The 51,198-nt window shown below is 69.3% G+C and carries 60 protein-coding genes and 2 tRNA genes (1 of these 62 cut by a window edge); 27 read left to right on the top strand and 35 right to left on the bottom strand.

Features of this window, described 5'->3' with window-relative positions:
- The 3 genes in view from hisH to OUA97_RS06220 are tightly spaced (at most 13 nt apart) and all read right to left on the bottom strand, a layout consistent with a single transcriptional unit that may run on beyond the window.
- Positions 1–63, bottom strand: partial view of an imidazole glycerol phosphate synthase subunit HisH gene (gene hisH / locus OUA97_RS06230; protein WP_267230955.1) — the start only. 570 nt of this gene lie to the left of the window's left edge; 63 of the gene's 633 nt are visible here — the first part of the coding sequence; it begins with the start codon at positions 61–63; the stop codon falls past the left edge of the window.
- A 13-nt stretch (positions 64–76) separates the two neighbouring features.
- Positions 77–667: an imidazoleglycerol-phosphate dehydratase HisB gene (hisB, locus tag OUA97_RS06225; RefSeq protein ID WP_267230954.1), complete on the bottom strand. Its 591-nt coding sequence runs from the start codon at positions 665–667 to the stop codon at positions 77–79.
- 3 nt (positions 668–670) lie between these two features.
- Entirely contained in the window at positions 671–1,660 is a 990-nt protein-coding gene (locus OUA97_RS06220; protein ID WP_267230953.1) for an adenosine kinase, read from the bottom strand.
- A gap of 136 nt (positions 1,661–1,796) precedes the next feature.
- On the opposite strand from OUA97_RS06220, the gene OUA97_RS06215 reads away from it, so the two are divergent.
- Entirely contained in the window at positions 1,797–2,075 is a 279-nt protein-coding gene (locus OUA97_RS06215) for a hypothetical protein (protein ID WP_267230952.1), read from the top strand.
- 82 nt (positions 2,076–2,157) lie between these two features.
- Here OUA97_RS06215 and OUA97_RS06210 read toward each other — a convergent pair whose 3' ends face one another.
- The 3 genes from OUA97_RS06210 to nth form a co-directional block, all read right to left on the bottom strand.
- Positions 2,158–2,283: a hypothetical protein gene (locus OUA97_RS06210; protein WP_267230951.1), complete on the bottom strand. Its 126-nt coding sequence runs from the start codon at positions 2,281–2,283 to the stop codon at positions 2,158–2,160.
- An 86-nt stretch (positions 2,284–2,369) separates the two neighbouring features.
- The gene (gene gcvA, locus OUA97_RS06205; RefSeq protein WP_267230950.1) at positions 2,370–3,284 is read right to left on the bottom strand and encodes a transcriptional regulator GcvA; all 915 of its coding nucleotides are present in this window, start codon (positions 3,282–3,284) and stop codon (positions 2,370–2,372) included.
- A 53-nt stretch (positions 3,285–3,337) separates the two neighbouring features.
- A complete protein-coding gene (nth, locus tag OUA97_RS06200; protein ID WP_267230949.1) occupies positions 3,338–4,015 on the bottom strand; it encodes an endonuclease III in 678 nt (225 codons plus the stop codon).
- Between the two features lie 139 nt (positions 4,016–4,154).
- Here nth and OUA97_RS06195 point away from each other — a divergent pair, with 139 nt between their 5' ends.
- Positions 4,155–4,625, top strand: a complete 471-nt coding sequence (locus OUA97_RS06195; RefSeq protein WP_267230948.1) for a DUF2244 domain-containing protein — start codon at positions 4,155–4,157, stop codon at positions 4,623–4,625.
- A 40-nt stretch (positions 4,626–4,665) separates the two neighbouring features.
- Here OUA97_RS06195 and OUA97_RS06190 read toward each other — a convergent pair whose 3' ends face one another.
- The 4 genes from OUA97_RS06190 to hslV form a co-directional block, all read right to left on the bottom strand.
- The gene (locus tag OUA97_RS06190) at positions 4,666–5,508 is read right to left on the bottom strand and encodes a hypothetical protein (RefSeq protein WP_267230947.1); all 843 of its coding nucleotides are present in this window, start codon (positions 5,506–5,508) and stop codon (positions 4,666–4,668) included.
- A gap of 94 nt (positions 5,509–5,602) precedes the next feature.
- The gene (hslU, locus tag OUA97_RS06185) at positions 5,603–6,907 is read right to left on the bottom strand and encodes an ATP-dependent protease ATPase subunit HslU (protein ID WP_267230946.1); all 1,305 of its coding nucleotides are present in this window, start codon (positions 6,905–6,907) and stop codon (positions 5,603–5,605) included.
- Positions 6,908–6,921: 14 nt separating this feature from the next.
- Positions 6,922–7,764, bottom strand: a complete 843-nt coding sequence (locus tag OUA97_RS06180) for a DUF4440 domain-containing protein (RefSeq protein ID WP_267230945.1) — start codon at positions 7,762–7,764, stop codon at positions 6,922–6,924.
- Positions 7,751–8,299, bottom strand: a complete 549-nt coding sequence (gene hslV / locus OUA97_RS06175; protein WP_267230944.1) for an ATP-dependent protease subunit HslV — start codon at positions 8,297–8,299, stop codon at positions 7,751–7,753. The genes OUA97_RS06180 and hslV overlap by 14 nt, the downstream gene beginning before the upstream one ends.
- 88 nt (positions 8,300–8,387) lie before the next feature.
- Here hslV and OUA97_RS06170 point away from each other — a divergent pair, with 88 nt between their 5' ends.
- A complete protein-coding gene (locus OUA97_RS06170) occupies positions 8,388–9,131 on the top strand; it encodes a HesA/MoeB/ThiF family protein (protein WP_267231007.1) in 744 nt (247 codons plus the stop codon).
- Between the two features lie 153 nt (positions 9,132–9,284).
- Here the strand turns inward: OUA97_RS06170 and OUA97_RS06165 are convergent, their stop codons facing one another.
- Positions 9,285–10,271, bottom strand: coding sequence for a 2-hydroxyacid dehydrogenase (locus tag OUA97_RS06165; RefSeq protein WP_267230943.1), 987 nt, complete (start codon positions 10,269–10,271; stop codon positions 9,285–9,287).
- A gap of 152 nt (positions 10,272–10,423) precedes the next feature.
- Here OUA97_RS06165 and OUA97_RS06160 point away from each other — a divergent pair, with 152 nt between their 5' ends.
- The 4 genes from OUA97_RS06160 to OUA97_RS06145 all read left to right on the top strand — a co-directional run bounded on the left by OUA97_RS06160 (position 10,424) and on the right by OUA97_RS06145 (position 13,657).
- Positions 10,424–10,921, top strand: a complete 498-nt coding sequence (locus tag OUA97_RS06160; protein WP_267230942.1) for an SH3 domain-containing protein — start codon at positions 10,424–10,426, stop codon at positions 10,919–10,921.
- An 82-nt stretch (positions 10,922–11,003) separates the two neighbouring features.
- Positions 11,004–11,531, top strand: coding sequence for a 3-hydroxyacyl-[acyl-carrier-protein] dehydratase FabA (gene fabA, locus OUA97_RS06155; protein ID WP_183775527.1), 528 nt, complete (start codon positions 11,004–11,006; stop codon positions 11,529–11,531).
- A gap of 16 nt (positions 11,532–11,547) precedes the next feature.
- Positions 11,548–12,759 (top strand): beta-ketoacyl-ACP synthase I, encoded by a 1,212-nt coding sequence (gene fabB, locus OUA97_RS06150; RefSeq protein WP_267230941.1) that lies wholly within the window; start codon positions 11,548–11,550, stop codon positions 12,757–12,759.
- Positions 12,760–12,847: 88 nt separating this feature from the next.
- Positions 12,848–13,657: an enoyl-ACP reductase FabI gene (locus tag OUA97_RS06145; protein WP_267230940.1), complete on the top strand. Its 810-nt coding sequence runs from the start codon at positions 12,848–12,850 to the stop codon at positions 13,655–13,657.
- Between the two features lie 139 nt (positions 13,658–13,796).
- On the opposite strand, the gene OUA97_RS06140 is transcribed toward OUA97_RS06145, so the two are convergent.
- On the bottom strand, positions 13,797–14,540 hold the full coding sequence (locus OUA97_RS06140) for a 3-oxoacyl-ACP reductase family protein (protein WP_267230939.1): 744 nt from the start codon (positions 14,538–14,540) through the stop codon (positions 13,797–13,799).
- A 103-nt stretch (positions 14,541–14,643) separates the two neighbouring features.
- Between OUA97_RS06140 and OUA97_RS06135 the strand changes: the two genes are divergently transcribed.
- Entirely contained in the window at positions 14,644–15,249 is a 606-nt protein-coding gene (locus OUA97_RS06135; RefSeq protein ID WP_267230938.1) for a TetR/AcrR family transcriptional regulator, read from the top strand.
- A 4-nt stretch (positions 15,250–15,253) separates the two neighbouring features.
- Here the strand turns inward: OUA97_RS06135 and OUA97_RS06130 are convergent, their stop codons facing one another.
- From OUA97_RS06130 to OUA97_RS06115, 4 genes are all read right to left on the bottom strand, one after another.
- Positions 15,254–15,913, bottom strand: a complete 660-nt coding sequence (locus tag OUA97_RS06130) for a PEPxxWA-CTERM sorting domain-containing protein (RefSeq protein ID WP_267230937.1) — start codon at positions 15,911–15,913, stop codon at positions 15,254–15,256.
- A gap of 91 nt (positions 15,914–16,004) precedes the next feature.
- Complete coding sequence (locus OUA97_RS06125) at positions 16,005–16,613, bottom strand: TetR/AcrR family transcriptional regulator (RefSeq protein WP_267230936.1); 609 nt, start codon at positions 16,611–16,613, stop codon at positions 16,005–16,007.
- The gene (locus tag OUA97_RS06120; RefSeq protein WP_267230935.1) at positions 16,613–18,244 is read right to left on the bottom strand and encodes a DHA2 family efflux MFS transporter permease subunit; all 1,632 of its coding nucleotides are present in this window, start codon (positions 18,242–18,244) and stop codon (positions 16,613–16,615) included. The genes OUA97_RS06125 and OUA97_RS06120 overlap by 1 nt, the downstream gene beginning before the upstream one ends.
- Positions 18,245–18,256: 12 nt before the next feature.
- On the bottom strand, positions 18,257–19,357 hold the full coding sequence (locus OUA97_RS06115) for an HlyD family secretion protein (RefSeq protein ID WP_267230934.1): 1,101 nt from the start codon (positions 19,355–19,357) through the stop codon (positions 18,257–18,259).
- A 169-nt stretch (positions 19,358–19,526) separates the two neighbouring features.
- Here OUA97_RS06115 and OUA97_RS06110 point away from each other — a divergent pair, with 169 nt between their 5' ends.
- Positions 19,527–19,937, top strand: a complete 411-nt coding sequence (locus OUA97_RS06110) for a hypothetical protein (protein WP_267230933.1) — start codon at positions 19,527–19,529, stop codon at positions 19,935–19,937.
- Between the two features lie 3 nt (positions 19,938–19,940).
- Here OUA97_RS06110 and OUA97_RS06105 read toward each other — a convergent pair whose 3' ends face one another.
- The 3 genes from OUA97_RS06105 to OUA97_RS06095 all read right to left on the bottom strand — a co-directional run bounded on the left by OUA97_RS06105 (position 19,941) and on the right by OUA97_RS06095 (position 21,252).
- The gene (locus OUA97_RS06105) at positions 19,941–20,684 is read right to left on the bottom strand and encodes an EcsC family protein (protein WP_267230932.1); all 744 of its coding nucleotides are present in this window, start codon (positions 20,682–20,684) and stop codon (positions 19,941–19,943) included.
- Positions 20,685–20,688: 4 nt separating this feature from the next.
- On the bottom strand, positions 20,689–20,934 hold the full coding sequence (locus OUA97_RS06100; RefSeq protein WP_267230931.1) for a helix-hairpin-helix domain-containing protein: 246 nt from the start codon (positions 20,932–20,934) through the stop codon (positions 20,689–20,691).
- 126 nt (positions 20,935–21,060) lie between these two features.
- Positions 21,061–21,252, bottom strand: coding sequence for a hypothetical protein (locus OUA97_RS06095; protein ID WP_267230930.1), 192 nt, complete (start codon positions 21,250–21,252; stop codon positions 21,061–21,063).
- A 75-nt stretch (positions 21,253–21,327) separates the two neighbouring features.
- On the opposite strand from OUA97_RS06095, the gene OUA97_RS06090 reads away from it, so the two are divergent.
- Complete coding sequence (locus tag OUA97_RS06090) at positions 21,328–22,581, top strand: UbiH/UbiF/VisC/COQ6 family ubiquinone biosynthesis hydroxylase (protein WP_267230929.1); 1,254 nt, start codon at positions 21,328–21,330, stop codon at positions 22,579–22,581.
- A gap of 38 nt (positions 22,582–22,619) precedes the next feature.
- Here OUA97_RS06090 and OUA97_RS06085 read toward each other — a convergent pair whose 3' ends face one another.
- The 4 genes from OUA97_RS06085 to OUA97_RS06070 form a co-directional block, all read right to left on the bottom strand.
- Positions 22,620–22,823, bottom strand: coding sequence for a Trm112 family protein (locus OUA97_RS06085; RefSeq protein ID WP_267230928.1), 204 nt, complete (start codon positions 22,821–22,823; stop codon positions 22,620–22,622).
- Positions 22,824–22,832: 9 nt separating this feature from the next.
- Positions 22,833–23,498 carry an LON peptidase substrate-binding domain-containing protein gene (locus OUA97_RS06080; RefSeq protein ID WP_267230927.1) on the bottom strand — a complete coding sequence of 222 codons (666 nt, stop codon included), beginning with the start codon at positions 23,496–23,498 and terminating at the stop codon, positions 22,833–22,835.
- Between the two features lie 14 nt (positions 23,499–23,512).
- Positions 23,513–24,412, bottom strand: a complete 900-nt coding sequence (locus tag OUA97_RS06075; protein WP_267230926.1) for a thioredoxin family protein — start codon at positions 24,410–24,412, stop codon at positions 23,513–23,515.
- An 84-nt stretch (positions 24,413–24,496) separates the two neighbouring features.
- Positions 24,497–25,009 carry a prolyl-tRNA synthetase associated domain-containing protein gene (locus OUA97_RS06070; RefSeq protein WP_267230925.1) on the bottom strand — a complete coding sequence of 171 codons (513 nt, stop codon included), beginning with the start codon at positions 25,007–25,009 and terminating at the stop codon, positions 24,497–24,499.
- Positions 25,010–25,102: 93 nt separating this feature from the next.
- On the opposite strand from OUA97_RS06070, the gene OUA97_RS06065 reads away from it, so the two are divergent.
- The 6 genes from OUA97_RS06065 to OUA97_RS06040 all read left to right on the top strand — a co-directional run bounded on the left by OUA97_RS06065 (position 25,103) and on the right by OUA97_RS06040 (position 29,390).
- Complete coding sequence (locus tag OUA97_RS06065; RefSeq protein ID WP_267230924.1) at positions 25,103–25,843, top strand: DUF6065 family protein; 741 nt, start codon at positions 25,103–25,105, stop codon at positions 25,841–25,843.
- Between the two features lie 97 nt (positions 25,844–25,940).
- A tRNA-Gly gene (locus OUA97_RS06060) sits at positions 25,941–26,015 on the top strand.
- 116 nt (positions 26,016–26,131) lie between these two features.
- The gene (locus OUA97_RS06055; protein WP_267230923.1) at positions 26,132–26,266 is read left to right on the top strand and encodes a hypothetical protein; all 135 of its coding nucleotides are present in this window, start codon (positions 26,132–26,134) and stop codon (positions 26,264–26,266) included.
- 104 nt (positions 26,267–26,370) lie between these two features.
- Positions 26,371–26,682, top strand: a complete 312-nt coding sequence (locus OUA97_RS06050; protein WP_267230922.1) for a hypothetical protein — start codon at positions 26,371–26,373, stop codon at positions 26,680–26,682.
- On the top strand, positions 26,675–26,923 hold the full coding sequence (locus tag OUA97_RS06045) for a hypothetical protein (protein WP_267230921.1): 249 nt from the start codon (positions 26,675–26,677) through the stop codon (positions 26,921–26,923). Before OUA97_RS06050 ends, OUA97_RS06045 begins: the two co-directional genes overlap by 8 nt.
- A gap of 82 nt (positions 26,924–27,005) precedes the next feature.
- Positions 27,006–29,390: an EAL domain-containing protein gene (locus OUA97_RS06040; RefSeq protein ID WP_323690529.1), complete on the top strand. Its 2,385-nt coding sequence runs from the start codon at positions 27,006–27,008 to the stop codon at positions 29,388–29,390.
- 3 nt (positions 29,391–29,393) lie between these two features.
- Here OUA97_RS06040 and OUA97_RS06035 read toward each other — a convergent pair whose 3' ends face one another.
- A complete protein-coding gene (locus tag OUA97_RS06035; RefSeq protein ID WP_267230920.1) occupies positions 29,394–29,975 on the bottom strand; it encodes a CC0125/CC1285 family lipoprotein in 582 nt (193 codons plus the stop codon).
- Between the two features lie 85 nt (positions 29,976–30,060).
- Entirely contained in the window at positions 30,061–30,699 is a 639-nt protein-coding gene (locus OUA97_RS06030) for a LysE family translocator (RefSeq protein WP_267230919.1), read from the bottom strand.
- Positions 30,700–30,808: 109 nt separating this feature from the next.
- On the opposite strand from OUA97_RS06030, the gene OUA97_RS06025 reads away from it, so the two are divergent.
- Positions 30,809–31,579: a sulfite exporter TauE/SafE family protein gene (locus OUA97_RS06025; protein WP_267230918.1), complete on the top strand. Its 771-nt coding sequence runs from the start codon at positions 30,809–30,811 to the stop codon at positions 31,577–31,579.
- Here OUA97_RS06025 and OUA97_RS06020 read toward each other — a convergent pair.
- The gene (locus OUA97_RS06020; protein ID WP_267230917.1) at positions 31,576–31,980 is read right to left on the bottom strand and encodes an MAPEG family protein; all 405 of its coding nucleotides are present in this window, start codon (positions 31,978–31,980) and stop codon (positions 31,576–31,578) included. The genes OUA97_RS06025 and OUA97_RS06020 overlap by 4 nt on opposite strands.
- A 129-nt stretch (positions 31,981–32,109) precedes the next feature.
- On the opposite strand from OUA97_RS06020, the gene OUA97_RS06015 reads away from it, so the two are divergent.
- On the top strand, positions 32,110–32,316 hold the full coding sequence (locus OUA97_RS06015) for a KTSC domain-containing protein (protein ID WP_267230916.1): 207 nt from the start codon (positions 32,110–32,112) through the stop codon (positions 32,314–32,316).
- A 55-nt stretch (positions 32,317–32,371) separates the two neighbouring features.
- Here OUA97_RS06015 and OUA97_RS06010 read toward each other — a convergent pair whose 3' ends face one another.
- Complete coding sequence (locus OUA97_RS06010; RefSeq protein WP_267230915.1) at positions 32,372–33,601, bottom strand: argininosuccinate synthase; 1,230 nt, start codon at positions 33,599–33,601, stop codon at positions 32,372–32,374.
- A 110-nt stretch (positions 33,602–33,711) separates the two neighbouring features.
- Between OUA97_RS06010 and OUA97_RS06005 the strand changes: the two genes are divergently transcribed.
- Complete coding sequence (locus OUA97_RS06005) at positions 33,712–34,173, top strand: Lrp/AsnC family transcriptional regulator (RefSeq protein ID WP_267230914.1); 462 nt, start codon at positions 33,712–33,714, stop codon at positions 34,171–34,173.
- 4 nt (positions 34,174–34,177) lie between these two features.
- Here the strand turns inward: OUA97_RS06005 and OUA97_RS06000 are convergent, their stop codons facing one another.
- The gene (locus OUA97_RS06000; protein WP_267230913.1) at positions 34,178–34,522 is read right to left on the bottom strand and encodes a hypothetical protein; all 345 of its coding nucleotides are present in this window, start codon (positions 34,520–34,522) and stop codon (positions 34,178–34,180) included.
- Entirely contained in the window at positions 34,522–36,438 is a 1,917-nt protein-coding gene (locus tag OUA97_RS05995) for a potassium transporter Kup (protein WP_267230912.1), read from the bottom strand. Before OUA97_RS05995 ends, OUA97_RS06000 begins: the two co-directional genes overlap by 1 nt.
- Positions 36,439–36,633: 195 nt before the next feature.
- On the opposite strand from OUA97_RS05995, the gene OUA97_RS05990 reads away from it, so the two are divergent.
- Positions 36,634–37,437 (top strand): SDR family NAD(P)-dependent oxidoreductase, encoded by an 804-nt coding sequence (locus OUA97_RS05990; RefSeq protein WP_267231006.1) that lies wholly within the window; start codon positions 36,634–36,636, stop codon positions 37,435–37,437.
- 189 nt (positions 37,438–37,626) lie between these two features.
- On the opposite strand, the gene OUA97_RS05985 is transcribed toward OUA97_RS05990, so the two are convergent.
- Positions 37,627–38,319, bottom strand: coding sequence for a MarC family protein (locus tag OUA97_RS05985; RefSeq protein WP_267230911.1), 693 nt, complete (start codon positions 38,317–38,319; stop codon positions 37,627–37,629).
- Positions 38,320–38,397: 78 nt separating this feature from the next.
- On the opposite strand from OUA97_RS05985, the gene pyrF reads away from it, so the two are divergent.
- The gene (gene pyrF, locus OUA97_RS05980) at positions 38,398–39,111 is read left to right on the top strand and encodes an orotidine-5'-phosphate decarboxylase (protein WP_267230910.1); all 714 of its coding nucleotides are present in this window, start codon (positions 38,398–38,400) and stop codon (positions 39,109–39,111) included.
- Positions 39,112–39,141: 30 nt separating this feature from the next.
- Here pyrF and OUA97_RS05975 read toward each other — a convergent pair whose 3' ends face one another.
- The gene (locus OUA97_RS05975; protein ID WP_267230909.1) at positions 39,142–39,336 is read right to left on the bottom strand and encodes a DUF1674 domain-containing protein; all 195 of its coding nucleotides are present in this window, start codon (positions 39,334–39,336) and stop codon (positions 39,142–39,144) included.
- Between the two features lie 108 nt (positions 39,337–39,444).
- Here OUA97_RS05975 and OUA97_RS05970 point away from each other — a divergent pair, with 108 nt between their 5' ends.
- Positions 39,445–39,771 (top strand): hypothetical protein, encoded by a 327-nt coding sequence (locus OUA97_RS05970; RefSeq protein ID WP_267230908.1) that lies wholly within the window; start codon positions 39,445–39,447, stop codon positions 39,769–39,771.
- Here the strand turns inward: OUA97_RS05970 and OUA97_RS05965 are convergent.
- On the bottom strand, positions 39,768–40,616 hold the full coding sequence (locus tag OUA97_RS05965; protein WP_267230907.1) for a LysR family transcriptional regulator: 849 nt from the start codon (positions 40,614–40,616) through the stop codon (positions 39,768–39,770). The two genes, OUA97_RS05970 and OUA97_RS05965, sit on opposite strands and share 4 nt — an antisense overlap.
- 86 nt (positions 40,617–40,702) lie before the next feature.
- Here OUA97_RS05965 and OUA97_RS05960 point away from each other — a divergent pair, with 86 nt between their 5' ends.
- From OUA97_RS05960 to OUA97_RS05950, 3 genes are all read left to right on the top strand, one after another.
- Complete coding sequence (locus tag OUA97_RS05960; protein WP_323690528.1) at positions 40,703–41,215, top strand: citrate/2-methylcitrate synthase; 513 nt, start codon at positions 40,703–40,705, stop codon at positions 41,213–41,215.
- Positions 41,216–41,229: 14 nt separating this feature from the next.
- A complete protein-coding gene (locus OUA97_RS05955; RefSeq protein ID WP_267230906.1) occupies positions 41,230–41,661 on the top strand; it encodes a nuclear transport factor 2 family protein in 432 nt (143 codons plus the stop codon).
- A gap of 325 nt (positions 41,662–41,986) precedes the next feature.
- Positions 41,987–42,550, top strand: a complete 564-nt coding sequence (locus OUA97_RS05950; protein ID WP_267230905.1) for a hypothetical protein — start codon at positions 41,987–41,989, stop codon at positions 42,548–42,550.
- 69 nt (positions 42,551–42,619) lie between these two features.
- Here the strand turns inward: OUA97_RS05950 and gltB are convergent, their stop codons facing one another.
- Positions 42,620–47,185, bottom strand: a complete 4,566-nt coding sequence (gene gltB / locus OUA97_RS05945; RefSeq protein ID WP_267230904.1) for a glutamate synthase large subunit — start codon at positions 47,183–47,185, stop codon at positions 42,620–42,622.
- Positions 47,186–47,190: 5 nt separating this feature from the next.
- Positions 47,191–48,627 (bottom strand): NAD(P)-dependent oxidoreductase, encoded by a 1,437-nt coding sequence (locus tag OUA97_RS05940; protein WP_267230903.1) that lies wholly within the window; start codon positions 48,625–48,627, stop codon positions 47,191–47,193.
- A 224-nt stretch (positions 48,628–48,851) separates the two neighbouring features.
- Between OUA97_RS05940 and OUA97_RS05935 the strand changes: the two genes are divergently transcribed.
- The gene (locus OUA97_RS05935; protein WP_267230902.1) at positions 48,852–49,658 is read left to right on the top strand and encodes an undecaprenyl-diphosphate phosphatase; all 807 of its coding nucleotides are present in this window, start codon (positions 48,852–48,854) and stop codon (positions 49,656–49,658) included.
- Positions 49,659–49,824: 166 nt separating this feature from the next.
- Here OUA97_RS05935 and OUA97_RS05930 read toward each other — a convergent pair whose 3' ends face one another.
- On the bottom strand, positions 49,825–50,793 hold the full coding sequence (locus tag OUA97_RS05930; RefSeq protein ID WP_267230901.1) for a complex I NDUFA9 subunit family protein: 969 nt from the start codon (positions 50,791–50,793) through the stop codon (positions 49,825–49,827).
- A 157-nt stretch (positions 50,794–50,950) separates the two neighbouring features.
- Between OUA97_RS05930 and OUA97_RS05925 the strand changes: the two genes are divergently transcribed.
- A tRNA-Leu gene (locus OUA97_RS05925) sits at positions 50,951–51,037 on the top strand.
- The last annotated feature ends 161 nt before the right edge of the window (positions 51,038–51,198 follow it).

Here is a 51,198-nt window from a genome sequence, read left to right as displayed (position 1 = left end):
GAGGGCCTTTTCGGCCGAGCGCAGGTTGCCCGACCCGTAGTCGATCAGGGCGACGCTCTGCATAGGGGATACTTTCCTAGAGGACGCCCTTGGTCGACGGCGCGCGACCATGGGTCTTGGGGTCGAGTTCGACGGCTGCGCGCAGGGCGCGGCCCAGGGCCTTGAAGCCGCTCTCGGCGATGTGGTGGCTGTTGTCGCCGTAGAGGGTTTCCAGGTGCACGCAGGCGCCCAGGTTCATGGCGAAGGCCTGGTGGAATTCCTTGAACAGCTCGGTGTCGAACTCGCCGATCTTCGGGGTCTTGAACGCGACCTTCCAGATCAGGTACGGCCGATTGCAGAGGTCGAGGGCGCAGCGGGTCAGCGTCTCGTCCATCGGGACGTAGGCGTGGCCGAAGCGGTAGATGCCCTTGAAGCCGTCCAGCGCCTGGCGGATCGCCAGGCCGATGACGATGCCGGTGTCTTCCACGGTGTGGTGGAAGTCGATGTGCAGGTCGCCCTTGGTGCGGACATAGAGGTCGATCCCGCTGAAACGCGCGAGACCGTCCAGCATGTGGTCGAAGAAACCGATGCCGGTCTCGACGTCGGCGACGCCCGAGCCGTCCAGATCCACGCGAACGGTGATCTGGGTCTCCTTGGTGTTGCGGACCACTTCCGCGGTGCGGGCCATCCCTTAGAGTCCTTTCGAAGCCGCGAGATCCTTGAGGCTGACCTGCGGCCGCGGGCCATAGTGCGAGATCACCTCGGCCGCCGCCAGCGAACCCAGCTGGCCGCACACGTTGAGCGGCCGGCCGTTGGCGAGGCCGTACATGAACCCGGCTGCGTATTGGTCGCCCGCGCCCGTCGTGTCTACGACTTTCTCCACAGGGAACGCCGAAACCTCAAAGGTCTCGCCGCCGGCGACGATCACCGAGCCCTGGGCGCTGCGGGTCACCGCGGCGATCTTCACCTTGGAGCGCAGCGCGTGAACGGCGGCGTCGAAGTCGTCGGTCTGGAACAGCGAGGCGACTTCCGTGGCGTTGGCGAACACCAGGTCGACCTGGGTTTCCAGGAAGCCGAGCAGGGCCTCGCGGTGACGTTCGACCACGAAGCCGTCCGACAGGGTGATGGCGATCATTCGGCCGGCGCCGTGGGCCAGGGCCGCAGCCTTGGCGAAGGCCCGGCGGGCGGCCTCGGCGTCGAACAGGTAGCCTTCCAGGTAGACGATCTTGGCGGCCTCGACGATGGCGGCGTCGATGTCCTCGGAGGCGAACTCCGTCGAGGCGCCCAGGAAGGTCGACATGGTGCGCTCGCCGTCGGGCGTGACGTTGATCATCGACACCGCGGTGGCCTTGCCGTTCAGCAGCGGCGGGGTGTCGAAGTGGGCGCCGATGGCGCGCATGTCGTGGGTGAAGACCTTGCCGAGCTGGTCGTCGGCGACCTTGCCTAGGAAGGCGCCGCGGCCGCCGAACGAGGCGAGGCCGGCGACGGTGTTGGCGGCCGAACCGCCTGAGGCCTCGAGTCCGGCCTGCATGGCGGCGTAGAGCGCGGCGCTGCGCTGCTCGTCGACCAGCATCATGGCGCCCTTGTCCATGCCTTGCTGGGTCAGGAAGTCGTCGGTCGCCGGGGCGATCACGTCGACGATGGCGTTGCCGATGGCGGCGACGTCGTAGAGCTCGGTCATGCGGGAAAGGTCGGCTTTCGCGGAAATCAGGCCTCGCGTCCTACAGGCAAAGCCCTTTCGGGGCAACGCGGGCGGCGCCTCGGCCGCAACCGGCGCCGGTCCCATGTGTTGATCCTGGGCATAACGGAGGATCGAAATGGCGATACTGAAGCGCGACAAGACCAAGACCGGCTTGGCCATCGGTTCGGGCGCGGCGGCGGCCGACGCCGCCGTCGAGGGCCGTCCGACCATGGCCGACCACAAGAGCGAGGCGCCGCATGCGCGTCCGGCCACGCCGCTCAGCGACAACGAAAAGCCCGACCAGCTGGCCGACAAGCAGAAGCGCGCCGAGGACCGTCAGGAGGCGCTGCTGGACGAGGGTCTGGAAGAGAGCTTTCCGAGCAGCGATCCGGTGAGCGTCAAGCGCATCACCTGAAGCGCGCCGCCCATGGACGCTGAGCCGCGCCGAACGGGGGAGGGGGCGGGCCGGCTGGAGGAAAGGGGCCGGCCCGCGCTCGTCAGGCCGCGCCGATAAGCGCGATCACCGCGGGGGAGGCGATCACAGCGACGGCGAAGACGAGGATGATGTCGCGCAGCACGTCGGTGCGCGAAAATTCAATCGATTGAGGATAGGTGCAGGTCACGGGGAGGCTCCTACAACAGCGGACGCCCGTAATTTCCCAGATTTGTTGCACTGCGACAAACGAGCTTAGCGCCTGTCAGTTGATCTTTAGTCAACTCGATCGACAAGACCGTCAGCCAGGGCCTGGTCCAGCAGCCAGCTACGGAAGCGCCGGATGTTGGGCTGGTCGGCTTTTTCCGGCAGCGACAGCACCCAGTGGCTGAAGGGACTGGGCAGCGACAGGTCGAAGGGCTGCACCAGCCGCCCGTTGGCCAGGTCGTCGATCACCATCGCCTTGTGCGCGAAGGCCAGCCCGCGGTCGGCGAGGGCCGCCTCGACCGCGAGGTAGGTGTTGGAGAAGCGCGGTCCCGGATTGGGATCGACCCGGTCGGCCCCGGCCGCCGCCAGCCAGTCGGTCCAGTCAGGCTCCTCGGGCAGCATCAGCACGTCGTGCAGCAGGGTCACCCCGCGCAAGTCGTTGGGATGGTTGAACGGGCCGTACTTCTCGACCAGGCCGGGGCTGCACACCGGGGTCATCAGGGTGTCGAACAGATGGGTGACGTGCAGGCCGGGGTAGGGGCCGCGGCCCAGCCGGATGGCGACGTCGATGTTCTCGCGCGCCAGGTCGGCGGCGTGATCTGAGGCGGCGACCAGGATCTGCACCTCGGGATAGCGGCGCTGGAAGTCGTGCAGCCGCGGCACCAGCCAGCGGGCGGCCAGCGAGTGCAGCACCGTGACCACCAGCGGCGCGTCGCGCTTGGAGCGCACCGCGTCCACCGCCGACTGGATGGTCGACAGGCCCTGGCGCACGCCGACCGACAGCTGCTCGCCGGCCGCGGTCAGCCGCACCGCGCGGTTGAAGCGGTCGAACAGCCGGGTCTCCAGCTCGGCCTCCAGGCCCTTGATGTGCCGCGAGACCGCGCCGGGCGTGATCGCCAGCTCCTCGGCGGCGCTGAGGAAGCTGCCGCAGCGGGCGCAGGCCTCGAAGACCCGCAGGGCGTTGAGCGGCAGATGGTTGGCCATGGGCAGGAGATAAGGCCGCGCCGCACGTGGGTGCAATGGCGGCGGATAATGCTCTAGGCCGCGCGGCTGAACAGGATCTTCGACGGGCAGAGGTCGGCGACCTGGCACTCCTCGCACTTGGGCCGACGGGCGACGCAGGTGTAGCGGCCGTGCAGGATCAACCAGTGGTGGGCGCGGGTCAGGTAGGGGGCCGGGACCAGGGCCATCAGGTCGGCCTCGACCTGATCGGGGGTCTTGCCGGTCGACAGCTTCAGGCGATGGGCGACGCGGAAGACGTGGGTGTCGACGGCGATGGCCGGTTCGACGCCCAGTTCGTTGAGCACCACGCTGGCGGTTTTTCGCCCGACGCCGGGCAGGGCCATCAGATCGTCGCGGTTCAGCGGCACCTCGCCGCCGTGCTGCTCGACGATGATCTTCGCCGCGGCGATGACGTTCTTGGCCTTGGTGCGGAACAGGCCGATCGAATTGATGTAGCCGATCAGCGCTTCCTCGCCGAGGTCCAGCATGTCCTGCGGCGTGTGGGCCACGGGGAACAGCTTGGCGGTCGCCTTGTTGACTCCGACGTCGGTGGCCTGGGCCGACAGCGCCACCGCTACGACCAGGGTGTAGGGGCTGTCGTAGTTGAGCTCGGTGCGCGGGTCGTCGCTGAGCGACTCGAACCGGTGGAACAGTTCCTCGATGCGGGCTTTCTCCGCAGGCGAGACGCGCTTCTTGGTGACGGGCTTGGCCATGGCGCGGCGAACATCGCCCGGCTTGCCCGCTCCGCCAAGGGGTGCGGACTTTTCGCAGCCGTTTTCGGCTTCTGAGGCGCGCGATGGGCGGCGGAACCGGTTTCCACTTCCGCCTGCCGCGCACTAGACTGCGTGCCCGATGGATGGCCTCGTCTACATGGACGCCGTGATCACGCCCAACCGCTCGCTGTCGCAGCGGGGGTTCGTGGTGCTGATCGGCATCGTCACGTTCTTCAATTGCGTGGCCGCGGCGGTGTTCCTGTCGATGGGCGCCACCTTCGTGCCGGTGTTCCTGGGGCTGGATGTGCTGGCGGTGATCGCCGCCTTCGCCGCCAGCTATGCCGCCGCCAAGAAGATCGAGCGGGTGCTGGTCACCGCGCGCGAGGTGCGGGTGGTCCGCGAGACGCCGAAGTCCAGCGAAGTGGTCTGGGAAAGCCCGACCGCCTTCACCCGGGTGGCCCTGGAGATCGACGAGGACGATGTCGTCCATGGCGTGCGGGTGGCGATGTCCGGGCGACACGCCTCGGTGGCCGCGGCGCTCAGTCCGGTCGAGCGCGCGGACTTCGCCCGGGCCCTGGAGCGGGCGATCTACGACGCGCGGCGCGGCTAGGCGGCGCCGGGCCCGCCGGCGGTGGCGCGAATGGGGCCCCCTACCGCAGGCCCTTCATCTCCATGCCCTTGACGATGATCAGCTTGGCGAGGTTCGCGCCCGGCACCACGAAGTTCAGGGTCTCGGCCCCGACGTCGAGCAGGAAGCGCGGCTCCAGCGCCTTGCCCAGATACTGCTCGAAGGTGTCGCCGCCGACCCGCGCCTCGCCGGTGACGGCGTCGAACTCGACCACGGCCTCCTTGTCGGCGCGGCGATAGCGGAAGGCGTGGATCGGCCGGTAGTAGAGGTCGACCGCCTCGACCCGCACCAGCTCCTCGGTCACGGTGTCGGCGTCGATCTTGCCGATCGCCGCGGCGACGACGTCGCGCACCACCATCGAGGCCTTGGCCTGGGGCGGGACCACGACCATGCCGTCGGCGGTGGCCTTTGCCAGGGCCTCAGCGTCGGTCTCGACCGCGTCGTGCTGCAGATAGGCCGCCAGGGTCGGCGTCGGCTGTTTGCTCAGCCCGTCGACGAACACCTCGCGGCGGGCCTCCTCGCGGCAGGACTCCAGGCCCTCGAACGAAATCCGGCCGTCGACCGCCGGCAGGCTGCGGCCATCGATCGTGACCTGCCGCACCTCGGGCGCGACCGGCACGGCGTAGCTGCGCCGCCGCTCGTAGGCCGTGGCCGTCGAGACCGCGACGCGCCAGAACGGCTGCAGCCGGCGTTCGCGGTAGACGACCGCGAAGTCGTCTTCCTTGGGGTGGTTGAACAGGCCCGCGACCCGCGCCAGGGCGCCGAACGCCTCCAGCCGCTTGGCCCAGGCGCGGCCCTCGGCGTGCTCCAGGCTGAACCGATCGGCCAACCGGAAGATGCGCTCCTCGGCGAGTTCGACCTGCATGCGGGGCCTCCCTGCGGCGTCGCAGGGATTGAGAGCCTCGCGCAGCAGGTCGGCAAGGGGGTCAAGTCCCTGGCCCGCCTAGGGAAAACCCTAGTTAGAGGATGAAGCGACTGAGGTCGGCGTTCTGGGCCAGGCCGCCGACCCGCTCCTTCACATAAGCCGCATCGATGCTGATCGTCTCGCCGTCGCGGTCGGAGGCCGAATAGCTGATCTCCTCCAGCACCTTTTCCAGCACCGTCTGCAGCCGGCGGGCGCCGATGTTCTCGACGCTGCCGTTGACGGTCACCGCCGCGTCGGCGAGCGAGTCGATGGCGTCCTCGGTGAAGTTGAGCGTCACGCCTTCGGTGGCCAGCAGCGCCTGGTGCTGGCGGATCAGGTTGGCTTCCGGCTCGGTCAGAATGCGGCGGAAGTCGTCGCGGGTCAGGGCCTTGAGCTCGACGCGGATCGGCAAGCGGCCCTGCAGCTCGGGCAGCAGATCGGAGGGCTTGGCGACGTGGAACGCGCCCGAGGCGATGAACAGGATGTGGTCGGTCTTCACCGGGCCGTACTTGGTCGAGACGGTGGTGCCCTCGATCAGCGGCAGCAGGTCGCGTTGCACCCCTTCGCGGCTGACGTCGGCGCCGGCCCGGTCGCGATTGGAGGCGACCTTGTCGATCTCGTCCAGGAACACGATGCCGTTGTTTTCGGCCAGCTCCAGGGCTTCCTGGGTCAGGGCTTCCTGATCGAGCAGCTTGTCGCTTTCCTCGGCGATCAGCGGCGCGTGGGCGCCGGCGACGGTGGTCTTGTGGGTCTTGGTGCGGCCGCCGAAGGCCTTGCCCATCATCTCGCCGAGATTGAGCATGCCCATCTGGGCGCCGGGCTGGCCGGGAATGTCGAACATCGGCAGGCCGCCGCCGCTGTCGGCAAGGGTCAGCTCGACCTCCTTGTCGTTCAGCTCGCCAGCCCGCAGCTTCTTGCGGAAGCTCTCGCGCGCGGCGGTGGAGCCGGGTCCGGTCAGGGCGTCGAGGATGCGTTCCTCGGCGGCGGCTTCGGCCCTGGCGCGCACGCCGGCCCGGCGCTTGTCGCGGACCATGGCCATGGCGCTTTCCACCAGGTCGCGGACGATCTGGTCGACGTCGCGGCCGACATAGCCGACCTCGGTGAACTTGGTGGCCTCGACCTTCAGGAACGGGGCCTGGGCCAGCCGCGCCAGGCGGCGGGCGATCTCGGTCTTGCCGACCCCGGTCGGGCCGATCATCAGGATGTTCTTCGGCGTCACCTCGTCGCGCAGGTCGGCGGGTACGCGGCGGCGGCGCCAGCGGTTGCGCAGGGCGACGGCGACGGCCTTCTTGGCGTCGGGATGGCCGACGATGTAGCGGTCGAGCTCGGAGACGATCTCGCGGGGGGAAAACTCGGTCATGGCCCGCTAGATAGTCACGACGCCGGCTCTGCGACAGGAAGAATCTGATCGAAGACCAGACGCCAGCCCTCGGCGCGGCTCTGCCAGATGCGGACATAGTGGCCGCGGCGGTCCTGGGCGGCGTCTTTCCAGCGCGCTTCTCCATACGTCCAGACGAGATCGCCGCCGCTGGAGGCGCGGCCGCCGAGCGGGGCGAAGGCGACGGCGGCCGGGCGCGTGGCCAGCTCGGCCTTCACGGCCGCAGGCGTCGTCGCCGGCGGCTGCGGGGAGCCTGCGAGGCGGGCGTCGGGGCTCAGCACGGCGAGATAGGCGGCGGCCGAATCCGTGGCCGCGTCGCGGGCGAGAACCGCCTCGGCGGCCTGCACCGAGCGCATCGCGGTCGCGGCGTCGGCGGCCGGGCCGGTGGCCGGGGCCAGATAGGCCGGCGGCGAGCCCTGGGGCGGCGCCGGCCCATGGGCGCTGGGCGAGCCGCCGTCGTAGATCCACTTCCAGCCGCCGTCGTCTTGCCGGGCCCAGACGGTGAAGTACCAGCCGTTCGGCCTGCCGTCGAAGGTGCTCGGGCCGGTGGTGAAGCCGAGGTCGTCGGACCTGGCGATGCCGGCCCACAGCGGCCACCAGACCAGCGGCGGGTGCGGCGTGTCCGGCCGCGGGCCGTAGAGCTCGTGGGCCTTGACCGGGTCCGGCGCGAACAGGATCGCGTCCGGGGCCGAATGGGTCAGGAACGAGCGCTTGATCCCGTGCGCCAGGCCGTCGGCCGCGAACGCCCGCTCCGCGGCGACGACCGCAGAGGGATCAGGTTGCGCCAAGGCGGGGGACGAAAGGAGAAGCGCAGCCAGGATCAGGCTACAGGCTTTCAACCGTCAGCTCTCCGTTGGTGTAGACGCAGATCTTGGCGGCGATGCCCATCGCCTTGCGGGCGACCTCTTCGGCCGAGAGCTCGCTGTCGGCCAGGGCCAGCGCCGCGGCCAGGGCGTAGTTGCCGCCCGAGCCGATGGCGGCGACGCCGGTCTCCGGCTCCAGCACGTCGCCGACCCCGGTGACGGTGAAGATCGAGTCCTTGTCGGCGACCAGCAGCATGGCCTCCAGCCGGCGCAGGTAGCGGTCGGTGCGCCAGTCCTTGGCCAGGTCGACGCAGGCCCGGGCCAGCTGGTCCGGATACTGTTCGAGCTTGGCCTCAAGCCGCTCGATCAGGGTGAAGGCGTCGGCGGTGGCGCCGGCGAACCCGGCCAGCACCTTGCCGCCGGCCAGGGTGCGCACCTTGCGGGCGTTGCCCTTGACCACGGTCTGGCCCATCGAAACCTGGCCGTCGCCGGCGATCACGGTCTTGCCGCCCTTGCGCACCGCGAGGATGGTGGTGCCGTGCCAATCGGGAAAGTTCGAGCTTGTCGTCATGGCTCTCGATGTGGCCAGGGGGACGGGCGAGGTCAAGCGCGCTGCGACCTGGCTGGACGGCGAGGCGCTGAAACGTAACGAGGCGACGATGAGCTTCACGGACGACGAAGTCGAGCGGTACGCCCGCCACCTGGTGCTGCGCGAGGTCGGCGGCCAGGGCCAGCAACGCCTGAAGGCCGCCAGCGTGCTGATCGTCGGGGCCGGGGGCCTGGGCGCGCCGGCGGCGCTCTACCTGGCCGCGGCCGGGATCGGACGCATCGTGCTGGCCGACGCCGACGTGGTCGACACTTCGAACCTGCAGCGCCAGGTGATCTTCCGCGACGCCGACGTCGGCCGCCGCAAGGTCGAGGCGGCCGCCGACCAGCTGCGGGCGCTGAACCCGCACGTGCATGTCGACTGCGCCCCTGTGCATGTGGAGCCGTGCAACCTCGGGCCGCTGGTGACGGGGGTCGACCTGGTGCTGGACGGCACCGACGACTTCGCCACCCGTTTCGCGGTCAACGCCGCCTGCGTGCAGCACGAACGGACGCTGGTCTCGGGCGCGATCGGCCGCTGGACCGGCCAGGTCGGGGTGTTCCGCGGCAAGCCCTGCTATCGCTGCCTGGTGCCCGAGGTCCCGCCCGAGGCCGAGACCTGCTCGGCGGTCGGGGTGGTCGGGGCGCTGGCCGGGGTGATCGGCTCGATGATGGCGCTGGAGACGATCAAGCTGGTCGCCGGCGCCGGCGAGCCGCTGGCCGGGCGGCTGCTGATCTATGACGGGCTGTCGGGCGAGAGCCGGACGGTGCGGATCGGCGCGGACCCCGAGTGCGAGGTGTGCGGGGGAGGGCGCTAGCCCCGGTGTGATCCCGGTTTGCGCAGCCAGACCGGGATCCGTTCGCGCCGCGTTCGTCCCGCGACGCGACGCCGCGCCACGATCTGACGGATCACGTGTCCATGGGTCCCGGACAGCCGCCGCGCGGCTTCCGGGATGACAGTTCGTGCGCTGTCAGAGCATCGACGGGATGACCCGGTCGGGCGGACGATGGCCGTCCATCCAGGTCTTGAGGTTGATGATCACCTTCTCACCCATGTCGATGCGCGCCTCGACCGTGGCCGAGCCCAGGTGCGGCAGCAGCACGGCGTTCGGCTGGGTCAGCAGCTTGGGATTGATCGCCGGTTCGAACTCGAACACGTCCAGGCCCGCCCCGGCGACGGCGCCGGCGGCCAGCAGGTCGGCCAGGGCGCCCTCGTCGATGATGCCGCCGCGGGCGGTGTTGACCACCACGGCGTGCGGCTGCAGCAGCTTCAGCCGCCGCGCCGACAGCAGATGGTAGGTGGCCGGGGTGTGCGGGCAATTGACCGAGATGATGTCCATGCGGGCCAGCATCTGGTCGAGGCTCTCCCAGTAGGTGGCCTCCAGCTCCTCGGCGATCACGTGGCTGACCGGCTTGCGGTTGTGATAGTGGATCTGCATGCCGAAGGCCTTGGCGCGGCGCGCCACCGCCTGGCCGATCCGGCCCATGCCGATGATCCCCAGCCGCTTGCCGTTGACCCGCCGGCCCATCATCCAGGTCGGGGTCCAGCCGGTGAACTCGCCGGCCTGCACGACGTTGGCGCCTTCGACGATCCGGCGCGAGACGGCCATGATCAGCGCCATGGTCAGGTCGGCGGTGTCCTCGGTCAGCACGCCGGGGGTGTTGGTCACGGCGATGCCGCGCTCGTTGGCGGCGGCGACGTCGATGTGGTCGACCCCGGCCCCGAAGTTGGCGATCAGCTTCAGCTTGTCGCCGGCCGCCGCGATCAGGTCGGCGTCGATATGGTCGGTGATGGTCGGGACGATGGCGTCGGCCCGCTGCACCGCCCTGATCAGCGCCTCGCGGTCGAGCGGTACGTCGTCGAGGTTCAGCTCGGTGTCGAACAGCTCGCGCATCCGGGTCTCTACCGGGTCGGGGAGGCGGCGGGTGACGATGACTTTGGGTTTTCGAGCGGCCATGAGCGTCTGAAAGGAATCTTTAACTGCGCGTGGCGCGCCTTGCGTTGTGACGAAGAACCTCTAGCAAAGCGCCCATGGACGGCCAAGGCGAGCCTCGAACGATTGAACCGCGCAAGCGCATAACGCCCGTTTTTTTGACGACGGCGTTGATTTTGGCCGCCCTGACGCCCGCCGTCCAGGCGGCGCCGCGCCAGACGCCGTCCGGCCAGCCGGTGCCGCGCTACGTCTCCTTGAAGTTCGACAAGGTCTATGCGCGGGCCGGGCCGGGGGAAGATCACAAGCTTTTGTGGGTCTATCAGGTCAAGGGCCTGCCGGTGCAGGTGATCGCCGAGAACTCCGAGTGGCGGCGGATCTGCGACCCGGACGGCGGGATGGCCTGGGTGCACCGGCGGCTGACCAGCGGCGAATCCACGGTCATGCGGGTCAAACCGACGCGTCTGGCCCTGCACAAGAAGCCGCGGGCCGAGGCCGAGATCACCGCCTATATGAACCCGCGCTCGATCGCCGAGCTGCCCAAGACCTGCGAGGACGGCTGGTGCCGGGTGCGCAGCGAGGGGGTCTCGGGCTGGGCTCCGGCGAGCGAACTCTGGGGAACTTCCGACGCGATCCAGTGTAAAGTGGGCCGTCCCGGCGTCGCGCGCAGCCGTTGAGCCTGCCGCGCGGCTCTGCTAGGGCCTGAAATTCACGATTCCCGAGGCTCGGAAAAACGGGCCGCCGCCAAGAAAGCCAAGCATGATCCAGGGCGCCAAGGCCAAGGACCACTACAATCTCGAAGAGCTGCTGGCCTGCGGCCGAGGCGAGATGTTCGGCCCGGGCAACGCCCAGCTGCCGGTGCCTCCGATGCTGATGTTCGATCGCATCGTGAAGATCACCGAAGACGGCGGCGCGCACGGCAAGGGCTATCTGGAAGCCGAGCTGGATATCAATCCGGACCTCTGGTTCTTCCAGTGCCACTTCATCAACGACCCGGTGATGCCGGGCTGCCTGGGCCTGGACGCCATGTGGCAGCTGGTCGGCTTCTTCCTCGGCTGGTCGGGCGCGCCCGGCAAGGGCCGCGCCCTGGGCGTCGGCGAGGTGAAGTTCACCGGCCAGGTGACCCCGAAGGTCAAGAAGCTGGTCTACAAGATCGACCTCAAGCGCGTGATCATCCGCAAGCTGGTCATGGGCATCGGCGACGGCGTGCTCGAGGCCGACGGCAAGGTGATCTACGAGGCCAAGGATCTGCGCGTCGGCCTGTTCGACGCCAAGGACCTGGTCTGAGAGCACGGGCAGGCACATGCGTCGCGTCGTCATCACCGGCATCGGTATCGTCTCGTCCATTGGCGCTGACGCCAATGCAGTCCTGGCTTCGCTGCGCGAGGCCAAGTCCGGGATCAGCTTCTCGCCCGAGTACGCCGAGCTGGGTTTCCGCTCGCAGGTCCATGCCGATCCCGGCCTCGACTGGGAAAAGCTGGTCGATCGCCGCGCGGCGCGGTTCCTGGCCCAGGGCACGGCCTACGGCCACATCGCCATGGAGCAGGCGATCGCCGACGCCGGGCTGGAGGAGGCCGAGGTCTCCCACGAGCGGACCGGCCTGATCGTCGGCTCCGGCGGGCCGTCGACCAAGGCGATCATCGAGGCGGCGCACACCGCCAAGGAACGCGGCCCCAAGCGGGTCGGCCCGTTCGCGGTGCCCAAGGCGATGAGTTCGGGCGCCTCGGCGACCCTGGCCACCTGGTTCAAGATCAAGGGCCTGAACTTCTCGATCTCGTCGGCTTGCGCCACCTCCACCCACTGCATCGGCTCGGGCTACGAGCAGATCCTGATGGGCAAGCAGGACGTGGTGTTCGCCGGCGGCGCCGAGGAGCTGGACTGGTCGCTGAGCGTCCTGTTCGACGCCATGGGCGCGATGAGCTCGAACTTCAACGATCGCCCGTCCACGGCCAGCCGCGCCTATGACAAGGACCGCGACGGCTTCGTGATCGCCGGCGGGGCCGGCATCGTGGTGCTGGAGGAATACGAGCGCGCCAAGGCCCGCGGGGCCAAGATCTACGGCGAGATCGTCGGCTACGCGGCCAATTCCGACGGCTTCGACATGGTCGCCCCGTCGGGCGAGGGCGCGGTGCGCTGCATGCGCATGGCCATGGAAGGCCTGGGCGGCCGCAAGATCGACTACCTGAACCCGCACGGCACCTCGACCCCGGTCGGCGACTCCAAGGAAATGGGCGCGGTGCGCGAGGTGTTCGGTTCGAACGTGCCGCTGATCTCGTCGACCAAGTCGCTGACCGGCCACAGCCTGGGCGCGGCCGGGGCGCAGGAGGCGATCTACAGCCTGCTGATGCTGAATAACGGCTTCGCCGCGCAGAGCGCCCACATCGAGACCCTCGATCCCGAGTTCGCCGACCTGCCGATCCTGCTGCAGCGCAAGGACGTGCAGCTGGAGACCGTGATGTCGAACTCGTTCGGCTTCGGCGGCACCAACGGCTGCCTGGTGATGGCGCGGGTCTAGCCCGCGCCTCACGCGAACGCGGCTTGCGCCGCCCAGCGCGCCCGTTCACAAACCCTCGACGAAATTCAGAACGCCAGGGAGACCACGCGTGGCCGAAGACTATCAGATGCCCAAGGGCGACCTGATGAAGGGCAAGAAGGGCGTCATCACCGGCGTCGCCAACCACCAGTCGATCGCCTGGGGGATCGCCTCGCAGCTGGCGGCTCAGGGCGCGGAGCTTTCCTTCCTGCACCTGCCGGGCATGGAGCGCCGGGTGACCCCGCTGGCCGAAAGCGTCGGCGCCAAGGCCATCGTGCCGGCGGACGTGCAGGACGACGCCTCGATGGACGCCGCCTTCGACGCCATCGAGAAGGCCCACGGCACGATCGACTTCTTCCTGCATTCGATCGCTTTCGCCAACAAGGACGAGCTGAAGGGCTCGTTCGTCGAAAACACCTCCCGCGAGAGCTTCCTGCGCGCCATGGACATCTCGGTGTTCTCGTTCGTCGACTGCGCCAAGCGCGCGGCGAAGCTGATGCCGAACGGCGGCTCGATCGTGACCATGACCTATCTGGGGTCCGAGCGCGCCATCCCGAACTACAACACCATGGGCGTGGCCAAGGCCGGGCTGGAAGCGGCGACCCGCTATGTCGCCCGCGACCTGGGTCCGGCGCGCATCCGCGTCAACGCCATCTCGGCCGGGGCGATGAAGACCCTATCGCTGGCGGGGATCAGCGGCGGCCGCGGCATGCTGGCCCAAGGCCGGTCTATGTCGGCGCTCGGCGAGGACACCTCGATGGAGGGCGTCGCCGGTTGCGCGCTGTGGCTGCTGTCGGACCTTGGCTTCTCGACCACGGGCGAAATCGTCCACGTCGACGCCGGCTTCCACATGATGGGTCTGGGCTCGGACAGCGAGTAGGCGGCTGCAGTTCCTCCCCCGCTGGGGGAGGTGGATCGATGCGAAGCATCGAGACGGAGGGAGCCTGCTGACTCAGCAAGCCCCCTCAGCCCGCCATTCGGCGGGCAGCTCCCCCAGAGGGGGCGCAATTTTCCTTTGCTTACGCGTTCGCCCCGCCGTCGACGACGAAGCCGGCGCCGTTGGCGAAGCGGCCTTCGGGTCCGGCCAGCCAGGCGACCGCGCCGGCGATGTCTTCCGGCTTGCCGTATTCCTGGATGGGCATCCGGGCCCGCTGCGGGTCGGCGCCCGGGCCGGAAGCGGGGTTCATGTCGGTGTCGGTCGAGCCGGGGTGCACCAGGTTTACGGTGATCCCCTGGGGACCCAGGTCGTGGGCCAGGCCTTTGGTGAAGCTCAGCAGGGCCGACTTGGTCATCGCATAGAGGGTGATGCCGGCCATCGGCACCCGCTCGGCCAGGTTCGAGCCGATATTGATGATCCGCCCGCCCGCCGGCAGGTGCGCGGCGGCGGCCTGTGCCGCGACGATCACCCCGCGCACGTTCACCGCCAGCAGCTGGTCGATGTCCTCGATCGTCCAGCCCTCGACCGGCCCGACGCCGCGGGCGATGCCGGCGTTGTTCACCAGGATGTCCAGCCCGCCCAGCTCGGCGGCGGCGCGGTCGACGGCGGCCTTGACCGCGGCCGGATCGGCGCTGTCGGCCTGGATCGCCAGACCCTTGCGGCCCAGGGCCTCGATCTGCGCCACGAGCGCCTGGGCCCTATCGGCCGAGCGCTCATAGGTGATGGCGACGTCGGCGCCGTCTCGGGCCAGGCGCAGGGCGATGGCGGCGCCGATGCCGCGGCTGGCGCCGGTGACCAGGGCGCGCTTTCCGGAGAGGTTCGACACGGGGTTGCTCCATTTCTGTATCGTTCGGTACAGAAAGCAGATGGTCGGCTTGCCGGGACCCGTCAAGGCTTTTATATATCGGTCGCTACAGAAAGGTGTCCTCATGGCCGAACGCGGCCGACCTCGCAGCTTCGACCGGGATGCGGCGCTTCGCCGGGCGATGGAGGTGTTCTGGGTCAAGGGTTACGAGGGCGCCTCGATCAGCGACCTGACCGGGGCCATGGGCATCGGCTCGCCCAGCCTCTACGCGGCCTTCGGCTCGAAGGAGGCGCTGTTCCGCGAGGCGATCGAGCTCTACGGCCGCATCGAGGGGCCGGAAATCTGGGACGTGGTCGAAAACGCGCCGGACGCGTGCGCGGCCGTGGAAGGTTTCCTGACCGCCACCGCACATTCCTTCTCAAGGCCCGGCAAGCCGCGTGGCTGCATGGTCGTGCTCTCGCAGCTCAACACGACGGAGGCCAGCGCCAGCGTCTGCGCCGCCCTGCGCGAGAACCGGGCCCAGGGCCAGTCCGCGCTGGAGGCGCGCCTGCGCCGGGCGGTCGATGACGGCGACCTGCCGCCGAGCGTCGATGTCGCCGCCCTGGCGGCGTTCTACCTGACCGTCCAGCAGGGCATGTCGATCCAGGCCCGCGACGGGGCCAGCCAGGAGAGGCTGCTGGCGGTGGCCAAGGGCGCGATGGCGGCCTGGGAGCCGCTTACCGCGCCCTGACGCATCAGGCGAACTGCTGGCCGCGGCGGCGGGCCGAGCGCAGGGCCGCGCCGGCCAGGCCGAAGCCGGCGATCATCATCGCCCAGGTGGCGGGCTCGGGCACGGCCGAGCCGGTGAAACGCACCTCCGACAGCCCGATCGGGGCGTAGCCGTAGGTCTCCGGATACTTCTGGTGATTGCCGTCCAGCGCGATCTGGACGTAGCGCGCCGTGCCGCCGAGGCCGAAGCTCTCGGCCGCCAGCGCCTGGCCCGTGCCGCGCGACAGCTCGCCGGCCAGCACCTGGGTGTAGGTCAGGCCGTCGGTGGAGATCGAGATCCTGAAGGCCTTGGAGGCGCGGTCGAGGGTCGAGGCGAATTCCTCGACGCCGAAGTTGTAGTTCCAGATGTCGGCGCCCGAGAGCTTGAAGGTCTGGCCGAGATCGAAGGTGAGGGTGGCGGCCGAAACCCCGAGGTCGGTCATCCACATGGCGCCGAAGTCGGCGTCGTGCAGGCCGCCCGACAGGCCGCTGCCGTCGATCAGGTTCTCGGGATTGTAGATCCCCCAGAACGGGAAGGTGTTGGTGGCGGTGACGCCGACCGGCGTGATGGTGGTCGCGGCCGCCGCGGGCAGCGCGAGCGAGGCGGCGGCGACGAGGGCGGCGAGGCCCAGGGACTTGGCGAACATGGTTACCCTCGAGTTAAGACTTGAGGGCTGATGGCCCAGGCGCATGGCGCCCGTATCTCGGTTCGATGAAGGTTGTGCGGCCGACGGCGTTCTACGCCGAATAGGCCTTCATGAAGCGTTGGGCGGCCTCGCGCGCGACCCGCTCGATCTCGGCCTCGTCGAGCTCCCGGAAGACGCCGAGCAGCTGGGAGATTTGGTGAGCGCCGACGACCATGCCGGCGAAGAACTCGGCCGCCAGGGCCGGGTCGCCCACGGCCAGGCGGCCATTGGCGGTCTCGATCTGCAGGAACTCGGCCAGCCGGCGACGTGAGGTGGCGGGGCCGGCCTCGAAGAACGCGCGGGCGAGATCGGGATGCTCGGCCGCCGCCTCGACGGTCATGCGCAGCATGGAGACCCCGCGCGAGAGCATCACCGTCGACAGCATCGATCGCCCGAAGGCGACCAGCGCGTCCTCAGGATGGTCCAGGGCCTCGGGCAGCAGCAGCGGGGCGGTGATCTCCGACACCCGCCGGTCGACGATGGCGCGGATCAGCTCAGGCTTGGAGCCGTAGTGGTTGTAGATCGTCTGCTTCGACACGCGTGCGCGGCGGGCGATCTCCTCCATGGAGGCGGCCAGGCCGCGCTCGCCGAACACCTGGGCGGCGGCGTCGAGGATGGCCTCGGTCTTGGCGAGGTCGATCTGGCCGGGCGCGCGGGGCATCAGTGGCCTCCGCCGCCGCCGCTGGGCGGATCGCTCTTGCCCGGCGTCGCCAGGAAGCCGAGCAGGGCGGCGACGGCGCAGCCGAGCGCCAGGAAGTAGAACCCGTCGCCAAAGCCGAGCACCGCGGCGTCGCGGTAGAGGGCCATGCCGAGGAACTTGCGGGCCGCGCCTTCCGGATTGGCCAGGCCCTGGGCCTCCATCATCGAGGTCATGCCGGCCAGCATTTCCTGGCCCTGCAGGCTGGCGATGCTCATGCCCGCCGACAGCTCCGACAGGTGGACGGCGGTCTGGTCGGTGAGAATGGTGGTCAGGATCGCCAGGCCAATGGCGCCGCCGACGTTGCGGACCAGGTTCACCAGGCCCGAGGCGTCCTTCATCATTGAGACCGGCAGGGTGGAGACCGACAGCGCCTGGGCCGCGATCATCGCGACCATCACCCCGAAGCCGCGGATCGCCTGCAAGGCCGCGAACTCCCAGAAGCCCCACTCGGCGGTGACCCGCACCCCCAACCCGACGCCGTAGGCGGCCAGCGCGAAGCCGGCCACCAGCGAGATGCGCGGGTCCATCAACCGCACGACGCGGCCGACCACCGGGGCGCTGAGGAACATGGCCAGGCCCGAGACCAGCATGGTGGTGCCGACCTCGGCCGCCGAATACTGGCGGATCTGCCCGAGGAACAGCGGCAGGATGAAGGTGCCGCCGAACAGGCTCATCCCCGACACCGCGTTCATCAGGAAGCCGAGCGTGAAGTTGCGGTCCTGGAACGGTTTGAGCGAGACGATGGGCTGGCGATAGGTGAGCTGCCGCCAGATGAACACCACCCCGGTGATCACCGCGGTGACGGTCAGCCACAGGATCAGGTCGTCGTCGAACCAGCCCTCGCCGGAGCCTTCCTCGATGACGTACTGCATCGACAGCAGGAACACCGTCATGGTGAACAGGCCGAACCAGTCGATGCCCTTGGCCAGGCTCGGGTCGCCCTTGTCGAAGTCGCCGTAGCGGCCGACCAGGAACATCACCAGCAGGCCGGCCGGGATGTTGATGAAGAACAGCCAGCGCCAGTTGAGCGCCTCGGTCAGGTGACCGCCCAGGGTCGGGCCGATGGTCGGCGCCAGAGTGACGATCAGCCCGACCGTGACGTTGGCCATCACCCGCTTTTCGGGCGGGAACACGGTCATGGCGGTGGCGAACACGGCCGGGATCATCGCGCCGGCGGTCAGGCCCTGCAGCGCCCGGGTGACGATCATCATCTCGATGCTGGTCGACAGGCCGGTGAGGATCGAGGTGACGATGAAGCCGGCGGCGGCGAACACGTAGACCGGCCGCGTGCCCCACATCTTGGTCAGGTACGCGGTGAGCGGAATGATCACCACCTCGGCCAGCAGGTAGATGGTCTGCACCCAGCTGATCTCGTCGGCGCTGGCGCCGATGCCGGCCTGGATCTGGCTGAGCGAGGAGGCGACGATCTGGATGTCGAGCGTGGCCATGAACTGGCCGACCACCATCCCGCCGAAGCCGAGGAAGATCTTGACCCAGTCGACCTCGCCCGAGGCGGTGACGTGTGCGCCGGCCGGCGCGGGCGGGGCCGACGCCGGGGATTTCTGCGGATCGTCGAGGGCGGCGTCGGTCACGGCGCCAAGTCCCTAGCGGGCTTCCCCGCGCCGGGCGTACTCGGCCGTGGGCGTGGCTTCGGCGAAGCTCGGGCCGGTGTCGGCGGTGACGTCGACCTTGACGTCGACCGATAGGCCCGGCCGCAGAGCGCCGGCCAACGGCGACTTCGGATCGACGACGATCTTCACCGGCAGGCGCTGGGCGATCTTGGTGAAGTTGCCGACCGCATTCTCGACCGGGATCAGGGCGAACTCCGAGCCGGTGGCCGGAGCGAAGCTGTCGATGCGGCCGGGGATCGCCTGCTTGCCGAAGGCGTCGGCATGGATGGTGACCGGCTGGCCGATCTTCAGGCGGGCGACCTGGGTCTCCTTGAAGTTGGCGACCACATAGGCTTGGCCCAGCGGCACGACGGTCATCAGCGAGGAGCCGGGGCGGACGTACTGGCCGGTGCGCACGGCGCGGGCGCCGACCACGCCCGACGCCGGCGCCTTGATCTCGGCGCGTTCCAGGTTGATGCGGGCCTGCTCGACCACGGCGCGGGCGGCCTGGGCCTGGGCGATGGTCTGGTCCCGGGCCGAGCCGAGGCTTTCGGCGCTGCGGCGTTCGGCCTCCAGCGCGGCTTTGGCCTGGGCGACGCTGGCGCTGGCCTGGCCGGCGGCGGCGCGCGCCGACTGTTCACGCTGGGGCGCCACCCAGCCCTGGCCGGCGAGCGTCCCGTAGCGGGCCAGTTCGGCCTGGGCCAGCTGGGACTCGGCGTGGGCGGCGGCGACCCCGGCCGCCCTCTGGGCGATCATCGCCTGTTCGAGCCGGGCCTTGTCGTCGACCGCACGGACGGCGGCGTCCAGCGCCGCGGCGTTGGCCTCGGCCTGGGCGAGCGCCGCCTTCAGCGGCGCGGTGTCGAGCCGCACCAGCACCTGGCCGGCCTGGACGTGCTGATTGTCGGCGACCAGGACCTCGGCGACATAGCCGTCGACCTGCGGCGCGACGCTGACCTTGTCGGCCTGGATGAAGGCGTTGTCGGTGGTTTCGAACTTCTGCTTGTTCATCCACCAGACGCCGCCGCCGACCACCAGGCCGACCGCGACGACCCCGCCGACGGCGAGGGGCACGAGCTTCTTGGGCAAAACCGCCATGTGGAGCGCCTGAAAAACCGAAAAGTGGACGCAAAAGTCCAATCAAGACTGAAGTAGGGCGAGTTCGGACGGCCGGCAATGGGTAAAATGGACGAAAGCGTCCAAGAAACATTAACGGAGCGGAAAGTCGCCGAGCCCGCAAATCCGGCCATGGGAGCGGAGAGGGCGGATGCTCAACCCAAATGGCGCCATCCGAATGGGGTGGCTTGAGGCGTTCGGCCTCTTGGGTGTTTCAGCCATCGTTGGCGCGGTGCTGGCGATCGGCGTCCTCGGCCGCCACGCGGCGCCTGAGCTGTTGAGAGGCCTCAGCGACGAACCGCAGGCGGCAAGCCGGCAATTCGCCGACCGCCTGCGCAGTACCCTGCCGGCCGGCATTTCGGACGACAAGGTCATCGAGGCGCTCAGCGCTCAGGGGTTCACAATCCGCCGGCGTCAACCGCTGACCGAACAAGTGCAGTATGCGACATTCGTTGTCTCGAACGTGGCTTGCGCACAGAACGTTCACGTTGCCTGGCGGGTGAACGCCTCGGGCCATGCGATCGAGGTCGAAGGCGGCATAGGCGAGCCGATGTGCTGGTAGCCTTCAGCCCAGCCGCCGCATGCGGTAGGCGTTGATCGCCATGTCGCCGACCCGTTGGGTCAGCCGCCAGTTCACCACCGCCCCGACGGGGGCGCCGATGATCGGGATCAGCTGCGCCATCTTCGCCAGATCGATGTAGTCCCGGTACTCCTGCTGGAAGCGGCGCCAGTCGAAGTCGTCCAGGTGCTGGGGGTGGGGACGGGCGTCCCAGTCCTCCATGGCGCGGAACACCTCGGCGCGGTGCGCGGCCGAGGAAAAGGCCAGCTGGAAGATGTGCAGCAGGTAGAGCCGCTCGGAGAAGTCCTTACCCGACTGGCCGTAGATCGCCATCAGGTCGAACAGGAGCTTGAGTTTGATGGCGATGAGCGCCGGGAAGTCGGCGACCGCCAGCCAGAAGCCGCCGGCCCCGGCGACGCCGCCCTCGACCGCCGCGGTGGTGCGATAGCCGCCGATGGTCGCGATGGCCCGGGCGTCGCGCACCGCCAACGGGGCGTCGAGCAGGGGCGCGGCGGTGACGACGTTGGAGCCCGTCAGGATCGCGCGGGTCATCTGCTCGATGACGGCGGTGGCGGTCTTGTGCACCTGCTCGGGGATGACCTGGTTGATCTTCTGCTGGACGCCGCGGGTGGTCTTGTCGAGCAGGTTCGGGGCCTTCAGCATCTGGCCGCGCCAGCGGGCGACCTCCTGTCTGGCCCAGGCCTCGTACTCGGCTTCCGACGCGCCGAACGGCGGCTGGTCCTTGGCCATGGCGTCAGGCATCCGCCGTATGGGCGCGAGCGGCCTCGATGGCGGCCGCGATCGCTCCGCGCGCCTGGGGGCTGTTGCGCCAGCAGGTCGAGCCGACCAGGGCCGAGGCCGCGGCGCAGACCGCGCCGGCGTCCTGGCGGGCGAGGGCGGCGAGATCCTCGATCCCGACCTGTTCCAGACGCTGCACCACGGTCGGGCCGACGCCCTTCACGGCCAGCAGGATCGCGCGTTCGTCGGCGGAGAAAGCCATCGCATACCCTCGGTTAGCGTCGCCAATCCCAGAGATAGGGGCTATCGGCGGGGCGGGATAGTCGGCCGCGCCGATCACGGCCTCTTGGACGTCCTCGGGCCCGCGGGTCCTCGGCGGCGGCTGATCCTAGCTTCGCTGGCGCGAGCGGACTCGGCGATAGAGCTCTGGGCCAAAGATGACGATCGCCAGCGCCGAGAGGCCGGCGTTGGTGATCGACGGCGATCCACCGAGCAAAAGGCCCGACACCGCCGCGCCGGCGAGGAGGGCGAGGTTCGTGAGGACCAGGGTCCAGAGCGCCCAATCAGGAATTCGTCTCATCAAGGTAGCTTGGCCATGTGGCGGAGCCGGCGCAAGGCGCTGGACCTTTGCCGCCGTTCGTCGGCATATCCGCCCATGGCTGAGACCTTCGATGCGGACGTGATCATCGCCGGCGCCGGAATGGCGGGGGCGACCTTGGCGCTGGCCCTGAAGAGCGCGGGGCTGGAGCCGCTGCTGATCGATCCGGTGGTGTTCGACGATCAGGTGGCGCCGACCTTCGACGGTCGCGCCTCGGCCATCGCCTTCGCCTCGTTCCGCCAGTGGCGGACCCTGGGCCTGGCCGCCGAGATCGAGCCCTACGCCCAGCGCATCGAACAGATCCTGGTCACCGACGGCTTCTCGCCGGGGGCGGCGGCGCGGGCGCCGACGCCGTTCTACCTGCGCTTCGATTCCGCCGAGATCGCCGACCGCTCGGACGGCGAGCCGCTCGGCTACATGCTGGAGAACCGGCGCACCCGCGCGGCCCTGGCGGTCGGGGTCGGGCGGGCCGCGATCCGGGTCGAGGCGCCGGCCAGGGTCGCGGGCGTCGAGCTCGGCGCCAGCGGGGCCAGCGTCACCCTGGAGGACGGCCGGACCCTGCGTGCGCCGCTGGTGGTCGGGGCCGAGGGCCGCGGCTCGGTGGTGCGCAAGGCGGCTGGCGTCGGCGTCACCGGCTGGGACTATCCGCAGACCGGCGTCGTCGCCACGGTGCGGCTGGCCCGCGGCCACGAGGGCGTGGCCCATGAATACTTCCTGCCCGGCGGGCCGTTCGCGATCCTGCCGCTGACCGAGGACCGCGCCAGCCTGGTCTGGACCGAGAGCCGGGCGAGGGCCGCGGCGCTGAAGGCGGCTTCGCCGCAGGCGTTCCACGCCCATCTGCAGCGCCGGTTCGGGGAGTTCCTGGGGGCCGCGACCCTCGACGGGCCTGTCTTCACCTATCCGCTGTCGCTGCAGCTGGCCGAGCGGATGACCGCGCCGCGGGCGGTGCTGCTGGGCGACGCCGCCCACGGCGTCCACCCGATCGCCGGCCAGGGGCTGAACCTTGGCCTGAAGGGCGCGGCGGCGCTGGCCCAGGTGCTGGTCGAGGCCGCGCGGCTGGGCGAGGACATCGGCTCGGAGCTGGTGCTGGAGCGCTACGCCCGCTGGCGCAGCTTCGACACCGTGATGCTGGCGGCGGCCACCGACGTGTTCACGCGGCTGTTCTCGAACGACAACCCGGTGCTGCGGCTGGCGCGCGGGGTCGGCATGGCGGCGGTCAACCGCATCGGCCCGGCGCGGCGGTTCTTCATGGAAGACGCCGGCGGCGCGACCGGCGACCTGCCGCGGCTCCTGCGGGGCGAGGCGCTGTAGTCGGGTCCCCGCCTTCGCGGGGATGGGCGGCGGTTGCTTCAGTCGATCGTCCGCGCCTCTTCCGGCAGCATGATCGGCACGCCGTCGCGGATCGGATAGGCGAGCTTGGCGCCCTGGCTGACCAGCTCGCCGGCCTCGCGGTCATAGACCAGCGGCCCGTGGGTGACCGGGCAGACGAGAATTTCCAGCAGCCGCGGATCGACGTCGGCGGTCAGGGCGAGCGGGGCGAGGGCGTCGGACATGGCGCGCTTCTACTGGATCGACTGCGGGCCGTCATCGTCCGCTTCGAGACTGTCGATCTCGAGCAGGGCGGTCAGGGCTTCGCAGCGGTCGGCGACGGTCGGGGCTTCGAGCAGCGCCTGCTTCTCGGCCGGCTCGAACGGCAGTCCCATCGCCAGCGAGGTCACCAGGCTTTCCAGCGGCGCGGTCTCGGCGGTCTCCCAGTCGATGTCGAGTTCGCGGCGGTTCAGGTAGCGCTTGAGCGCGCCGGCGAAGCGGCGGCGGTCGAAGGCGGGAATGTCCGCGGCTTCGACGCTGAGGTCCTCAGCGTAGGACTCGAACTCGGCCCGCACCTGGCGATAGGGGGTGGCCACCGACAGCTCCTCGCGCACCAGGAAGCGGCAGACGCCGGTCAGGGTGATCAGGTAGCGGCCGTCGGAGGTCTCCGAAAAGCTCGTGATCCGTCCGCAGCAGCCGACGCTGGCCAGGTTCGGCCGGGTCCGGTCGCCGCCGGAGCGCGTCTGGACCATGCCGATCATCCGGTCGCCGGCCATAACGTCGTCGATCATGTTCAGGTAGCGCGGCTCGAAGATCTGCAGCGGCAGGTCGCCGCCAGGCAGCAGCAGAGCCCCGTCCAGCGGGAACACCGGGATCACCTGGGGGAGGTCTGAAGCTCTGCGAAATGCGGCGGCCGGCATGAGGCGGCCCTTCCTCATGAGAACAGGATGGATGAAAGCCGGCGGCGGCCGGCGCGGGTGATGTCGGAGCCGGAACCGGCGGCCTCGAAGATGGTCAGCAGCTGCTTGCGCGCGGCCTCGTCGTTCCAGGCGCGGTCGGCGGCGATGATGGTCAGCAGGTGATCGGAGGCCTCGGCCCAGGCCCCGCGGGCGGCCAGGGCCTTGGCGATCTCGTAGCGGGCCTCGTGGTCGTTTGCGTCCTTGGCCAGGCGTTGTTCGAACTCGCCGGTTTCGCTCGGGCCCTCTTCGGCGAGCGCCAGGGCGGCGCGCACGCTGTCGAGGTCGGCGTCCTTGGCGTCGTCCGGGGCCATGGCGGCGACCTCGGCCGCCCGCTCCGCGTCGCCGCCGGTAAGGTAGCAGCGGGCCAGGCCGCCGATGGCCTTCACATTGTCGGGCTCGGCCTGCAGCACCTGGGCGTAGGCCTGGGCCGCGCCGCCGATGTCGCCGACCTCCAGGCTCTCCTTGGCCATGGCCAGCAGCTCGTCGACGGCGTTGGCCGGGGCCTGGCCGGCGATGCGGTCGACGAACTGCTTCACCTGGCTGTCGGGCAGGGCGCCCATGAAGCCGTCGACCGGGCGGCCGCCGACGAAGGCGAACACCGCCGGAATCGACTGCACGCGCAGCTGGCCGGCGAACTGCGGGTTAGCGTCGATGTCGATCTTGACCAGCTTGACCTTGCCCTTGGCGGCCAGGACGTTCTTCTCGATCGACGGGCCGAGCTGGCGGCACGGGCCGCACCAGGTCGCCCAGAAGTCGACGATGACCGGGGTCTCCTTCGACGCCTCGATGACGTCGGCCACGAAGCTGGCGTCGGTGCCGTCCTTGATCAGGTCGCCGGCGGCGGCTTGGGGCTGGGTCTCGCCGATCAGGCTCATGAGGGTCTTCCAAACGGGGGTTATCGGGACGTAACGCGTCCGGGCGCTAAAATGGTCCCTTAGAGCCTTCGCTTCAACGGGGCTTTAGGCGTCCTCGACCACGGCCATGGCTGCGAAGTCGACCACCATGGGCGCGATCCCCAGCGCCTGCAGGAAGCGGGCGAACCCGGCCTGGGACACGCCGGTGGTGGCGGTGTTGGTCAGCGGGTGGAAATTCACCCGTTCGGCCCGCGCCAGGCGGGCGTCGAGCACGAAGGTCGCCTGGCGCTCGAGGTCGTTGATCAGGGCGAAGGCGGTGACCGAGCCGGGGGTGACGCCCAGCACCTGCTCCATCAGTTCGGCCGAGCCGAACGACAGCCGCGCCGAGCCGATCACCGTGTGCAGCCGCTTGAGGTCGATCTGGGTGTCGTCCTGGGCCGAGATCAGCCACAGGCGGCCCTTGGCGTCCTTCAGGAACAGGTTCTTGGTGTGGGCGCCGGGGATGTCGTCCTTGATCCCCTCGCCCTCGCCGACCCGGAACACGGCCGCATGGTCGGTGGTGTCGTGATCGACGCCGTGCGCGTCGAAGAAGGCGATGAGGTCTGACCGGGTCTTCATGGCGCCTGCTTAGCGCATGGCTGCTGTTGGCCGCTAGCGGCGGGCCCGTCCGGGGGCTAGAGCAGTCGCAAGGACAGAAAGCTGGAGGAGCCCATGGAGCTCGAGTGCTATCCCACCGCCGAGCGGCCGCCGGAAATCGTGCCGGGCCGGCCGCAGCGCGCCTGGATGGACCGCTTCGCCGAGCGCCACCCCTATCGCTGCCTGCCGCTGACCATGGCCAACACCACCGGCTGGGAGATCCTTTGCCCGATGGCGTTCACCGCCGAGTGGAACGGCGGGGTGATGCAGGATGACATCAAGCTCTTCCCGGACCGGCCGCACCCGGATTTCCACAACTTCGTGAAGAGCCACTTCAGCCATGGGGTGATGACCTTCCACCCCGGCTACCTGTTCAAGACCCCGCCCGGCTGGTCGATGATCGCCCAGGGGCCGCCCAACCACATCAAGGACGGGATCCAGCCGCTGGCAGGCCTGGTCGAGACCGAATGGCTGCCGTTCCCGTTCACGATGAACTGGATGTTCACCCGCCCCGGCCAGGTGCGGTTCGAAAAGGGCGAGCCGTTCTGCTTCATCACCCTGACCAAGGACCGCGAACTCGCCGAGTTTCAGCCGGTGATCCGGGGCATGGATCGCAATCCCGAGCTGCGCGAGCAGTACGACACCTGGGAGAAGCACCGCAGCGAGTTCAACAAGCGGATTTTCCGCGCCGACCCCGACGCCACCAAGGAAGCCTGGCAGCGCTACTACTTCCGCGGCGAGTTCCCCGAGGAGACCGGCGAGGCCCCCAAGGACCACGTCAACAAGCGCCGTTTGAAGGGTCCGAAATTCGGTTGAGAAAAAAACGGCTGATGGTGTTGCCAACGTGCGGGCGCTCTGCCATAAGCCCGCTCTCGATTTTCGGGCGGCACGGAACACCAAGTCGCTTCGGAGTGCGGGCGTAGCTCAGTGGTAGAGCACAACCTTGCCAAGGTTGGGGTCGAGAGTTCGAATCTCTTCGCCCGCTCCAATCGGAAATCGGACCAAGCAGGGGTCGCCTTCGGGCGGCCCTTTTGCGTTTTGGCCAGGTCTTTGGCCGCGACCCGAGTTGCGCGGCCGGCGGGCCCTGAGCTATAGGTCGCGGCGATGACCCTGGCTCTCGACCTTGCCGGCCTGACGAACGCGCGCACCGCTGCGCGCGCGGCCGCCTGCGCGTCGAAAACCACCATGATGATTATTATTACCCCCACCATTGGGACGGGGCGGACGCGCGCGCTTTAGACAAGCCGACGGATCGCAAGATCAGGAACCCCGCTCCCGAACAGGCAGCGGGGTTTTTTGTTGCGCGCTCCGTCGGTCCTTCATTCTCGAAAGGACTGACTGCAATGGACCACTCCACCCTCTCATCCGATCCCGCCAGCGCGGGGCTGGCGGCCCGCCGGTTCGCCGCCGCGCTGGCCCACGAAGCCCTGCTGGAGCAGACCGCCCGCCTGGAGGCGACGCTGACCGGCGGCCTCGAAGCGCTGCTCGCCGTCGAGCAGGCGCTGGACCTGGCCTGGCCGAGCGCCGCGCCGGCCTGCGAGCTGATCTGGGCGACCGAGGCCGCGCCCGAGGCGCTGCGCCTGCGCGCCTTCGACGGGGCCGGGCGGCTGCTGCTGGCCAAGGTCTATCCCGACCAGGCGCTCAAACATGGCTGAGCGGCGGACCTTCCTGATCGAAGCGCGCCCGGAGGCGGACATCGTCCTGCGGGTGTTGGCCCCGTTCGCGGTCCAGGGCGCGCAGATTCTCAGCCTGGCCGCCGAACAGGGCGCAGGGGCGACCTCGATCCGGCTGGAGGCGGGCGGCATCGGCGCCGAGGCCGCCGGGCTGCTCGTCGAACGGTTGCGGGCCATGCCGGCGGTCACCACCGTCGGGCTGGGCTGGCGCGCGGGAGCCTGACTTTATTTGGTCTGGTGAGCCGTTTATTTACCCTGCCCGCCTAGAACGCGCGCCTCTTTCAGCCGCCGGGGCGTGGTTTATAGTGTTCAAAGTGTTAAGTTGCCTGGCGACAGAACATGATCTGCGCCTGGTTGTTGTCGCGGGGCTTGTGTGCTTCGGCGGTTGCTTCACGGCCTTCCGTCTATACTCAAGGATGCGAACCGCGTCGGGACACGGTGTGCGTGCGGCCTGGGTCCTGCTTACCGGCCTGGTCGCCGGCTGCTCGGTCTGGGCGACGCACTTCATCGCCATGCTGTCCTACGAGACCGGGCTGCGCTCGGGCTTCCTGCCGCTGGGCACGCTGGCCTCGCTGCTGATCGCTGGGGTGTTCATGGCCGCGGCGTTCGCGGCGTCGGCCTTCGCGCCCGGGCGGGCCGGCAAGATCGCCGGCGGCGTGCTCGCCGGCCTCGGGGTCGGGGCGATGCACTACACCGGCATGAACGCCTATGTGACCGAGGGCGTGCTGGCCTGGGACCTGGCGATTGTCGCCGGGTCGGTGGTGGCCGGGATCGCCGGCGCGCTGGCGGCGATGTTCGCGGCCCGTGACGCCGCGCGGCTATCGCAACAGCTGCTGGCCGGCCTGCTGCTGACGCTCGCCATCTGCAGCCTGCACTTCGCCGGCATGGGCGCGATCACCGTCGTGCCCGATCCCACGGTCCACGTCCCGGCCCAGCTGCTGTCGTCGGTGATGATGACCCTGGCCGTGGCGCTGATCGTCAGCGTGATCATTCTCGGCGGCCTGGGCGCGGTGCTGATCGAGGGCGGGGCCAACGCCCAGGCCCTGGCCCGCATCCGCCGTCTGGCCGACGCCGCCTATGAGGGCATCGTCGTTGTGCAGGGCGACCGCATCCAGGACGCCAACGCCGCGTTCTGCGCGTTGGCCGGCGCGCCGCTGGCCGACCTGGCCGGCCGCCAGTTGACCGGCGAGCTGCTGATGTTCGACGACAACTCGTGCGTGGCCCACAACGCCCGCTGCGAAGGCGTGCTGCGCCCACGCGGCGGCGGCAAGGACATTCCCGTCGAGACCTTCGGCCGGATGCTCGAACGGCGCCGCGAAGCCGGCGAGGCGGGCGACGTCATGGTGCTGGCGGTGCGCGACCTGCGCGAGCGCCGCTCGGCCGAGGAGAAGATCCGCTACCTGGCCGAACACGACGGACTCACGGGCCTGGCCAACCGTAACATGATGCAGACCCGCCTGGCCCAGGCGCTGGAGCGGATCGAGCTCACGGGCGAGAGCCTGTCGGTAATCTGCATCGACCTCGACCACTTCAAGGAGGCCAATGACCTGCACGGCCACCTGGCCGGCGACGCCATCCTGACGCAGGTCGCCCGCCGCCTGCAGCAGGCCGTGGTCGCCCCGTCCTTCGCCGCGCGGCTGGGCGGGGACGAGTTTGTCGTGGTGCAGATCGGGGCGGACGACCAGCCGGCCGCCGCGGCCGAGCTCTGCGCCGAACTGCTCGAGGTGCTGAGCGCGTCCGTCCCCTATGCCGACCAGCAGCTGCAGGTCGGGGCCAGCCTCGGCGTCAGCCTCTATCCCGACGACGGGGAGAGCGGCGAGGCCCTGCTGGCCAACGCCGACATGGCGCTTTATCGCGCCAAGGAGGACGGCCGCGGGAGCTATCGGTTCTTCAAGCGCGAAATGGACGAGACCATCCGCGAGCGGCGGACGGTGGCGCGCGAGCTGCGCCAGGCGATCACCGCCGGTGAGCTGGTGCTGCACTATCAGCCGCTGGCCCGCGCTGAGGACGGCGAGATCTGCGGCTACGAGGCGCTGGTCCGCTGGCGTCACCCCCAGCGCGGCCTGGTCGCGCCGATCGACTTTATTCCCGTGGCCGAGGAGAGCGGCCTGATCCTGCCGCTCGGCGAGTGGGTGCTGCGCCGCGCCTGCGCCGACGCGGCCGCCTGGGACAAGCCGCTGCGCATCGCCGTCAACCTGTCGCCCGTGCAGCTGCACCAGGCGAACCTGCCGGCGCTGGTGCACGAGGTGCTGATGGAGACCGGCCTGGCGCCGCGCCGGCTGGAGCTGGAGATCACCGAGACGGCGCTGTTCAAGGACTATCAGCGGGCGCTCGACAACCTGCGCCGGTTGAAGGCGCTGGGCGTGCGCATCGCCATGGACGACTTCGGCACCGGCTTCTCGTCGCTCTCGACCCTGCAGTCGTTCCCATTCGACAAGATCAAGATCGACAAGAGCTTCGTAGAGAACATTCACCGCCACGACCGGGCGACGGCCATCGTCAAGGCCGTGCTGGGCCTGGGCCGCAGCCTGGACATCCCGGTCACCGCCGAGGGCGTCGAGACGCTCGAGCAGCTGGAGTTCCTGCGCGGCGAGGCCTGCGCCGAGGTCCAGGGTTATGCGATCGGCCGTCCGGCGCCGCTGACGGCGCTGGACGACTGGTCCGAGGCGCCGGCCCAGAAGGCCGGCTGAGGCCTACGGCGCGGGGCGCAGCACCCGCGGGCCGAGATTGCTCATCACCGCGCGGGCGTCGAAGGCCCCGGGGTTGTCGGCCGGCTTGGCGCCGCGGCGCATGACGATCTCGGCGCTGGCCTCGAACTTGGTCACGGTGCGGACGTCGACGCTGCTCGACCAGAAGGGGTCGCCCCAATAGGGGTCCCAGGTCCGCCAGCCGTACGGGCCGCCGTAGTAGCGCCAGGCCGGGCGCCAGTAGCCGTAGCTCGGCCCGTACCAGGGGCTGTAGAACGGATCGCGGTCGATATAGGTGCGGCGGTCGGCGTCGGTGTTGCGGTCGACGATCTCGAACCAGTCGTAGCCCTGCTGCACGGTCAGCTCGGCGGCCCGGTAAAGCAGGTAGCCCTCGACCGTCTCGCGCGAGGTCAGGCTGTTGCCGGAGAAGGTGACCCGGAAGCGGTCGGTCTCGACCTGCTGCTCCGAATAGCCGCCCTGGACCTTCTGGCCGGTGACGTTCGGCTGGTAGGGGGTGGCGGTCGTGCAGGCGCCGAGCAGGGCCGTGAGGGCCAGGCTGGCGACGATGGCGGCGGATTTACGTGACATGACTTCTCGGACCCGAATTTCCGCGTCCTTCGCGGACTGTGGCGCACTAGGGAAAAACACCTGGGCCTAATTATGGTTGCGCTTGTTAAGCTCCGCCAGTCTTGCGCGCCATCAATGCCGCCGCGGTCAGCAGCAGCAGACCGACGACCACGGCGAAGCCGCGGGCGAAGCGCGGCTCGGTCATCCTGGCGGCCAGAGCCGCGCCGCCCAGACCGTAGGCGCTCATCGCCAGGATATCGAGGGTCAGGGTCGCGCAGGCGAACGCCGCCAGTTGGGCCGGCAGCGGCCGCGCAGGGTCCAGGAACGGCGGCAGCACGGCGGTGAAGAACAGCACCGCCTTGGGATTGGCGATCTGCACCGTGAAACCGTCAAGATAGGCGGACTTGCCCTGCCTGAAGGCGTGACGAACCGGTTCGGCGTCGTGACGGAAGGCGCCCAGCAGCGATTTGACGCCCAGCCAGGCGATGTAGGCCGCTCCGGCGAAGGCCAGCAGGTGGAAGATCTGCGGGAAGGCGAGGATCAGCGCGCCGAGTCCGAGGGCCGCGGCGCAGAACCAGACCAGGGTGGCGGTGTTCATGCCGGCCACCCCGACCAGGGCCGCGGCCTTGCCCTTCTGGGCCCCGGTGGCGATGGCGAACAGGTTGGCCGGGCCGGGGGTCACGGCCATGACGGCCATCACCCCCAGGAAGGCGCCGTAGCGGGCGGGATCGACGGGCAGCTGCATGGGTCTATCGGCCGTGTTGAAACGCAGAAATGCTGAGTCCGCCCCGAGGTAATCCCCATTGCGCCTGTCGGAAAGCTCTGCGAGTTGCGACGCCTGAAACGGAGGGGCGATGGGTCCTGAATTCTGGCTTTACGCCGCGGTCGGCTTCGCCGCCCAGCTGGTCGACGGCGCGCTGGGCATGGCCTACGGCGTGGTCTCGACGACCGTGCTGCTGGCCAATGGCGTGCCTCCGGCCAGCGCCTCGGCCAGCGTCCACGCGGCCAAGGTGTTCACCGGCGCAGCCTCGGCCGCCTCGCACATCGCCCACCGCAACGTCGACTGGCGGCTGCTGGCGCTGCTTTCGCTGGGCGGGGTCGTGGGCGGGGTGGCCGGCACCTACCTGCTGACCTCGGTCGACGGCGAGCAGATCAAGCCGTTCGTGGTCGCCTGGCTCGGCCTGATGGGGCTGGTGATCCTCTACCGCGCCTGGAAGGGCGCGCGGCCCAAGCCGTTCTCCTGGAAGTCGCCGGCGCCGCTGGGGCTGGTGGGCGGATTCTTCGACGCCGTCGGCGGCGGGGGCTGGGGCCCGGTGGTCACCTCGACCCTGCTGGGCACGGGCGCCGACCCGCGCAAGGCGATCGGCACCACCAACGCCGCAGAGGCCTTCGTGGCCGCCGCGGTGTCGGCTGCGTTCCTCGCCGCCCTGGTGACGGGTCACTGGGAGACCGAGGGCCTGCGCGACCACCTCTGGTCGGTGCTGGGCCTGATCGGGGGCGGCGTGGCGGCCGCCCCGATCGCCGGCTGGATGACCAAGGTCATGCCGATCCGGGCGCTGACCTGGGTCGTGGGATATGTGGTCACCGGCCTGGCGATCTGGCAGGCGGTGGTGCTGTTCGGCTAGGCTCCGACGGTCGCCAGGGTCCAGATGATCCGCCCGGCGGCGCCGAACAGCAGGATGGCGGTGGCGGCCAGCTGAATGAGGAAGCCGGCCTCGCGCTTCTTCGGGTCGGCGACATAGCCCAGCGCGTAGACGATGCGGCCGACGATCCAGACCACGCCCAGCCCTGCGGCGATCAGGTCGTTCCAGTAGATCGCGAACAGCCACATGGCGGCCAGGAAGATCGGCAGCCACTCCAGGGTGTTGTAGTGGACGCGGATATGCCGCTCAAGGATCGGGTCGCCGGTCATGGCCGGCGCGGCGACGCCGCACTTGGCGCGGGCCTGGCCGACCCGCAGGCCCATCCAGAAATAGGTCAGAAGCGCGGCGACGGTGACCAGCGCCACATAGCTGTGCGGTTGCATGTTTCCCCCTGAATCGGCCGGTGAATGCGGCCGTTAGGGGGCGGAGCTTTGCACGGCTCAGCTGGGCGGGGAACACTTTCAGGCGTTCCGCGCGTTTACGGGTATCCACGGAAAATTGGAGGCCCCGCCATGCTGGTCGACTCCGAAGCGATCCGCGAGATTTCCTATGACGAGCATCGCGCCAAGTTGTTCGTGACGTTCCACGACGGCGACCGCTACGTCTATGTCGGCGTCCCCGGAGAGGTGCACCGAAGTTTCCTGGACGCGGACTCCAAAGGCCGGTTCTTCGCCTATGAGATCCGCGACCAGTACCCCTACAACAAAGTGGAAGCCTGACGGCTTACCCGTTGAGCGGCTGCTCCTCCCCTGAGAGGCAGGGAGGAAAGCAGCGTCAGCCCCGACGATCGCGCTTGGCGGCCACGCGCAGGCGCAGGGCGTTGAGCTTGATGAAGCCGGCGGCGTCGCGATGGTCGTACGCCACCTTGCCTTCCTCGAAGGTGACCAGGTCCTGGTCGTACAGCGAGTACGGGCTGGTGCGGCCGATGACCGTGACGTTGCCCTTGTAGAGCTTCACGCGGACCTGGCCGGTGACGTTCTTCTGGCTGTAGTCGATCGCGGTCTGCAGCATCTCGCGCTCGGGCGCGAACCAGAAGCCGTTGTAGATGAGCGATGCATACTTCGGCATCAGCTCGTCCTTCAGGTGCATCGAGCCGCGGTCGAGGGTGATGCTCTCGATGCCGCGGTGGGCGGCCAGCAGGATGGTCCCGCCCGGAGTCTCGTAGACGCCGCGCGACTTCATGCCGACGAAGCGGTTTTCGACCAGGTCGAGGCGGCCGACGCCGTTGTCGTGACCCAGCTGGTTCAGCTTGGTCAGCAGGGTGGCCGGGCTCATCTTCACGCCGTCGATGGCGACGGGGTCGCCGTTCTCGAAGTCCATCGTGAAGACGGTCGGCTCGTTCGGCGCGTCCTCGGGGGCGATGGTGCGCATGTGCACGAACTCGGGGGCCTCGACCGCCGGGTCTTCGAGCACCTTACCCTCGGACGAGGAGTGCAGCAGGTTGGCGTCGACGCTGAACGGGGCCTCGCCGCGCTTGTCCTTGGTGATCTGGATCTGGTGCTTCTCGGCGAAGTCCAGCAGCGCCTCGCGGGACTTGAAGTCCCATTCGCGCCAGGGGGCGATCACGTGGATGTCGGGCTCCAGCGCGTAGTAGCCGAGCTCGAAGCGGACCTGGTCGTTGCCCTTGCCGGTGGCGCCATGGCTGACCGCGTCGGCGCCGGTCTGGCGGGCGATCTCGATCTGGCGCTTGGCGATCAGCGGCCGGGCGATCGAGGTGCCGAGCAGGTACTGGCCCTCATAAACGGTGTTGGCGCGGAACATCGGGAACACGAAGTCGCGCACGAATTCCTCGCGCAGGTCCTCGATGAAGACGTTCTCGGGCTTCACGCCGGCGGCGATGGCCTTGGCGCGGGCGGGTTCGATCTCCTCGCCCTGGCCGAGGTCGGCGGTGAAGGTCACGACCTCCGCCCCGTACTCGGTCTGCAGCCACTTCAGGATGATCGAGGTGTCGAGCCCGCCCGAGTAGGCGAGGACGACTTTCTTGATGGAGGACTTCGTGCTCATGGACGGCACCCTAGGCCAAGATCAAAACAATTGGATTGCAAATACGCCAACAATCGTCGCGATATTGGCGCCAGATTTCACGACAGCCACTTGGAAGGGCGCCTGGCGCCATGAAACTCGACGCCATCGATCGCCGCATCCTGCGCGCCCTGCAGCGCGACGGCCGGATGCAGAATATCGAACTCGCCAAGGAGGTGGGACTCTCTCCGTCGCCCTGTCTACGTCGGGTTCGGCTGCTGGAGGAGGCCGGCGTCATCGAGCGCTATGTGGCGGTGGTCGACGGGGCGAAGGTCGGGGTGGGGCTGACAGTGTTCGCGCGGGTCTGGTTCAAGACCCAGGACGCGGCGATGACCCACCAGTTCGCCGAGGCGGTGCGGCGCTTCCCCGAGGTGGTCGAGTGCTATCTGACGACCGGAGAGTGCGACGCCCTGCTGCGCATCGTCACCGCCGATCTGAACAGCTACTGGCGCTTCCAGGCCGACCACCTGACGCGGATCCCCAGCGTGCAGAGCGTGAAGACCGACGTGCCGATGGAGACCGTCAAGCGCAGCTACGAGATCCCGCTGTCCTGAACGCTCAGGACTTCAGCGCGCCTTCGCCGTCCAGCGTGGTCAGCGCGCCCTTCAGCCATTGCAGGTGCAGCATGGCGACGATCGCGGCGAGGGTCGCGCGCAGGCCGAAGAAGATGACGTTGTACGACGGGTCGCTGGTGCTGCGGTGACCCCAGAGCAGGGCTACGCCCAGCGCGAAGGCCAGGGCCACGGGGGTGATCAGCGCCAGGTTCCGCGGCAGCCGCCAAGTCCCGATCATCGGCACCATCACGCCGGAGTCCATCCGCCGCCAGGCCACCCGCGCGGCGCCGGCCATGATCGACAGGGCGATGATCCACAGCGTGTCGGCGGCGATACTCAGCACATTCATCAGACGCTCACCTGGGTGCCCAGCTCGACGACGCGGCCTGGCGGAATCTTGTAGAAGTCGGTCGGGTTGGCCGCATTTTTCATGAGGAAAATGAAGATCTTGTCCTGCCAGAGCGGCATGCCCGACTGGGCCGAGGGGATGATCGAGCGGCGTCCGAGGAAGAAGCTGGTGGCCATGATGTCGAACTTCAGGCCGAGCTTGCGGCAGAGCCCCAGCGCCTTGGGCAGGTTGGGGCTCTCCATGAAGCCGTAGGAGATGAAGACCTTCTTGAAGTCGTCATTGACCGGCTCGATGCGGATGCGGTCGTCTTCACGCACCCGCGGGGTCTCGGTGGTGACCACGGTCAGGATGATGTTTTTCTCGTGCAGAACCTTGTTGTGCTTGAGGTTGTGCATGAGCGCGACCGGCGCGATGTCCGGGTCCGAGGTCAGGAAGATCGCGGTCCCGGGCGCGCGGTGCGGGGCCCGGGCCTTGAGGATCTCGGACAGCTCGACCAGCGGCACGGAATCGCGCCGCGTCTTGTCCGAGAGGATCTGGGCGCCGCGGGTCCAGGTCCACATGATCAGCACCAGGAAGCCGCCCATCACCAGCGGCATCCAGGCCCCGTCCGGGATCTTCAGCAGGTTCGAGCCGATGAACACCAGGTCGATCACCCCGAAGGCGCCGGCGCCGAGCGCGGCCTGCCAGACCGGCCGCTTCCACATGTGCCGGATGATCACGAAGAACAGCAGGGTGTCGACGAACATCGCCCCGGTCACCGCGATGCCGTAGGCGGCGGCCAGGGACGAGGAGTTCTGGAAGGTGAACAGCAGCACCAGCACGCCGATCATCAGATAGGTGTTCACCTGCGGCACGTAGATCTGGCCGGCCTGGGTCTCGGAGGTGCGGCGGATGTCGATGCGCGGCAGCAGGCCGAGCTGCACGGCCTGCTGGGTCATCGAAAACGCGCCGGTGATCACCGCCTGGCTGGCGATGACGGTGGCGGCCGTCGCCAGGATCAGGACCGGCCAGTAGGCCAGCTCCGGCACCATCTCCCAGAAGGGATTGAAGCGCGCGTCGGGGTGAGCGAGCACATTGGCGCCCTGGCCCAGATAGTTCAGCGCCAGGCAGGGCAGCACGAACCACAGCCAGGAGGCCTGGATCGGACCCTTTCCGAAGTGACCCATGTCGGCGTAGAGCGCCTCGGCGCCCGTCACGGCCAGGAACACGCTGCCGAGGATGACGAAGCCAACCCAGCCGTTGTTGATCAGGAACGTGACCCCGTAGTGGGGCAGGAAGGCCCGGACGATCGTCCAATCGTCGAAGATGTGATAGACGCCCATGCCGCCGAGCACGAGGAACCATAGCGCCGTGATCGGGCCGAAGAAGGCCGCCACGCGATGGGTGCCGCGGGCCTGGACCATGAACAGGGCGACCAGCACCCCGGCGGCGATCGGAACGAGATAGGGCTCAATGCCGCGGCCGATGCCGGGCGCGTCCTTCAGGCCCTCGACCGCCGAGAGCACCGAGATCGCAGGGGTGATGATGCCGTCGCCGTAGAACAGCGCCGCGCCGATCACGCCGAGGAAGAACACCCAGGCCGAGCGCTTGGGCAGGTGCCGCTGGGCCAGCGCCATCAGCGCCAGGGTGCCCCCTTCGCCCTTGTTGTCGGCCCGCATCAGGAAGACGACGTACTTGATGGTCACGATCAGGATGAGCGCCCAGATCACCAGCGACACGACGCCTAGCACCGCCAGCTCGCTGGCCCCGCCGGAGCGCGAGTGGTGCAGCGCTTCCTTCATCGCGTAGAGCGGGCTGGTGCCGATGTCGCCGAACACCACGCCGATCGCGCCCAACGCCAGGGCGGCGAAGCTGTCCCGCTTGTGAGAATGAGATTCCTCGGTCGCTTCTTGAGCGACGGCGGCTGAGTCAGCCATTCAAGGTCTCCGGGAACCCATGCGGCTCCCAAGCGCGGCCCGATGCCGCAAAGCGGGCGCGATTACACCCAATCTGGCCAGCGTACAATCGCGACGTGGCCGCGTCACGCCGCCGGCGCCCTGCGAAGGCCCGTGCGGCTTGACCTTGTCCGTGCTTTCGCCACCTTCGGCCTGTTCGGGACGCAAGGGGCGCAGATGGACCGCAGATTGGCGTTGGTGACCGGCGGCTCGGCCGGGATCGGGGCGGCGTTCGCCAAGATCTACGCCAGCCACGGCTATGACGTGGCCCTGACCGCCCGCCGCGCCGACCGGCTGGAGCGGCTGGCCGAGGAGATCCGCCTGGGCCATGGGGTCGAGACCCTGACCTTCGCCGCCGACCTGGCCGACCCCGACGCGCCGCGGATGATCCTCGAGCACCTGGCCGCCCACGGCCGGTCGGTCGACGTGCTGGTCAACAACGCCGGCTACGGCGTGCCCGGAGCCTTCCTCGAATCTTCCTGGGAAACCCACGAGGCCTTCCTTCGGGTGATGCTGACCGCCCCGACCGAGCTGGCCTACCGGGTGCTGGGCGGCATGGTCGAGCGCCGGTTCGGGCGCGTCGTCAACGTCGCCTCGCTGGCTGGGCTGATCCCCGGCTCGCCGGGCGCGACGCTCTACGGCGCGGTGAAGAGCTATCTGATCAAGGCCTCGCAGAGCCTGCACCTGGAGACCCTGGACAAGGGCGTGCACGTCACCGCCCTGTGCCCGGGCTTCACCTATTCGGAGTTCCACGACGTCAACGACACCCGCGAGCAGATCAGCCGCAGCGCCCCGCCGTGGATGTGGCTGGGGGCCGACGAGGTCGCCGCCGCCGGCTACGAGGCGGCCGAGGCGAACCGGCCGATCTGCGTGCCGGGGGCGCCGAACAAGGCCATCGCCGCGGGGGTGAAGCTGCTGCCCGACGAATGGGCGCTGGCGCTGATGGCCTCGCAGGGGCCGCGCTTCCGCGGCAAGCTCTGAGGTCTATCGGCAGGGCGCGCGGCGAACGTGCCGCTAGGGGCGGTTATCGCCGATAGAGACGCCGAATGGCTGACGATAGGCCGCCGATAGGGGATCTATCGGCAGGTTTTGGCCGCGAGGCTGCAGGAAGCTGACGCTAGCTAAGCGTCGTCCCGGTCTTGCGTCGCAAACCGGGATGACACCCTTGGCTTATTTCGCGTAGGGCGCGGCGGCTTCGCGCAGGATGACCCCGGCGGTGGACTCGGCGATGCCGGCCAGGATGAACTGCACGGCCAGCGCGCAGAGGATCAGGCCCAGCACCCGCACGACGATGGTCAGGCCGATCCGCCCGAGCAGCCGGCTGATCAGCGGCGTCGCCCAGAAGATCAGCATGGTGACCAGCGACAGGGCGGCGATCACCGCCACCCCGACCGCCGCGCCGCCCAGCCCGAATTGTTTGGCCTCGCTGGCGTAGATTACGACGGTCGAAATCGCGCCCGGCCCGATCAGCAGCGGCATGGCGAACGGGACGATCATCCGCTCGAAGCGGCGGCGGGCGTGGGCGCGGCCCTCGCCGACCGGCGCGTCCTCGTCGGCGGCGCCGGCGAAGGCGGCGGTGAAGTCGTCGCGCGCCATCTCCAGGCCGAGCAGAAACAGGATCACCCCGCCGGCGATACGGAAGGCCGGGAGCGAGATGCCGAAGAACTCGAGCAGCGACAGGCCCGAGAAGTAGAAGAAGGTCAGGAAGCCGAGCACGAACAGGGCGATGTAGACCGAGATCAGCCGCGCATCCTTGGACTTCACCCCGTTGGTCGCCGCGGCGAACAGCGGGACGTTGCCGATCGGATCGATCAGCGCGAACAGGGCGACGAAGAAGTTGACGGCGAAGTCCCACTGGCTCATGCAGACGTCTTAGCCCAATTCGCCACGCCCGCCGACCGCCCGCAGCGGAAGCGCGCGCCTGCCTGAAAGGACGCCGCCATGGCCGTCATCGAAGCCCCTGTCCGCGCCGACCCGCGCCTGATCGTGCCGCTGGACGTGCCGACGCTCGCCGAGGCCCGCGCCCTGGTCGAGGAGCTGGGCGAGACGGTCAGCTTCTACAAGGTCGGGTTGGAGCTGTTCGCCACCGGCGGCGGCATGACCCTGGCCGCGGAGCTGAAGGCCCAGGGCAAGCAGGTGTTCCTCGATTGGAAGCTGCACGACATCGGGACGACGGTGCAGCGCTCGGCCGCGGTGCTGGCCGACACCGGCTGCGACTTCCTGACCGTCCACGCCGAGCCGCAGGTGCTGAAGGCCGCGGTGCAGGGGCGCGGACGCTCGAACCTGAAGATCCTCGGGGTCACGGTGCTGACCAGCCTGACCGACGCCGACCTGGTCGAGATGGGCTTCCAGGAGAGCGCCCGGCAGCTTGTCGAGCGGCGCATTCACCACGCCATCGCCGCCGGGGCCGACGGGGTGATCGCCAGCCCGCATGAGGCCGAGCTCGCCCGCAAGCTGGGCGGCAAGGACTTTCTGGTGGTCACGCCCGGCGTGCGGCCCGACTGGTCGGCCAAGAACGACCAGGCTAGAGCCGCGACCCCGGCCGACGCCCTGCGGGCCGGCGCCAGCCACATCGTCTGCGGCCGCCCGATCACCGCGGCCAACGACCCGCGCGAGGCGGCCCTGCGGGTGGCCGGCGAGATGGCGGGCGTCTAGGGACGGCGCGCGGCGGCCTCGCGGCGGCGCTTAGAAGTCGACGGCGATGCCCTTGCGTTCCCAGTCGCCGAAGCGGGTCGGCTCGGGGCCGGCGGGACCGCCGAGCTCAGCTTCGCGGGCCTGGCGCTCCTGCTCGGCGGCGTGGCGGGCGGCGGCCTCTTCCAGGGCGCGGCGGGCGGCGGGGGTCAGCACCTTCCCCGGGGCGGCGTTGGGCGGTTCGCTCATGGGGCTGAGATAGAGACTTCGAGGCCGGGACGCTAGGTCGGCCCAGACACGACCTCTTAACGGCGGGAGGGCGAGGGTTCGGGTCCGTGAGCAGAAGGATGCTGCGCGATGGGCGCCACGCTCCCCGAAGAGATCGTCTGGTATCTCAGCTACTTCGGACTGCTCGCCTTGGCCGGGGTCGCCACCGCCGTGGTCTGGGCCAGGGGCGGGGGGCGTCGGTCTTGGATCGTGCTGGCGATCTGCATGGCGCCGCCGCTGACGATCTACGCCCTGGTGACGGTGCGGCTACTGACTGCGGATCCGACGGACATGCGGAACTTCGGACTCGACATCCTCTGGGGCGGGGTCGGCGCAGCTACGAGGTTCTGGGCGCTCATCCTGGCCGCCTGCGCGGTTGCGGGGCTGATCTGGCGACGCCTCCGACGCAGGCGCTAGGCCGCGCGCGGGCCGACCAGGGTGCGGGCGGGGGCGCCGCGGGTCAGGGCGCCCAGGATCCGCGCCACCCGCGGCGAGCCGGCGTCGGCCTGGCGATAGGCCAGGCCCACCTCGCGGCGCAGCGTCAGGTCGGCGAGCGGGCGGGTGACGACGGCGCCGTCGGCCGGGGCGACGCCTTCGGGGATTACCGTCACGCCGAGGCCGGCCTCGACCAAGGCGAGCGCCCACTCCTCGCTGGCGGCGACGGCGACGACCTGCGGCTTGAAGCCGAGGTCGGCGGTCTGGTCGGCGTTCTCGCAGTGGCAGCGGGCGACCAGCGGCAGGCCCTCGAGGTCGGCCAGGGCGAGCTGCGGCTTCAGGCGCAACGGGTGGCGCGGGGGCAGGGCCAGCACATACCCCTCGGACCACAGGGGCGAGAACGCCTCGTCATCGCCCAGCATGGTCCGCGAGACGATCCGCGCATCGCATGGGGCGTCGACCTCGGCCAGCAGCAGCCGCAGGTCCGAAGCCTGGGTCAGCGGCTGCAGCAGGGCCAGCACCCGCGGGATGTCGAGACTGCGCATCAACCCCAGGGTCACCTCGCCGGCCGGGGCCGGCTCGAACAGCGACTTGAGCGACAGGGCGTCGTCCACCACCCGCCGGGCGCGGGGATAGAGGGCGTCGGCCGCCGCGGTCGCCGCCACGCCCTTGCGATGGCGGACGAAGAGGACGGCGCCCAGCTCGCGCTCAAGCGCCGCCAAGGCGGCCGAGATCGACGGCTGGGAAATGAAGCAACGCCGGGCGGCGGCGGTGACGCTGCCGGTCTCGTAGACCGCCAGGAAGTAGCGCAGTTCCCGCAGTTCCATAGCCATCACCTATGGGAAGTTTCAGATATCTATATTTTACGTATGGATGGGCGCGCGCAAGGCTGAAAGGAGATCAGGAGATCCCGATGCCATCTCACGCCCTGTCCCGCCGCCTCGCCCTGACGGCGCTCGCGGCCGCCTCGCTGGCGGCCTGCGCCCTGGCCGGGCTCTCGGCGCTGTCGGGACCCAGGCACGGCGGGGCGGCGGCGGCGGGGCAGGGTCTGGCGCGCGAGGCCGCCGAGGTCGGCGCGCGGACGGCGGTCAATGCGCGGCTGGCCGAGGACCGGCAGATCCCCGGCTTCGGGCACAATCTCTATCCCGACGGCGATCCGCGAGCCGCGGCGCTGCTGGAGCGGTTCGAGCCCGACCCGGAGATGGCGCGGCTGCAGGCGACGATTAGCGCGATCACCGGCCTGGCCCCCAATGTCGACTTCGCCCTGGTGGCGATGGCGCGGACGTTGCGCCTGCCCGACGATGCGCCGTTCGCACTGTTCGCGGTCGCCCGCTGCGCCGGCTGGATCGCCCACGCCATCGAACAAGGTCAGGGCGGGGGCGTTATCCGCCCACGGGCGCGCTATGTCGGGGTGGAGGCGGGTTGAGGGCGGAGCGGGCGATGGAGTCCAGCGTCAGGCGATTGTTCGAGCGCTACGAGCGGTTCTTCATGCGGGCGCTGGGCGGGGATCTCGACCCCGCCGAGGCCGAGGCGCTGTACGCCAGCGAGTTCATCGCCGCCACGCCGGCCGGCGTGATGGGCGGCCGGAACGACGAGACGTTCCGCGAGGCCATGGCTAAGGGCTACGAGCACTATCGGGCGATCGGGACCAAGGCGATGGCGATCCGCCGGGTGCGGCTCTCGCCGATAGACGAGTTGCACTGCGTGGCGCACGTGGCCTGGACGGCGACCTATGAGCGGGCCGGCCGCGAGGATGTCGCGATCGACTTCGATGTCCACTACCTCGTCCAGACGCTGGACGGCGAGCCCAAGGTGTTCGGCTGGGTTTCGGGCGACGAGCAGGCGCTGCTGAAGCAGCACGGGGTGGGTTAGCTCCGTCCATCGGATCAGGGCGCGAACCGATGGCGAGGTCCCGCCATGGATGAAACCTTCGCTCCGGGCTGAGGAGCGGCGGAGATGGGCACGACCCTGTTGGGCTGGGTGCTGCTGACGGCGGTGCTCATACTGGCGGTGGAGCTGGGCTATCGGCTGCACAGTCGCGCATTGAACCGCGCCCGCGGCAAAGGACAACCGGACTCCGACGAGTCGGGTTCGGGTTCGGGCTACGTGCTGAGCGCGGCCCTGGGATTGCTGGGACTGCTGATCGCCTTCGTGTTCAGCATGGCCAACGACCGCTACGTCGAGCGCCGGCAGCGTGGTGGCCGAGGCCAACGCGATTTCGACCGCCGTCATGCGCTACCAGATGATGCCGGAGCCGCATCGGGGCGAGCTGCTGCGCAGCATGGCGCAGTACGTGAAGCTGCGCCTGGAGTTCTTCGACCTCGGCGCCGACATGGTGCGGGTGAGGGAGGCGGAGACCCGGGCCGAGGCGCTGCAGGCCAAGATCTGGCGGCAGGTCGACGCGGCGGTCCGCACCCCGCAGGGCGCGCCGTTTTCCATGGGCGTAATGATGCCGACCAACGAGATGTTCAACCTGGAGACGGCGCGGCGGGCGGCCCTCGAGGAGCGGGTGCCGCCGCGGGCGCTGCATGTGCTGATCATCTTCGCCGTGGGCACTGCGGCGATCATGGGCCACGGCCTGGCGCATGGGCGACGGCGGCATCTGGTGGCCACCTGCGGGCTCTATGTGCTGGTGGCCATGGCGATCAGCCTGATCGTCGATCTCGACGACCCGCGCGTGGGCAGCGTGCGGGTGCCGCAGACGCCGATGGAGAACGTGGCGCGGGAGGTCGAGGCGATGGCGGCGGCCCCCTCACCCTAACCCCTTTGAGCGGGGCGCGCCTTCCCTCTCCCCGCCGGGGAGAAGGAAGGGTGAGGGGCATGCGCTAGCCTACGCCCGGTGGTGCACGGCTTCTTCCTCGGCGAGCGGCTTGTCGAGGCGGTGGACCATTTCCTTGGGGACGACCTGCCAGAACTTGGACAGGTGGCGGTCCCAGTCGCGCAGGATGGTCTCGGCCAGGGCCGAGCCGGTCTCGCGGGCGTGCTCCTCGACCAGGGCCTTGAGCTCGGCTTCCCAGTGGCGGGTCCCGATGCGCTCGACCACCACGCTGTCGCGGTTGAGCATGGTCAGGAACCGGTCGTCCAGGTCGAGCACATAGGCCATGCCGCCGGTCATCCCGGCCGCGAAGTTGAACCCGACCGGGCCCAGCACCACGGCGACGCCGCCGGTCATGTATTCCAGGCCGTTGGTCCCGCAGCCTTCGACGACGGTGACGGCGCCGGAGTTGCGCACCCCGAAGCGTTCGCCGGCCAGGCCCGCGGCGAACAACCGCCCGCGGGTGGCGCCGTAGAGCACGGTGTTGCCGATGATGGCGTTGGTCTGCGCAGACGCCAGCTGCGGGGCGGGCCGCACGACCAGGGTCGCGCCGGAGAGGCCCTTGCCGACATAGTCGTTGGCCTCGCCGGTCAGCTCGATGCGCAGGCCCTGGACGGCGAAGGCGCCGAGGCTCTGGCCGGCCGAGCCCTTGAGCTGGACGGTCAGGTGGCCGGGCGGCAGGCCGTCCATGCCGAACTTGCGGACGATGTGCGAGGAGGTGCGCGAGCCGATCGCCCGGGCGGTGTTCCGCACGGTGTAGGTCAGCTGCATCTTCTCGCCGCGCTCAAGCAGCGGGGCGGCGTCGCGGACGATCTGGGCGTCGAGGGTGTCTGGCACCTCGTTGCGCCCCGCCACCGTGCAGAACGGCGCGTGGTGGCCGGGGTCGGCGCGGACCAGCAGCGGGTTGAGGTCGAGGTCGTCGAGGTGCTCGCCGCCGCGGCTGACCTGCTGCAGCAGGTCGGTGCGCCCGACGATCTCGTTGAGGCTGCGGAAGCCCAGGCCCGCGAGGATCTCGCGGACCTCCTCGGCGATGAAGGTGAAGAGGTTGATGACCTTTTCCGGGCTGCCCGAGAACTTCTCGCGCAGGGCCTCGTCCTGGGTGCAGACCCCTACCGGACAGGTGTTGGAATGGCACTGGCGGACCATGATGCAGCCCATGGCGATCAGGCTGGCGGTGCCGATGCCGAACTCCTCGGCGCCGAGCATGGCGGCGATGACCACGTCGCGGCCGGTGCGCATGCCGCCGTCGGCCCGCAGGCGCACCGAGTGGCGCAGGTTGTTCAGGGTCAGGACCTGGTTGGCTTCCGACAGGCCCATCTCCCACGGCCCGCCGGCGTACTTGATCGAGGTCTGCGGCGAGGCGCCGGTGCCGCCGACATTGCCGGAGATCAGGATGACATCGGCTTTCGCCTTGGCGACCCCGGCGGCGATGGCGCCGATGCCGGTCATGGCCACCAGCTTCACGCAGACCCGGGCTTCCGGGTTGATCTGCTTGAGGTCGTAGATGAGCTGGGCCAGGTCCTCGATCGAATAGATGTCGTGGTGCGGCGGCGGTGAGATCAACATCACGCCGGGCGTCGAGTGACGCAGCTTGGCGATCAGCTCGGTGACCTTGAAGCCAGGCAGCTGGCCGCCCTCGCCGGGCTTGGCGCCCTGGCTGACCTTGATCTCGATCTCGCGGCACTCGTTCAGGTACTGGGCGGTGACGCCGAAGCGGCCCGAGGCGATCTGCTTGACCGCCGAGTTCGGGTTGTCGCCGTTGGGCAGCGGCGTGTAGCGGGCCGGATCCTCGCCGCCCTCGCCGGACACCGACTTTGCGCCGATCCGGTTCATGGCGATGTTGAGCACGCCGTGCGCCTCGGGGCTGAGGGCGCCCATGCTCATGCCGGGGGTCAGGAAGCGCTTGCGGATCTCGTTGACGCTTTCGACCTCGTCGAGGCTGACCGCGCGCTCGGGCGAGCGCAGGTCGAGCAGGTCGCGCAGCTGGATGGTCGGCATCCGCCGCATACCCTCGGAGAAGGTCTTGTAGGCGGCGTAGTTTCCGGTGTCGCAGGCGCGCTGCAGGGTGTGGATCATCCGCGCCTCGAAGGCGTGCGCCTCGCCGGCGCGGCGGGCCTTGTAGAAGCCGCCCACCGGCAGGGTGATGGCGGCGGCGTCCCAGGCCTTGCGGTGCAGCTCGAGGGCCTTGGCCTCGATGCCGGCCAGGCCGATGCCGGAGATGCGCGAAGGCATGCCGGGGAAGAACTCGGCGACCAGGGCGCGGGAGAGGCCGAGGGCCTCGAAGTTGTAGCCGCCGCGATAGGACGAGATCACCGCGATGCCCATCTTGGCGATGATCTTCAGGAGGCCGCCTTCGATGGCGTGCTTGTAGTTGAGGCAGAGGTCGCGCAGCGACAGCTCGCCGGTCAGGCCGCGGTCGAGACGGTCCTGGAAACTCTCCTGGGCCAGGTAGGCGTTGACCGCCGTGGCCCCGACCCCGACCAGCACCGCAAAATAGTGGGTGTCGAGGCACTCGGCCGAACGGACGATCAGCGAGACGTAGGAGCGCAGCCCCTTGGCGACCAGCGAGGAGTGCACCCCGCCGGTGGCCAGTATCATCGGCAGGGCGAGGCGCTCCGGGCCGCTCGCCTCGTCGGTCAGCACGATGGTGGCGCAGCCGCGCAGGGCTGCGTCCTCGGCCTCGGCGCGGATGCGGTCGAGGTTGGCGCGCAGGGCGTCGCCGTCGCGGCTCTCGGGCGCCGGCAGCGGCATGGTGCAGTCGATGACCGCGACGCTCTTTTCGCCGATGAACTCGACGATGCGGCGGTACATGCCGGTGGTCAGCACCGGGCTTTCCAGCACGAAGACGTCGGTCTGGGCCTCGTCCTGGGCCAGGATGTTGCCGAGGTTCTTGAACCGCGTCTTCAGGCTCATCACCGAGGTCTCGCGCAGCGAGTCGATCGGCGGGTTGGTCACCTGGCTGAAATTCTGGCGGAAGAAGTGCGACAGCGGTCGGTACTGGTCGCTGAGCACCGCCAGCGGGGTGTCGTCGCCCATCGAGCCGACCGCTTCCTTGCCGTCCTCGACCATGGGGGCGAGGATCAGCTCGATGTCCTCCAGGCTGAGGCCGGCGGCGACCTGGCGGCGGACCAGCTCCTCACGCGAATAGGCGCGCGGCTCCGGGCCCGGAGCGATGGTCTTCTCCAGATCGACCATGTTGCCGAGCCACTGGTCGTAGGGGTGGCGGACGGCGAGCTCGTCGATGATCTCGTCCTCGCCGTAGAGTCGGCCCTCGACCAGGTCGACGGCGATCATCCGGCCGGCGGAGATGTGAGTCTTCTTGACGATGCGCGACTCTTCCACCCGGCACATGCCGGCTTCCGAACCCATGATCAGCAGGCCGTCGTCGGTATAGGCCACGCGCAGCGGGCGCAGGCCGTTGCGGTCCTTGCCGGCGACCACCCAGCGGCCGTCGCTGGCGCAGATCGCGGCCGGGCCGTCCCACGGCTCCATCACCGAGTTGCAGTAGGCGTAGAGCGCCTTGTGCGCCGGCTTGATCTGTTCGTCGGAGCGGGCGTTCCAGGCCTCGGGCATCAAGAGGGCCTTGGCCATCGGCGCGTCGCGTCCGGCGCGGACCAGCACCTCGAAGGTGTTGTCGAGCGCCATCGAGTCCGAGCCGTGCGGGTCCTGGATGACCGGCTTCACGTCGTCGCCCATCTCGCCGAAGGCGTCGGCCGCCATCCGGATCTCGTGCGACTTCATCCAGTTGACGTTGCCCTTCTTGGTGTTGATCTCGCCGTTGTGGGCGAGCATCCGGAAGGGCTGGGCCAGGCGCCACTCGGGGAAGGTGTTGGTCGAGTAGCGCTGGTGGAAGATCGCCACCGCGGCGGCGAAGCGTTCGTCGCGCAGGTCGGGATAGAACTCGTCGATATGCTGGGCGAGGAACATGCCCTTGTAGATCAGCTGCCGGGCCGAGAACGAGCATAGGTAGAAGTGCTGGATGCCGGCGGCGGCGACGCGCTTCTCGATGCGCTTGCGGCACAGGAACAGGGCGCGCTCCAGCGCCTCGCCGGTCAGGCCGGCCGGCGGCGAGAGCATGATCTGCTCGATCTCGGGACGGGTGGCGTTGGCCTTCTCGCCGATCACCGAGGTGTCGACGGGCACCTGCCGCCAGCCGTAGATGTAGAAGCCGAAGCGTAGGGCCTCGGCCTCGACGATGGTGCGGGCCGCCTCCTGATTGCCGAGGTCGTTGCGCGGCAGGAAGACCTGGCCGACGGCGATGGGGCCAGGGCGCAGCACGTGGCCGATGCGGGTCACCTGGTCGGCGAAGAAGTCCTGCGGCACCGAGAGCAGCACGCCGGCGCCGTCGCCGGTCTTGCCGTCGGCGTCGACCGCGCCGCGGTGCCAGACGCTCTTGAGCGCGGTGATGGCCAGCTCGACCACCTCGCGGCGGGGCTTGCCGTCGAGGGCGCAGACCAGGCCGACGCCGCAGGCGTCGCGCTCGTCGCCGGGGGAATAGGCGTGGGCGTCGATGAGGGCCGCGCGGTTGGCGAGGTAGCGGGCGGTGTCGCCTTCGCACCAGTCGTCGTGTTGATCGCTCATGGTCGTCACTCCGCGGCCAGCAGCGCGCGCTGCGAGAGGTGTTGGTGGATGGCGTCAGCGGCGTCGCGGCCGTCGCGGATGGCCCAGACCACCAGCGAGGCGCCGCGGACGATGTCGCCGGCGGCGAAGACGCCGGGCAGGCTGGTCTGCATGGTCTTGAAGTCGGCCTTCACCGTGCCCCAGCGGGAGACCGCGAGATCGGGCGTGGAAAGCAGGTTCGGCAAGTCTTCCGGGTCGAAGCCCAGGGCCTTGATGACCAGGTCGGCGGGCAGGTCGAAGTCGCCGCCCTCGACCTCCTCGGGCGCCTGGCGGCCGGAGGCGTCGGGCGGGCCGAGCCGCATGCGGACGGCGCGCAGGCCGTCGGCGTGGCCGGCGTCGCCGAGCACGGCGCGCGGGGCGGCCAGCCATTCGAACACCACGCCTTCCTCCTCGGCGTGGGCGACTTCGCGGGCCGAGCCCGGCATGTTGGCGCGGTCGCGGCGATAGAGGCAGGTGACGGACCTGGCCCCCTGGCGCACGGCGGTGCGCACGCAGTCCATGGCGGTGTCGCCGCCGCCGACCACGACGACGTCGCGGCCGGCCGCATTGAGCTCGCCGGTGTCATAGGCCGGGACGCTGTCGCCGAGGCCGATGCGGTTGGAGGCGATCAGGTAGTCGAGCGCCGGGGCGACCCCGGCCGAACCGGAGCCGGGGGCGATCAGCTCGCGGGCCGCATAGACGCCGGTGGCGATCAGGACCGAGTCGTGGCGGGCGCGCAGCTCGTCCAGGCCGGCGTCGCGGCCGACCTCGAAGCCGAGTTTGAACTCGACGCCGCCCTCGGCCAGGCGGGCGGTGCGGCGCTCGACCACGTCCTTTTCAAGCTTGAAGCCGGGGATGCCGTAGATCAGCAGGCCGCCGGCGCGGTCGTGGCGGTCGTAGACGGTGACCTCGTATCCCATCTCGCGCAGGCGCTCGGCGGCGGCGAGGCCGGCCGGCCCGGCGCCGATGATCCCGACCGACTGGCCGCGGGCGGGCCCGGCGCGCAGAGGTTGGACCCAGCCTTCTTCCCAGGCCTTGTCGGTCAGGTAGCGCTCCACCGCGCCGATGGTGACGGTGCCGTGGCCGGATTGCTCGATGGTGCAGGAGCCCTCGCACAGGCGGTCCTGCGGGCAGATGCGGCCGCAGATCTCGGGCATCGAGTTGGTGGCCTGCGACAGGGCGTAGGCTTCCTCGAGCCGGCCCTCGGCGGTCATCCGCAGCCAGTCGGGGATGTTGTTGTGCAGCGGACAGTGGGTCTGACAGAACGGGATGCCGCATTGCGAGCAGCGCGAAGCCTGCTCGCTGGCCTTCGCGTCGATGAAGTCGGCGTAGATCTCGTGGAAATCGCCCGAACGGGTTTGTGCGGCGCGCTTGGGGGGCGTCGTGCGTTCGACCGTCGTGAACTTCAGCATGCGCTCGGCCATGGCCGCAAAACCTCCATACCCGGATGCTAGGCAGGCTCGTGTAGCGGCGAACGCGCGCCGACAAAAGTTGATGGTAAAATTATGAGACCAATTGAGCCGTCACGATGTCGCGTTCTGCCAGATGCGCCGCGAGACTTCCGTTAAATAGTCCCAAAAATGGATGAACTGGAAATTTACCCTGTTCATCGCCCTTGATCGCTCAATCTCGTTCCATGGAGTCGCCAGTGTCGGACTGGATCGCCGCCGTCATTCTCGGCCTTGTCGAAGGCCTGACGGAGTTCATTCCAGTCTCGTCGACCGGGCACCTGCTGCTGACCAAGAAGCTGCTGGGGCTGCCCAGCGGCTTCTGGGACACTTTCAGCGTCATGATCCAGCTGGGCGCGATCCTGGCGGTGGTGGTGATCTACTTCCAGCGGCTGTGGGGGGTGTTCATCCGCCTGCCGAGCGACCCGAAGGCGCGGTGGTTCGCCGCCAGCGTGCTGATCTCGGTGCTGCCGTCGATGGTGGTGGCGTTCTTCGCGCACGACTTCATCAAGACCGTGCTGTTCGAGAGCATCGGCCTGATCTGCGTGATGTTGATCGTCGGCGGGGTGATCCTGTTGCTCGTCGACCGCTGGGCGCCGACGCCCAAGGAAGACGACGCCATGAACCTGAGCTGGAAGCGGGCGCTGGGCGTCGGCTTCTGCCAGATCCTGGCGATGGTGCCGGGGGTGTCGCGCTCGGGCGCGACCATCGTCGGCGGGGTGATGATCGGCATCGACCGGCGCGCGGCGGCCGAGTTCTCGTTCTTCATGGCCATCCCGACCATGGTCGGGGCGTTCGTCCTGGACTTCTGGGAGAACAAGGACGTGCTGACCAGCGACAATCTGGGGATCATCGCCATCGGTTTCGTGGTCAGCTTCCTGTCGGGGCTGGTCGTCGTGAAGACGATGCTCGACTTCATCAACCGCTTTGGGCTGGCGCCCTATGGCTGGTGGCGGATCGGCGCGGGCCTGGTCGGGCTGGGCGTGCTGTACGCCCACGGGGGCTGAGCCCCCGGCCCAGGCGTCATCCCGGTTTGCGCAGCAAGATCGGGATCCATTCGCGCTGTGAGGGCGGAATGGCGCGCAGCCTCGCCAAAGCTAGCGCAATCAGGTGTTCATAGGTCCCGGTCTTCGGCCGCGCCGAAACCGGGATGATGCGCGGAGGCGCGCGCGATCAGGCCGCGGTGAGGGCCTGATCGGCGAACTGTCCGCCCTTGCGGAAGCGGTAGAGATAGGTCGGGGCGATCGCTTCCAGCGTCATCGGCGCGGTCACGCCGAGGTCGGCCAGGCCCGGCAGGGACGGGTCGGCGACGTTGTCGGTCTTCAGGATCTCGACCTGGCCGGCGGTGATCGGCGGCGACAGCGGGGTGATCAGGCCGATCGGGGCGCTGAGCTTGGCCAGCAGGCCGGCGACGCCGAACGGCACCGGGACCAGGCCCCGGCGGCGGCCGGTCTCGGCGATCACCAGCTCGACGATCTGGCGCACGGTGAAGACGCCCGGTCCGCCCAGCTCGTAGGTGCGGCCGGCGCAGGCCGGATCGGTGACGGCGGTCGCCGCGGCGCGGGCCAGGTCGCCGACATAGATCGGCTGCAGGCGGGTCTCGGCCCCGATCAGCGGCAGCACCGGGCTGTAGACGGCCATCTGGCCGAAGGTGTTGAGCAGCTTGTCGCCCTGGCCGAACACGACCGAAGGCCGCAGGATGACGGCGTCGGGGAACTCGGCGCGGGTGACCGCCTCGCCGTCGGCCTTGGAGGCGACGTAGTCGGCGGCCCCGGGGGCGTGGGCGCCGATCCCCGAGATCAGCACCAGGCGCTCGACGCCCAGCTCGCGGGCGGCGCGGGCGACGTTGCGCGCGCCGTCGACATGGACGTCGGCCAGCTTCTGGCGACCGGTGTCGTGGAAGATGCCGACCGCGTTGATGGCGGCCTGGGCGCCGGCCAGGGCGCGGCGCACCGAAGCCTCGTCACGGATGTTGGCCTGCACGACCTCGACCTGACCGACGTCGCCCATCAGGCGCATGGTGTGGGCGAGGTGCGGCTGGCGAACGGCCACCCGGATGCGCAGGCCCTGCTTGGCGAGGGCCCGAACGATCTGGGTTCCGATGAAGCCTGATCCGCCGAAGACCGTGACCAGATCCTGCATGCCGTGCGTCCGCATATGAAAACAAAGAGGGTTCCGAGCGGCCCGGATAGACGAAGCCGACGGGCGCTGCAACGAGACATCGAATAATGCGACAGAGCGTGTTGACCGCGGCCGAGCGGCGCCCTAAAGAGCGCCCTCCCCGATCCGAAGGGACCGGGCCCAGGTGGCGGAATTGGTAGACGCGCTGGCTTCAGGTGCCAGTGGCCGAAAGGTCGTGGAGGTTCGAGTCCTCTCCTGGGCACCACTCTCATAGCAGAGTGGCGCCTGTTCAGCTCCCAGACATCATGGTTCCTGCAGGTTGCGCCAGCGTTGCGCCGCCGCGACAGGTGTACGTCCATCGCGTGTCTGCGCCTGTGCGCCGCAGATCGCGCGCTATATAGGGTGGCGCGACTTGAAGTTTCGGAG

Origin of the sequence: Phenylobacterium sp. 58.2.17, from assembly GCF_026411515.1 — a bacterium.
Lineage (GTDB): Bacteria > Pseudomonadota > Alphaproteobacteria > Caulobacterales > Caulobacteraceae > Phenylobacterium.
The sequence above is the reverse complement of the archived record's forward strand: the minus strand, read 5'-3'. Positions and strand labels throughout refer to the sequence as shown.

What these genes read in the sequence shown, in the direction of transcription:
- hisB (WP_267230954.1), bottom strand. Translation starts at nt 667, where the DNA reads ATGGCCCGCACCGCGGAAGTGGTCCGCAACACCAAGGAGACCCAGATC.
- OUA97_RS06220 (WP_267230953.1), bottom strand. Translation starts at nt 1,660, where the DNA reads ATGACCGAGCTCTACGACGTCGCCGCCATCGGCAACGCCATCGTCGAC.
- OUA97_RS06215 (WP_267230952.1), top strand. Translation starts at nt 1,797, where the DNA reads ATGGCGATACTGAAGCGCGACAAGACCAAGACCGGCTTGGCCATCGGT.
- gcvA (WP_267230950.1), bottom strand. Translation starts at nt 3,284, where the DNA reads ATGGCCAACCATCTGCCGCTCAACGCCCTGCGGGTCTTCGAGGCCTGC.
- nth (WP_267230949.1), bottom strand. Translation starts at nt 4,015, where the DNA reads ATGGCCAAGCCCGTCACCAAGAAGCGCGTCTCGCCTGCGGAGAAAGCC.
- OUA97_RS06195 (WP_267230948.1), top strand. Translation starts at nt 4,155, where the DNA reads ATGGATGGCCTCGTCTACATGGACGCCGTGATCACGCCCAACCGCTCG.
- OUA97_RS06190 (WP_267230947.1), bottom strand. Translation starts at nt 5,508, where the DNA reads ATGCAGGTCGAACTCGCCGAGGAGCGCATCTTCCGGTTGGCCGATCGG.
- hslU (WP_267230946.1), bottom strand. Translation starts at nt 6,907, where the DNA reads ATGACCGAGTTTTCCCCCCGCGAGATCGTCTCCGAGCTCGACCGCTAC.
- hslV (WP_267230944.1), bottom strand. Translation starts at nt 8,299, where the DNA reads ATGACGACAAGCTCGAACTTTCCCGATTGGCACGGCACCACCATCCTC.
- OUA97_RS06170 (WP_267231007.1), top strand. Translation starts at nt 8,388, where the DNA reads ATGAGCTTCACGGACGACGAAGTCGAGCGGTACGCCCGCCACCTGGTG.
- OUA97_RS06165 (WP_267230943.1), bottom strand. Translation starts at nt 10,271, where the DNA reads ATGGCCGCTCGAAAACCCAAAGTCATCGTCACCCGCCGCCTCCCCGAC.
- fabA (WP_183775527.1), top strand. Translation starts at nt 11,004, where the DNA reads ATGATCCAGGGCGCCAAGGCCAAGGACCACTACAATCTCGAAGAGCTG.
- fabB (WP_267230941.1), top strand. Translation starts at nt 11,548, where the DNA reads ATGCGTCGCGTCGTCATCACCGGCATCGGTATCGTCTCGTCCATTGGC.
- OUA97_RS06135 (WP_267230938.1), top strand. Translation starts at nt 14,644, where the DNA reads ATGGCCGAACGCGGCCGACCTCGCAGCTTCGACCGGGATGCGGCGCTT.
- OUA97_RS06130 (WP_267230937.1), bottom strand. Translation starts at nt 15,913, where the DNA reads ATGTTCGCCAAGTCCCTGGGCCTCGCCGCCCTCGTCGCCGCCGCCTCG.
- OUA97_RS06125 (WP_267230936.1), bottom strand. Translation starts at nt 16,613, where the DNA reads ATGCCCCGCGCGCCCGGCCAGATCGACCTCGCCAAGACCGAGGCCATC.
- OUA97_RS06115 (WP_267230934.1), bottom strand. Translation starts at nt 19,357, where the DNA reads ATGGCGGTTTTGCCCAAGAAGCTCGTGCCCCTCGCCGTCGGCGGGGTC.
- OUA97_RS06110 (WP_267230933.1), top strand. Translation starts at nt 19,527, where the DNA reads ATGCTCAACCCAAATGGCGCCATCCGAATGGGGTGGCTTGAGGCGTTC.
- OUA97_RS06105 (WP_267230932.1), bottom strand. Translation starts at nt 20,684, where the DNA reads ATGGCCAAGGACCAGCCGCCGTTCGGCGCGTCGGAAGCCGAGTACGAG.
- OUA97_RS06100 (WP_267230931.1), bottom strand. Translation starts at nt 20,934, where the DNA reads ATGGCTTTCTCCGCCGACGAACGCGCGATCCTGCTGGCCGTGAAGGGC.
- OUA97_RS06095 (WP_267230930.1), bottom strand. Translation starts at nt 21,252, where the DNA reads ATGAGACGAATTCCTGATTGGGCGCTCTGGACCCTGGTCCTCACGAAC.
- OUA97_RS06090 (WP_267230929.1), top strand. Translation starts at nt 21,328, where the DNA reads ATGGCTGAGACCTTCGATGCGGACGTGATCATCGCCGGCGCCGGAATG.
- OUA97_RS06085 (WP_267230928.1), bottom strand. Translation starts at nt 22,823, where the DNA reads ATGTCCGACGCCCTCGCCCCGCTCGCCCTGACCGCCGACGTCGATCCG.
- OUA97_RS06080 (WP_267230927.1), bottom strand. Translation starts at nt 23,498, where the DNA reads ATGCCGGCCGCCGCATTTCGCAGAGCTTCAGACCTCCCCCAGGTGATC.
- OUA97_RS06075 (WP_267230926.1), bottom strand. Translation starts at nt 24,412, where the DNA reads ATGAGCCTGATCGGCGAGACCCAGCCCCAAGCCGCCGCCGGCGACCTG.
- OUA97_RS06070 (WP_267230925.1), bottom strand. Translation starts at nt 25,009, where the DNA reads ATGAAGACCCGGTCAGACCTCATCGCCTTCTTCGACGCGCACGGCGTC.
- OUA97_RS06065 (WP_267230924.1), top strand. Translation starts at nt 25,103, where the DNA reads ATGGAGCTCGAGTGCTATCCCACCGCCGAGCGGCCGCCGGAAATCGTG.
- OUA97_RS06055 (WP_267230923.1), top strand. Translation starts at nt 26,132, where the DNA reads ATGACCCTGGCTCTCGACCTTGCCGGCCTGACGAACGCGCGCACCGCT.
- OUA97_RS06050 (WP_267230922.1), top strand. Translation starts at nt 26,371, where the DNA reads ATGGACCACTCCACCCTCTCATCCGATCCCGCCAGCGCGGGGCTGGCG.
- OUA97_RS06045 (WP_267230921.1), top strand. Translation starts at nt 26,675, where the DNA reads ATGGCTGAGCGGCGGACCTTCCTGATCGAAGCGCGCCCGGAGGCGGAC.
- OUA97_RS06035 (WP_267230920.1), bottom strand. Translation starts at nt 29,975, where the DNA reads ATGTCACGTAAATCCGCCGCCATCGTCGCCAGCCTGGCCCTCACGGCC.
- OUA97_RS06030 (WP_267230919.1), bottom strand. Translation starts at nt 30,699, where the DNA reads ATGCAGCTGCCCGTCGATCCCGCCCGCTACGGCGCCTTCCTGGGGGTG.
- OUA97_RS06025 (WP_267230918.1), top strand. Translation starts at nt 30,809, where the DNA reads ATGGGTCCTGAATTCTGGCTTTACGCCGCGGTCGGCTTCGCCGCCCAG.
- OUA97_RS06020 (WP_267230917.1), bottom strand. Translation starts at nt 31,980, where the DNA reads ATGCAACCGCACAGCTATGTGGCGCTGGTCACCGTCGCCGCGCTTCTG.
- OUA97_RS06015 (WP_267230916.1), top strand. Translation starts at nt 32,110, where the DNA reads ATGCTGGTCGACTCCGAAGCGATCCGCGAGATTTCCTATGACGAGCAT.
- OUA97_RS06010 (WP_267230915.1), bottom strand. Translation starts at nt 33,601, where the DNA reads ATGAGCACGAAGTCCTCCATCAAGAAAGTCGTCCTCGCCTACTCGGGC.
- OUA97_RS06005 (WP_267230914.1), top strand. Translation starts at nt 33,712, where the DNA reads ATGAAACTCGACGCCATCGATCGCCGCATCCTGCGCGCCCTGCAGCGC.
- OUA97_RS06000 (WP_267230913.1), bottom strand. Translation starts at nt 34,522, where the DNA reads ATGAATGTGCTGAGTATCGCCGCCGACACGCTGTGGATCATCGCCCTG.
- OUA97_RS05995 (WP_267230912.1), bottom strand. Translation starts at nt 36,438, where the DNA reads ATGGCTGACTCAGCCGCCGTCGCTCAAGAAGCGACCGAGGAATCTCAT.
- OUA97_RS05990 (WP_267231006.1), top strand. Translation starts at nt 36,634, where the DNA reads ATGGACCGCAGATTGGCGTTGGTGACCGGCGGCTCGGCCGGGATCGGG.
- OUA97_RS05985 (WP_267230911.1), bottom strand. Translation starts at nt 38,319, where the DNA reads ATGAGCCAGTGGGACTTCGCCGTCAACTTCTTCGTCGCCCTGTTCGCG.
- pyrF (WP_267230910.1), top strand. Translation starts at nt 38,398, where the DNA reads ATGGCCGTCATCGAAGCCCCTGTCCGCGCCGACCCGCGCCTGATCGTG.
- OUA97_RS05975 (WP_267230909.1), bottom strand. Translation starts at nt 39,336, where the DNA reads ATGAGCGAACCGCCCAACGCCGCCCCGGGGAAGGTGCTGACCCCCGCC.
- OUA97_RS05970 (WP_267230908.1), top strand. Translation starts at nt 39,445, where the DNA reads ATGGGCGCCACGCTCCCCGAAGAGATCGTCTGGTATCTCAGCTACTTC.
- OUA97_RS05965 (WP_267230907.1), bottom strand. Translation starts at nt 40,616, where the DNA reads ATGGAACTGCGGGAACTGCGCTACTTCCTGGCGGTCTACGAGACCGGC.
- OUA97_RS05960 (WP_323690528.1), top strand. Translation starts at nt 40,703, where the DNA reads ATGCCATCTCACGCCCTGTCCCGCCGCCTCGCCCTGACGGCGCTCGCG.
- OUA97_RS05955 (WP_267230906.1), top strand. Translation starts at nt 41,230, where the DNA reads ATGGAGTCCAGCGTCAGGCGATTGTTCGAGCGCTACGAGCGGTTCTTC.
- gltB (WP_267230904.1), bottom strand. Translation starts at nt 47,185, where the DNA reads ATGAGCGATCAACACGACGACTGGTGCGAAGGCGACACCGCCCGCTAC.
- OUA97_RS05940 (WP_267230903.1), bottom strand. Translation starts at nt 48,627, where the DNA reads ATGGCCGAGCGCATGCTGAAGTTCACGACGGTCGAACGCACGACGCCC.
- OUA97_RS05930 (WP_267230901.1), bottom strand. Translation starts at nt 50,793, where the DNA reads ATGCAGGATCTGGTCACGGTCTTCGGCGGATCAGGCTTCATCGGAACC.